Raw genomic sequence first — 57,671 nt, 5'->3', positions numbered from 1 at the left:
TTTTTTTATCCGATATAATGTATACTAAATTGCTATATAGGAAATGGAGTAGTAATAATGAGACTTAGACATATAAAGGGCTGTGAGGACTTTATAACCGAAGCAAAGGAATGTATCAGAGAAGATAAAGCAATAGAATTGAAGGGAAGTATACAGGATATCTTTGAGGAGAAAAGATCTTTGCAGATTGAGATAGGAATGGGCAAGGGACAGTTTATCAGAAATATGGCGATAACACATCCGGATATAAACTTTATCGGTATAGAAAAGTATGAAAGTGTACTGATGAAAGCAATACAAAGAAAAAGAAACCTTGAAAAAGAGAAGAGTATAGACAATCTAAGGTTTCTATGTGCAGATGCAAAGAAACTCTCGGAGATATTTGAGGCAGGAGAGGTGGATAAAATATTTCTTAATTTTTCCGATCCATGGCCGAAGGACAGACATGCAAACAGAAGACTTACATCACCGGATTTTTTAAATGTGTACGATATTATATTGAAAAAGGACGGAGTAATAGAATTTAAGACCGATAATATCGGGCTGTTTGAATATTCTTTGGAGGTGGTAAAGGATTCAAAGTGGAAACTTGATTTTTGCAGCTTTGACTTTCATTCTGAAAAGGAATCTGAAGGAAATATAATGACGGAATATGAGGAGAAATTCTCAAGTCAGGGAAATAAGATTTGTAAAATGATTATAAGCAGATAAAAATAACCTGCCGAGATCGGCAGGTGAAATAAAAAACTCCAATGATGACGGTCATTGGAGTTTGTTTTATGCATTGATACTATCAACAGCCTTTGAAAGTCTTGCAACCTTACGAGATGCATTGTTCTTGTGATATACACCCTTTGATGCTGCCTTTGTAATCTCAACGATAGCATTCTTAAGGTTCTCCTGTGCAAGCTTCTTGTCATTTGCTGCAACAGCACTGTCAACTTTCTTAATAGCAGTCTTTACTTTTGATCTGATAGACTTATTTCTCTCAGTTCTAACTAAAGCAACTTGAATTCTCTTCTTTGCTGATTTGATATTAGCCACAATTACCTCCAATAAATAAATAACTTTTTTGTTGAATTAAATTTTACTTTTAAAAGTTTATATTGAAGCCTGGACACGGACAGTTCAATCTAAACGCGAATATAATTTTAGGATATTCTAAGTGGAATGTCAAGGTTTAAGAGAAAGTTTTGTTGAATAGGTTTGATATTTATTTTGTATGTCTTTATAATAAAACAAAGTGATAAAATATACGGCATGGGGGACATGAAAACTTTGGATAGAGAAACAATAAAAAAGATGTTACATGCGCAAATCAATGTAAACGGTCATATTATCGGAGCAGCTCTGGGATCTGGCATGACAGCCAAATATGTTGCCATGGGAGGAGTAGACTTTATAATGGCTCTCAGTGCGGGAAAATACCGTATTACCGGCAGAAGTTCCTATGCAAGCTATCTGTGTTATGGAAACAGCAATGATATTGTTATGGAATTGGGTACAAGAGAACTGTTGCCTATTATAAAAAACATTCCCATACTTTTTGGAATATTGGCTTCGGATCCGGAAATAAACCTATATGAATATATTAGAGAAATAAAAATGAGCGGATTTGCGGGAATTGTAAATTTTCCAACCTTGGCTTTGATAGACGGGAAGTTTCGTGAGGCATTGGAGGAGGAGGGCACTTCATTTGAAAAAGAGATTGAGGCAATAAAGCTTGCCAATTACTTTGATTTATTCACAGTGGCTTTTGTAACTACAGAATATGAGGCAAAAAGAATGATAGATGCCGGAGCGGATGCCATATGTGTTCATCTTGGACTTACGAAGGGAGGATTTTTGGGAGCAAAGAAATCATTGTCATTATATGATGCTCACAGGATGGCGGAAGATATATTTAAAGTTTGCGAGGAAAAAAATAAAGATATAATAAGAATGATATATTCAGGACCTGCAAGTACACCGATAGATATGAAGTATATGTATCAAAATACAAGCTGTCAGGGATATATAGGCGGTTCTACATTTGAGAGAATACCTATAGAAAGGGCAATTCATAATACTACGAAGGCCTTTAAAAGCTATGGAGAGTTTAACAGTGAGGACCTCTTTGTAAAAGCTATAGACGGAAGTTTAAATACAGCCGATTATACCGAGATGGCAAAAAGGTATATTGAAGAACATTATATGGAAGTAATTCAACTTAGAGATTTGGCCTTGGTGGCGCATATATCGCCGACATATTACAGTATAAGATTCAAAAAAGATACAGGGATGTCATTTACGGAATATTTAATTTGGTTTAGGCTCAATAAAGCTAAAGAACTCTTGAAAAACGGCAAGACCTCCTGTAAGGAAATAGGAATGGCGGTTGGTTATACGGATTATGTTCAATTCACCAAAATCTTTAAGAAGTATATAGGAGTATCTCCGGAAATATATCGTAAACAAAAATAAATAAAAATATGAAGAACAATCTCTTTTGGTACCGACAAGAGGTTGTTTTTTGTTCTTATATTATAAAAGATAATATAAAAACAATATTTAATATATAAAATACAATCAGAATATAAAATAAACACAATAAAACATAAAATAATGACATTTGATTTTTTTATATTTAGGGTATTATTAAAGCATGGTTATTTATAAGGAGTCGTAACAAGTCTAAACGGAAAGGAGTCTAAAGGATTAGATGAAAACTATTGCTGTAGCAGGTACATTTGATACTAAGGGTAAAGAGTTTCTATATGTCAAAGAGCTGATAGAAGAACTGGGATTAAAGGCATATATGATAAATACCAGTGTATTTGATTCTAAGATTGAGGTTGATGTATCAAATAAAGAAATCGCAAAAGAAGCAGGTTATGATATTGAAGATATTGTCTCAAGAAGAGACAGGGCAATGGCCACAGAGGTTTTATCAAAGGGAATGGAGCTGTTGATTCCAAGGCTTTATGCTGAAGGAAAGTTTGACGGTATCATCTCATTTGGAGGTTCCGGAGGAACATCACTTGTAACACCTGCAATGAGAGCCTTACCTATCGGTGTACCTAAAATGATGGTTTCCACCATGGCTTCAGGAAATGTATCTCAGTATGTCGGAACAAGTGACATAATAATGATGCCTTCCATAGTTGATGTTGCAGGTCTGAATAAAATTTCAAAAACAATATTTAAAAATGCGGTACTTGCCATTGCCGGAATGGTTGGAATGGCGGATAAGATAAAAAAAGTTGAGGAAGATGAAAAACCTTTGATTGCCGCTACAATGTTCGGAGTAACTACTCCATGTGTGGATTTTGCAAAAGAGTATTTGGAAGAGCGTGGTTATGAAGTACTTGTTTTCCATGCAACGGGAACAGGCGGAAAGACTATGGAGTCACTGATAGATGCGGGATTTTTCAAAGGAGTATTGGATATTACAACAACAGAGTGGTGTGATGAAATAGTCGGAGGAGTACTTGGTGCCGGACCTAACAGACTGGAAGCTGCAGGAAGAAATCATGTTCCGCAGGTTGTTTCTGTTGGTGCACTTGATATGGTAAACTTCGGACCGATTGATACAATCCCTGAGAAATTTAAAAATCGTAATTTATATAAATATAATCCGACAGTTACTCTAATGAGAACTACAGTGGAAGAAAATATAAAATTCGGTCAAAAGATTGCCGAAAAATTAAATGCATCTTCCGGTAAGACAGTATTGATTCTACCTTTAAAAGGAGTATCAATGATTGATGCACAAGGTCAGCCTTTTTATGGAAGTAAAGAGGATGAAGCTTTATTTGATACATTAAAAAATAATATCGACGCAGATAAAGTTAATATAGTCGAGATGGATAATAATATAAATGAGAAAGCTTTTGCACAAAGAGCTGCAGAAGAACTTATTAAAATGTTGGAAGTATAAATATATAAGTAAAGGAGAAATAAAATGAACAGACAATCAAGAAAAGAGATCATGGACAAGTTTAAATCTGAGGTAGCAGCCGGAAAGATCCTTGTAGGTGTCGGTGCCGGAACAGGTATTACAGCAAAGTGCAGTGAAAAAGGCGGAGCCGATATGCTGATTATCTATAACTCAGGGCGTTTCAGAATGGCAGGTAGAGGATCTTTATCAGGATTATTGGCTTATGGTGATGCAAATAAAATTGTACAGGAAATGGGTGCGGAAGTACTTCCTATAGTAAAGAACACACCTGTCCTTGCAGGTGTTTGCGGAACAGATCCGTTCCGTGTAATGGACCTTTTCTTAAAGCAATTAAAGGATCAAGGCTTTAACGGTGTACAAAACTTCCCGACAGTAGGATTGATAGACGGTAAGTTCCGTGCAAATCTTGAGGAAACAGGAATGGGATATGGGCTCGAAGTAGAAATGATCAGAGAAGCACATAAGCTTGATATGTTAACATGTCCATATGTTTTCGATCCTGAGCAGGCAAAGGCTATGGCAGAGGCAGGTGCAGATATTTTAGTTGCACATATGGGACTTACAACAAAAGGATCAATCGGAGCTGAAACCGCTTTAACACTTGACGATTGCTGCGAAAAGATTCGTGAGATCATTAAGGCAGGTCGTGAGGTTAATCCGGAGATAATGGTAATTTGCCATGGCGGTCCTATTGCAGATCCTGAAGATGCTGCATATGTAATAAAGCATGTGCCTGAGATTGACGGTTTCTTTGGAGCTTCTTCTATAGAGAGATTGGCATCAGAGAGAGGCATGACATCACAGACAGAAGCATTTAAGGCAATACAGAAATAATATATTGAGACAAATTTGACCGGCTCATAATAAGAGCCGGTTTTTTATGATAAAAATTTTTTGAAAAATTAGCACTCAACTATTGACAGTGCTAATAATTAGTGTTATAGTATGCATATAACAAATAAGACATAGATAACAATATCGTTACAAGGTTTTATTTGCAAAATATAATGAATACTAAAGAAGGAGATATGGATATGTTATTACCGGGAAGAAGTTACAATTTATTTGATGATTTTTTTAATAATGATTTTTTTGGAAGAGATTTTAGAAAGTTTGAGGCTCCAAGCATGAAGACAGATGTAAAGGAAGTCGAAGGAAACTATGAGTTGAGTGTAGAGATTCCGGGATTTAATAAGGAAGATATAAGTGCAAGCTTAAAGGACGGATACCTTACAATCAGTGCAAAGCATGAGGAAAGTAAAGATGAAAAGGATGAACAGGATAAATACATCCGCAGAGAGAGAAGATTCGGTTCATGTCAGAGAAGTTTCTTTGTAGGAGAAGCAATAACCGAGGAAGATATCAAGGCTTCATATAACAACGGTATTTTGAAACTCACTTTGCCAAAGGAAAAAGAGAGACTTCCACAGGATCCGAAGACAATTGCAATTGAATAATTTTTAAGACTGCTGTAAAAGGCAGTCTTTTTTCTTTTGTCTTTTTTATTAAGTTATGGCATTATCTATTGTATATTGCGGTACTTAGTGCTATCATAATTTTTTTAAAGAGTATGAATTTATATATCGGAGGTTGTTTATGGCATTGATTTTACCAAAGGGTTATGATCCTGTATTAAGTGTAAGACAGACGCAGGAAGCGATAAAATATATCAGAGACACATTTCAAAAAGAATTCGGAAAAGAAATGAATCTGGAGAGGGTTTCAGCCCCTTTATTTGTATCAAAGTCAAGCGGATTGAATGATAACTTAAACGGAGTTGAGCGTCCTGTAGCATTTGATATACTCGGAGTTCCTAATGAGGAGTATGAAGTTGTTCAATCACTTGCAAAGTGGAAGAGAATGGCTCTTGGCGAGTATGATTTTGCGCCGGGTGAAGGCCTTTACACAAATATGAATGCCATAAGAAGAGATGAGGAACTTGACAATCTTCACTCATGCTATGTGGATCAATGGGACTGGGAAAAGGTAATAAGAAAAGAAGACAGAACTATTGAGGTTTTGGAAGATACGGTAAGAACCATATTTAAAGTGATCAAGCATATGGAGCATGAGGTGTGGTATAAATATCCTGAGGCTGTCAACCATTTGCCGGATGATATATTCTTTATCACATCAGAGGATCTTAGACTTAGATATCCTGATAAGACTCCGAAGGAGAGAGAAAATCTTATTGTTAAAGAACATGGCTGTGTTTTTGTGGAGAAAATCGGTGGTGCTTTGGGAGACGGAAAGCCTCATGACGGCAGAGCACCTGACTATGACGACTGGGAGTTAAACGGTGATATTCTCTTCTGGTTTGAGAATTTAAACTGTGCATTGGAGATATCAAGTATGGGTATCAGAGTGGATGAAGCGGCAATGGAAGCACAGTTAAAGGTCGCAAATGCACTTGACAGAAAGAGTTTACCTTTCCACAAGGCTCTTTTGGCGGGAGAATTACCATATACAATAGGTGGAGGTATAGGACAGAGCAGACTTTGTATGCTTCTTCTTAATAAAGCACATGTTGGAGAAGTTCAGTCAAGTGTTTGGCCTGCCGATATGATTGAGGCTTGCAAAAAGAATAGAATGATACTATTATAAAGTTAGTAGCCGCTTAAAAATATGTCAGTTTTTAAATAAAGCCGACACCGGAATTTAAAAGGAGTGTTTTTATGGCGAGAAAAAGAAAGAAAGCCGGCGCAATATCGGAAAATAAATTTGCGATAATTTTTGTCACCGGAGTGGTTTTATCTGTAGCGATTATTCTCGGATTAAAGGTAAACAGTATAAAACAGGAATTGGCAAAAAGAGAGTCCTACAATCAAAAAGTAATTGAAGAACTTGAGAGTGAAGACGAAAGATCAAAGAAACTTGAAGAACAAAGAAAATATGTTCAAACCGACAGTTATATAATAGAAATGGCAAGAGAAAAACTTGGACTTGTTTTTCCTGATGAGATTGCTATAAAGGCAGAAAAATAATATGTTAGATATAGATACGTTTAGTCATTTCATAGAGGATAATAATCTGATCGAAAAAAAAGATAGAATAGTACTCGGTGTAAGCGGAGGTGCGGATTCCATATGCCTGTTGCATACATTGAGTCGTATACAAAAAGCCTTAGAAATAAGGCTTTTTGTCGTACATATAAATCATGGTATAAGAGGTGAAGAGGCAAGTCGTGATGAAAATTATGTAAAGAAATTTTGTGAAAAACTTGATATTTGTTTTTTCAGTTTTCACTATGATATACCCGGTATTGCAAAAGAGCATAAACTAAGTGAAGAAGAAGCCGGAAGAAAGATGAGATATGAGGCTTTTGAAAGTGTATCAAAAGATATAGCGTTAAAGGAAGGATTGGATTATAACAAGATCAAAATTGCAGTGGCTCATAATAAAAATGACAATGCGGAGACCATACTTCACAATCTTTCAAGGGGTAGCGGTATATCGGGATTAAAGGGTATTTTGGTAAGAAATAAAAATATTATAAGACCTTTACTGGCATTTTCAAGGGATGAAATAGAGGACTATCTTAAAAGAAACAGTATAGATTATATGACGGACAGTACCAATCTGAAAAATGATTATACAAGAAATATTTTAAGGAACGAGGTCTTTCCGATACTTGAAAAAAACGTTAACAGTAATGTAATCAATAATTTTTATAAATCTTCTAAAATTGCGGCTGAGGCCGATGAGTTTTTTGAAAGTTCGGCTATAAAATTTTGTGAAAAGAATTTAAAAATCAAAGGCAAATATGAATTTTTATTAGACAAAGAGGCCTTACTTAATGAGTTTCATATTATTGGTACATATATTATCAGGTATACTTTAAGAAAAGTATTAAAGAGTAAAGAGCTTGGAATAAAAGATATCGGTATGGTGCATATAGAGGATATATGTAATCTTGCAAAATCTGAAAACGGAAAAAAGCTTGATTTAAAATACGGAATAAAAGTCTACAATGAATATGAAAATATAAGATTTACAGATGAAGATAAAAAAGAATCGGATAATGAAAAGATTTCAGTACCTGAAATAAATTACAAGATTTTGGATAATTTCAATATTAAGGACATTCCGAAAGCCGGTAATATCAGGTGGCTTGATTTTGACAAAGTCCTTGAAAATATAGTAAAATATAATAGAAAATCTATATGTATAAACAGTATTATTAATAAAGATGATATGATAAAAATTATACAGGAAAATATTGTAATCAGAGGATGTGAAAGCGGAGATTTTATACATATAAAATCCGGTAGAAAGGCTGTCAAAAAACTTTTCACGGATGGTAAGATACCTTTAAATATCAGAGGGGAATATTTAGTTGTTGCGATTGGCTTTGATATACTTTGGATATTTCGAGAGAGCAATATTTTCGGAGAGGAAGCCGGGCTTGACAGAACGGGAGAACTCTACAGAATAGATGAAAACACAAAAAATATTTTAAAAATAGAAGTAAGTAGGAGATAAAGATGAAAGAAAAGGTTGAAGTACTGATATCGGAAGAGGAGATAAGTAAAAGGATTCTGGAGATTGCAGGAAAAATCAATGCGGATTACAAGGGCAAAGACTTGATACTTATATGTGTGTTAAAGGGTGGAGTAATGTTTATGTGTGACCTTGCCAAGAGACTTGATTTGAATGTAAGACTTGATTTCATGAGTGTTTCAAGCTATGGTGCTGAAACTACAAGCTCAGGTGTTGTAAAGATAATAAAGGATCTGGACGACAGTATAGCGGGTAAGGATGTACTTGTGGTAGAAGATATCATTGATTCGGGTAATACTTTGTCATATCTTCTTGATATATTGGAAAAGAGAGGACCGAAGTCAATAAGGCTTTGTACTCTTTTAGACAAGCCTTCCAGAAGAGAAAAGGATGTTAATGTAGACTATGTTTGCTTTGAAATAGAGGACAAGTTTGTGGTGGGATACGGACTTGATTACGACCAGAGATATAGAAATCTTCCATACATCGGGGTTATGGAGCTTTCTGACCAGATTGGAGAAAAATGAAAAAAACGGATAATCCGGTAAGAATGTTTTTCTTACTGTTTGTTGTGGCACTTATAGTATGGCTGATATTTAACATGGGAAATCAGCTTAGTATTACAAAACTTAACTCTGCTGAGTTTAACAGCGTAATTGAAGAAAATAATATCGGACTGATCGAGATAAGACAGAATTCACAAACCCCTACAGGTGAGGCTATAATTTACTTCAAGAATCAGGAGAAGTACGGGAAATCGGAAGTACATTATTTTATATCTGATGTAAATGAGTTCATCAAAAAAATGGAATCTAAGAATATAACATATATCTTAGATGATGTTCCGAGAGAGAGCGTATTTACAAATACCATATTGCCGGTATTACTTGCGGTCGCTATGGTAATGTTTTTCGTTATGTATATGAACGGAAAGATTGCGGCAGGCGGCGGTGGCGGCAATAATAAGATGATGAATTTCGGAAAGAGCAGAGCCAGAATCGTAAAGACGGCAAATATAAACTTTTCAAAGGTTGCAGGACTTGAAGAAGAGAAGGAAGAACTGGCTGAAGTTGTAGACTTTTTAAAGGACCCCGGTAAGTACACAAGGCTTGGTGCCAGAATTCCTAAAGGAATTATATTGGTTGGACCTCCAGGAACCGGAAAAACTCTTTTAGCCAAGGCGGTAGCAGGCGAAGCCGGAGTACCTTTCTTTACAATATCAGGTTCCGATTTTGTGGAGATGTTTGTGGGTGTCGGTGCAAGCAGAGTCAGAGATCTTTTTGAGGATGCCAAGAAAAACGCTCCATGTATTATCTTTATTGATGAGATTGATGCGGTCGGCAGAAGAAGAGGCTCAGGACTTGGCGGAAGTCACGATGAGAGAGAGCAGACTCTAAATCAGCTTCTTGTGGAGATGGACGGCTTTGGAGGAAATCAAGGTATAATAGTAATGGCGGCTACAAACCGTGTTGATATTTTGGATCCGGCACTCCTTCGACCGGGAAGATTTGACAGAAAAGTTGCAGTAGGCAGACCTGATGTGGCGGCAAGAGAAGCAATATTGAAGATACATGCTTCATCAAAGCCTTTAGGCGATGATGTAGACTTACATTCAGTGGCGAGACAGACTTCAGGATTTACAGGTGCGGACCTTGAAAATCTTATGAACGAGTCGGCAATACTTTCCGCAAGGGAAGGAAAGGCTTATATTTGTGCAGATGATATAAACAGAGCGTTTATAAAAGTAGGAATAGGTACGGAAAAGAAATCAAGAGTAGTAATTGAAAAGGAAAAGGCAATTACAGCATATCATGAAGCCGGACATGCCATACTTTTCAGAGAACTTGAAGGAGTAGGACCGGTACATACTATTTCCATTATACCTACAGGTGTAAGTGCTGCAGGATATACAATGCCTTTGCCGGGTGAGGATCAGATGTTTAATACAAAATCCAAGATGTTAAAGGATATAATGGTAAGTCTTGGAGGAAGAATAGCGGAAGAAATCATCTTCGGTGATATTACGACAGGTGCAAGTTCAGATATAAAGCAGGCGACAAAGGTTGCAAAGGCAATGGTGATGGAGTTCGGTATGAACGAGAGAGCCGGGCTTGTAAATTACGGCAATGAAGGTGATGAAATTTTTATAGGAAGAGACTTCGGCCAGACAAAGGGATACAGCGAAGAGACTGCAAGTATGATTGATGAGGAAGTCAGAAATATTATCAATGACTGCTACAAAAAGGCGAAAGAGATAATATTGAATAGAAAGTATGTGCTTGAGTCATGTGCAAAGCTTCTTATAGAGAAAGAAAAGATAGGTTTTGAAGAATTTGAGGCGTTATTTTAAATGAATATTGAAGGTATTTTTAGTGATGAAACGATAGATTATATATCATTACAAAGCCTTAAAAATAGACAGGAAATAAGAATACAGATAAGGGTTTTTAAGGATGATAAGCCGGAGATTTTTCTGGTAAATCATTTTGACGGCAGTGAATCAAAGATGGAAAAGCTTCGTTCAAGTGAATACTTTGATTATTACTACGCTGATTTGAATGATGTAAATTATTTTAAATATTATTTTAAAATAAATGAGGGTGGAAGAACTCTCTTTTATACGAGATTCGGAGTTACGGATTATTTAAAAGAAGACACATTGTTTGAATATAATAAAGATTTCTCTTTGCCTGATTGGGCAAAGGGGGCTTTGATGTATCAAATCTTCATCGACAGATTCAATCGTGGAGACGAAACAAATGATGTTGTGGATGATGAATACATATATATAGGTTTACCTGTAAAACATAAGGAAAATTGGAATGAGTATCCTTCAAACTTTGATGTGGGATATTTTTATGGCGGAGACTTGGAGGGCGTTTTACAAAAACTGGACTACTTAAAGGACTTTGGGGTTGAGGTGATATACTTTAACCCTCTCTTTGTATCACCTTCAAATCACAAATATGATACGCAGGACTATGACTATATCGATCCACATATAGGAAAAATTGTTGAGGACACGGACGGAGTTCTGGGAGAGTTTGACAGTGACAATAAAAATGCCACAAAGTATGTAAAAAGAGTTACAAGTAAAAAAAATCTTGAAGCAAGTAATGAAGTGTTTATAAAACTTGTAAATGAGGCTCATAAAAGAAATATCAAAGTTATTATAGACGGGGTATTTAATCACTGCGGATCTTTTAATAAGTGGATGGATAAAGAAGGAATCTATAAAAGAGCAGATGAAGAATATCCGATAGGTGCATATTGGTCAAAAGAAAGTGAGTTCAGATCATATTTTAACTTTATCGGAACAGAGTATGACGGCTGGTGGGGACATGATACTTTGCCGAAGCTCTACTATGAAAACAGTCAAAAGCTGGTTGATGAGATACTTAGAATTGCAAAGAAATGGATATCACCGCCTTTTAATGTGGACGGTTGGAGACTTGATGTAGCGGCAGATCTTGGCTATACAAAAGAGTTTAACCATAAGTTTTGGACAATGTTCAGAGAAGCGGTAAAATCCGTAAACAAGGATGCAATTATTCTTGCCGAGCATTACGGAGATCCGAGCTTTTGGCTGGACGGCAAGTGTTGGGACGGAGTAATGAACTATGACGGCTTTATGGAGCCGGTGAGCTGGTTTTTGACAGGCTTAGAGAAACATTCGGACAGAGAGGATATGAGCCTTAAGGGAAATGCGGATGTGTTCTTTATGATGTTAAAGAATGCACTTGGAAAGATGCATTATGATGTAGCACTTGTATCCATGATTCAGCTTTCAAATCATGATCATTCCAGATTCTTAACAAGGACAAACGGTATTGTAGGAAGAATAAATACTCATAAATCAGAGGATGCAAGTTCAGGTGTAAAGCTTGAGATTATGAGACAGGCCATAATGATGCAGCTAACTCTGCCGGGTGCACCTACAGTATACTACGGCGATGAGGTCGGAGTATGCGGTTTTACAGATCCGGACAGCAGGAGAACGTATCCATGGGGAAATGAAAATCTTGAACTTTTAGAGTATCACAGATATATGAACAGATGGCATAGAATAAGAAAAGAGTTAAAACATGGATCTTTGATAAAACTTATTTCAAAAGACGGTATAGTAGGTTATGCCAGAGTTTTAAAAGATAATGTATCTGTAATTATAATTCATACCGGAAGAGAAAAAAAGAAAATAGATATTCCGCTCTATCTCACAGGCATGAGAGATAATGCGGCTATAAGCAGAGTAATATATACAAATCCTACAGGTTACAATGTAGGAATAGTAACATATTTTAATGATAACGGCCATGTGAGCATGGAGATAGAACCACATTCGGGATATTTACTGGTGAGTGAGAACTTATAAAGCGACAGTTATATGGAGAATATATGGAGCAGGATAATAAAAAATATGCCGGAAAATTATTCAGTAATACTGATTTGAAACTGCTTATAGTTCCGCTGATTATCGAGCAGTTTCTGGCCATAGCTGTAGGAATGTCGGATACCGTTATGGTAAGCTTTGCAGGTGAAGCGGCAGTATCCGGAGTGTCTCTTGTTGATATGGTAAACAATGTGCTTATATCTTTGCTGGCTGCACTTGCAACCGGTGGTGCCGTAGTAATCAGCCAGTTTATAGGTGCAAGAAAAAACGATGATGCATGCACTGCGGCGGCTCAGCTTGAGATTATGACATTTTCTGTTTCCGTGATTATTTCCATACTTGTTATAATATTTGCTCATACTCTTATATCAATACTTTTCGGTAATATAGATAATGAGGTGTTTGAGGCAAGCAAGCAGTATTTGACAATAACCGCAATAAGTTTCCCGATGCTGGCAATATATAATTCAGGTGCGGCTATATACAGGAGCATAGGAGATTCAAAGACTTCCATGAAAGTCAGCATACTTATGAATATAATAAATGTAGTCGGAAACAGTGTCGGAATCTTTGTATTACATATGGGAGTTGCCGGTGTGGCTATACCAAGTGTTATCTCAAGAGGCGTAGCTGCTATTGCTATAACAATACTTGCATCAAGGAATAAAAATGCTATAGTTTATTTGAAGATAGAAGAGGTATTCAGACTGAGAATGGACTATATGAGAAGGATACTTTATATAGGAATACCTTCAGGAATCGAAAACTCATTGTTTCAGGTCGGAAGAGTTGCGGTAGTTTCAATTATTTCAAATTTCGGAAGAGTGGAGATAGCTGCTAATGCTATAGCCAATAATCTTGACGGACTTGGTGTAAACATGGGCAATGCAATCAGTATTGCCATGATTACGGTCATAGGAAGATGTGTGGGCGCAGGAAACTATAAAGAGGCCAAATACTATGTGAAAAAACTGATGTTTATAGGATATGTGGTCATTATAATTCCTACTATATTTATATTGGGATTTCAAAATGTATTTATTTCCATATATAATGTATCTGATGCCACAAAGGAGTTGACTGCTGTATTGGTATGGATACATATGGGAATGGCGGTATTCTTATGGCCTTTAAGCTTTATACTTCCAAATGCACTAAGAGCAGGAAATGATGTAAAGTTTACTATGATAGTAAGTCTGTTTTCAATGGCGGTATTCAGATTTGCAACATCACTTTTTATAGCCAATGTTTTTCATATAGGAGCAATAGGTGTATGGTGTGCAATGATTATAGACTGGGTATTTCGATCGTCAAATTTTGCATATAGATTTATATCAGGAAAATGGTGGCATAAGGATTTGAAAAAAGGGGAAACATGATAGTTGATTTACATTGTGATACAATCAGTGAAATATATAAAAATAAAGGTATAAGTCTAAAAGAGAATGATTTAATGATTGATATAAACAAGCTGAAAAAATCAGATGTACTTTTACAATGCTTTGCTATGTTTACATATTTAAAAGAGGTGAACTCACCGTATAAATATGTAAATGAACTGATTGATTTGTATGAAGAAGAAATAGAGAAAAATTCGTCTGATATTGCTTTTGCAAAAAGCTATAGCGATATCCAAAAAAACAAGGAAAACAATAAGATTTCGGCATTCCTCACAATAGAAGAGGGTGAGGCGATAGAGGGCAGTATAGAAAATCTTATACATTTCTACAACAGAGGTGTAAGGATGATTACTCTTACCTGGAATTTTGAAAACTGCATAGGCTTCGGTAATAAACGAATTATAGAAAACGGAGAATGTGTCGGCTATACTCCTGATAAAGTCAACGGTCTTAAACCTTTCGGATTTGAAGTTGTGGAAAAAATGGAAGAGTTGGGAATAATAGTTGATGTTTCACATCTTTCGGATGCGGGAATTTATGATATAATTGATATTGCAAAAAAGCCTTTTGTTGCCAGTCATTCAAATGCCAGAACCATATGCAATCATCCAAGAAATTTGACTGATGATATGATAAAGAAGATGGCAAATAAAGGATGTATTTCAGGGCTTAACTTTTATCCTGAGTTCTTATCGAAGAATTTTTCAAACAGAGAAAGAAAAGCCTATATAGACGATACTATAGATATGCTTAAATATATGGTAAATGTCGGAGGAAGCGAGTTTGTAGCTCTAGGCTCAGACTATGACGGATTCAGTGATATTTTAGAGTGGAAGGATGCCGGGGGAACCGGATGCCTGACAGATGCGATGGAGAGGGAAGGCTTTAGCGCAAGTCTTATTGAAAATATAACATATAAAAATGCACTCAGAATTATAAAGGAAGTGGTTAAATGATCAGAATAGCAGTGCTCATCTTGATACTTGTCTTTGTATGTGCAGTCTATGTGTTGCATGCAAAGATGGAAGAGGATGAAGAAAAAAGCGGAAATGATATCATAGATGATATGATTAAAAATAATGTAATTGATGAAATAGCAAAGGGTAAGGATAGAGGCTAATGAGTACAGCGGTTGTATTGGATAGTAACAGTGGTTTGACAAAGGAAGAGGCAAGAGAACTTGGCATGTATATTTTGCCTATGCCGTTTATGATAGACGGAAAAGAGTATCTGGACGGTAAGGATATTACATATGATGAGTTCTTAAGATTACAAAAGAACGGTGCCGATATAGTGACATCACAGCCTTCACCTGAAGAGGTGATGAATCTGTGGACTGAACTTTTAAAAGAGTATGATTCAATAATACATATACCTATGACATCAGGGCTTTCAGGTTCATGTGATACAGCAATAATGCTTTCAAATGAGGATGAGTTCTTTGGAAAGGTATTTGTAGTGGATAATAAGAGAATATCAATCACACAGATAAGTGCCGGTTTGGATGCAATAGAGATGCTTAAAGAGGGCATGTCACCTGAAAAGATAAAGGAGAAGCTTGAAGCCGATGCAGGCAAGTCGGGAATCTATTTGATGGTAAGTGACTTGAAATATCTTAAAAAGGGCGGAAGGATTACACCTATGGCAGCCGCTCTTGCTTCATTGCTGAAGATAAAGCCTGTACTTCAAATTCATGAATCCAAGATTGATGCTTATGGAAAAGCCAGAACATTTAAACAGGCAAAGCAGATAATGCTTGAAGCGTTAAAAAAGGATCTTGCGGAGAGACTTGATGATCCGGATGCTAAAAATTCCAGAGTAATGATAGCACAGTACGATGCGCTTGATTTTGCAAATGAATTTGCAACAGAGCTTGAGCCTGTTTTTGGAAAAGTGGATATAGTTAATCTCTCACTTTCGGTGGCAACACATATCGGACCGGGAACAGTAGCTATTGCTGCAGCAAGAAAGTCAAGTAATAAGTAAGATTATGGATGTTGAAAAGAAAAAAACGAAATTTAAACTGCCTCCTATAAATTTGAGAGTGCTTTTGTCTGTAGTATTTTTACTTTTCGGTGTCTTACCTATATTTATATATGGAGGAATTGTAAGTCGTACAAATTTCACCTCAAGAGTTGATGCCAGAAAAATAGAGTTGCAGACAAAATGTCTTATGCTCAGCAATAAGCTCACAAGAGGAAATTTTTTGAAAAATTCCGATAACAGAGAGGTTATAAGATCCGAGATAGATACAGTGGCGGATATATATAACGGTAGAATAGTTATAATAGATAAATCCTATACAACTATTGAAGATACTTTTAATCTGGCAACAGGTAAGATAAATATCTCTCCGGAAATAATAGAAACATTCAACGGAAACAATACAAATATATACAATAAGACCAAATCATATATTTTGCAAACAATGCCGATATATGAGAATATTGATAATCAGAATATAGACGGAGTCTTAATGTTTATTGCGTCTACAGAGAATCTGGTCTCAGTAGCCGAAGGTGTTGGAAATACCGAGAGGTTTTTATATATAACTCTTACAGCAATAGTATTTGTGCTTTCCGTTATCATAGGCGGAAGACTGTTAAGACCGCTTATAAATTTAAGAGATGACATATCAAGCATAGGTTATGGAAAGCTTGATCAAAAGATAGAACACAATGAATATCAGTTGACCAAATCTATTTCCGAGAATATCAATACTACTCTTGCAAAGCTACAGGATGCAGATAAATCCAGAGATGAGTTTGTGGCTAATGTATCTCATGAGTTAAAGACACCTATTACATCTATAAGAGTATTGGCAGATTCTTTAATGAGTATGGAAAATGTACCGAATGAGATGTATGCGGAGTTTATGCAAGATATTTCAGATGAGATAGACAGAGAGGCAAAGATAATAGACGATCTTCTCTCTTTGGTGAAGCTTGATAAGTCAGCTACCACTTTGGTGACCGAGCAGGTTGATATAAATCAGCTTATAAAACAAATCTTGAAAAGGCTGAGACCTATAGCACAAAAGCGTGATATAGAAATGACTTTTGAGACCATCAGAGAGGTAAGTGCCGATGTGGATGAGACCAAGTTGTCACTTGCCATAAATAATCTTATAGAAAATGCAATCAAATATAACAAGGATGGCGGTTTTGTAAAGGTAAGTATTGACGCGGATCACAAGTTTTTCTATATAAAGGTAAAAGACTCGGGAGACGGAATAGCCCCTGAGTATAGAGATCTTATCTTTGAAAGATTTTATCGCATAGATAAGGCAAGGTCCAGGCAGACAGGAGGTACCGGATTGGGACTTGCTATTACAAGGAATGTAGTTCATTTACATGACGGTATTATAAAGGTTTCCGGTAAAGAGGGCGAGGGGACTACGTTTACAGTCAGAATTCCTCTAAACCATGTAAAAAGGAGGGATAAGAAGTGAGAAACAAATTTGTGATTATATTAATGCTTCTACTTTCTATAACTCTTGTATCCTGTAAGAAAAAGGAGATACAACCTTTAGCGGAAAATGAATACAATATTTATTATTTAAATACAAATATTAATACTTTGGTGGAGAGCCGATACACTGCAGCTTCAGGTAAGAGCGATACAAGCGGACTGATAAAAGAACTTATGACACATTTTTTAAAAGTACCGGATGATTTGGAAGCGGTGGGAGCCCTACCTGACAAGGTTACATACCAAGGATTTGATATAGACGGAAATATTTTATATTTAAACTTTGATACAAACTATCAGGAAATGGATGTGACCAGAGAAGTACTTGCAAGAGCGGCCTTGGCAAAGACATTTACACAGATAGAGGGGATAGAATATATAAGTATTCGTTCAGGAGACCAGCCTCTTGTAAATGTCTTGGGAGAAAATGTAGGGCTTATAAGTGCCAACAACTTTATAAATAATGTTTCAAATATAAACAGCTTTGAAAAAGCCACACTTTTGCTTTACTTTGCAGATGAATCGGGGACAGAGCTGGTGACAGAGGCAAGAGATGTGTTTTATGATATCAATACGTCAAAAGAGAGAATTATAGTTGATGAGCTTATAAAAGGACCTGAAACAGCCGGTTTGAAGGCTACTATACCAGGTGATACAAAGGTGGTAAGTGTTACAATGAATGAGGGCATTTGTTATGTAAATTTTGACGAGGCCTTCCTCAATGCAATACCGGATGTTCTTGACAGTATTACAATATACTCAATAGTGGATTCGCTTTCCGAATTGCCTAATATAAGCAGAGTGCAGATTCTTGTGAACGGAAAATCCGATAAAAAATATAATACAATCTCTTTGGGAACTTCTGTAGAGAGAAATCTTGATTATCTAAAAGAGGATTAAAAAATGAAAAGACCATGTGTACTTATAGTAACGGCCTGTTTGCTTGGAGAGCTTTTAGGGTATTATTTCAGTATATACAGGCTTGCGGCGGGAATTCCCGTCGCGGTCGCGGTCTTATTTGTACTAAATTACAAAAAAATTATAAAATTCAAATTAATTTACTTTCTGATATTTTTTCTGATATGCAGTATCTTTATTTTAAGAATCAAATATGAAATCCGATATATGAATAACTTTATAGCTGATGTGGATAATAATGAAAAAAACACTTCATTATGTGGAAGAGTTAAAAATATTATTTTCAAAGATGATAATGCAATGATTATCTGTGAAGGAGTAATCTACTATCTGAAAGATGAAATCTTTTTAAATGACGTTCACATTGGGAATAGGGTGAAGTTTGAAGGGAAGTCTGAAGAGATAAGTAAAGGGACCAACCCCGGTGAATTTGATGCAAAAAGCTATTATAAAACCAAGGGTATATATGTAAAAATGTCGGTAAGCAATTATAGGGTGGTTGATAAAAGTTATGATAAGGTAGGTGAGTTTTTCTTTTTATTAAGACAATACCTTAGTACAAAAATAGATGAGACTTTTGAGTCCAACAGAGCCGGATTTATAAAAGCAATCATACTTGGTATGAGGGGAGAACTTGATAAAGGTACTTATAAACTGTATCAAAGAAGCGGAATAGCTCATATACTTGCTATTTCCGGTCTTCATGTTTCATTGCTCGGTATAGGACTCTACAAGCTTCTCAGAAAAATACTGCAAAGAAGTTTTTTGCTTTCAGCAAGTCTTGCGAGTGTATTTTTGGTCTTTTACGGATTATTGGTAGGTGATGGTGTAAGTATTGTAAGAGCAAGTACTATGCTTATATTGTATTTTATTGCTGAGGTGTTGGGGAGAAGTTATTGTATTATATCCGCACTCAGTATCAGTGCGGTAGGCATATGCCTTATTTCACCGTTTGAGCCCTTCGGATTAAGCTTTCAGCTTTCATTTGCGGCAGTTTTAAGTCTTGGAGGACCGATTGCATTTATTATAAAAAGATTTAAGCCTGTGGAAAAGAAGGACAAATCCTCCTGTAGTTATAGAGTATTTAAAATTCTTGTCGTAAGTATCGGAGTTCAGCTTTTGACCTTACCGGTTACATTATATTATTTTTATACATTCCCATTATATGCTTTCTTAATCAATATTTTAGTTATACCGCTTATGAGCTTTGTGCTTTATTCTTCTATGCTTTCTTTGGTTTTAAATATACTGAGACTGACTTTATATAAATATATAAGTGTATTTACTGTTTTAATTCTGAGATTTTATGATTTTCTTTGTATTGCTGCCAAGTATTTACCTTATCACTATATTGCATTTGGCAGGCCGAAGTTTTGGCAGATACTTATTTATTATATTTTACTGCTTGGTATAATTGCGATATCTGTATTGGGGTGTAGAAAAAAATATCTTTTACTTTCTTTAGTTGCAGTTCTTATTTTATATCCTTTTTTTAAAACTGAAAGTGTTGTGTATCTTGATGTGGGACAGGGTGACGGCATTTATATGCATATTGATGATTTGGATATATTGATAGATGGCGGAAGTACATCAAAGCCTTCTTTGGGTGAATACAGTATGGAGCCTTTTCTTTTATATAAGGGAGTGGATGATATTGAGATGAGCTTTATCACACATTCAGATATCGATCATATAAGCGGAATAATGTATCTTCTTGAAACGGATATAAAAATAGAGAATATGTTTCTTCCGTATCAGGCAATGAAAGATAAGTCATATGATGAATTAAAGAAAGCTGCAGTTGAGGCCGGGTGCAATATAAGATATTTGAGTATGGGTGATTGTTTTGAAAGAAAAAATTTAAAGATAGACTGTCTTTGGCCTGACAAATCGGATAAAGAAAATGTGAATGAGCAAAGTCAGACATTTGTTATAGAGACTTATGGAAAAAGACTCTTATTTACAGGAGACATCGGTAAAAGCAGCGAGGAGAGCATATTAAAATACTTTGATATAGGGAAAGTGGATATACTAAAGGTAGCTCATCACGGTTCAAAGAATTCTTCTCTAAAAGCTTTTATAGAAAATGTAAGTCCCGATTATGCCGTTATATCCTGTGGAAAAAATAATCATTACGGACATCCAAGTCCTGAAACTATAGAGACATTAAAAGAAAACGGTTGTATTATATTTGAAACTTCAAAAAAGGGGGCGATAGAAGTGAAACTTAGATAAAAGTATTTGTAATCAGTCTTTAAGGAAGTTGATATTGGTTTTTTATCTTGGCTATAGTATGATATTAAGTGATTTTATTATACTTAAAAAATAGAGAGCGAGATGAAGATGAAGAGAACGTGGTTTAGTGGACTGATCGGCAAACTTATAGCTATAGTATTGATAATAAATACTTTGGCCTCTTTGCAAGTTTATGCGGCGGTTACACCTGTAAAGAGAAACGGTACTGTCAAAAGCGCAGTTGTAGAGCAAAAAGAACTTAGAGGAGTATGGTTTTCATATATTGACTGGAGTGAGATGCCGTCAGATGTTGAGGCATTTAAGAAACGTGCAGATCAAGTTATGTCGGATATAAAAAATCGCGGAATGAATGCTATATTTTGCCATGTGCACAGTCATTCGGACAGCTACGGTCAGAAGTTGAAATCCTTCCCATTGTCAAAGTTTATGGTCACAAAAGATTCGAATCCGAATTTTGATCCTCTGGAGTATATGATTGAGAGTGCTCACAAACAGGGACTTTCATTTCATGCTTGGGTAAATCCTTATAGAGTTACCAACTCTATGATGAAAAATATACCGGATAACTCAATAGTGAAGCAGTGGATGGGAGATCCTTCAAAGCAGAGGAATGTGTTATTACATGACGGCAATTATTATCTGAATCCTTCAAGTGCGGAGGTTAGAAGCTATCTTGTGAATTCAATCAGTGAAATTTGTAAAAACTATGAGGTTGACGGTGTACAGTTTGATGATTATTTTTATCCTTCATTGAATGACGGTGATCCGGCAAAGAGTTTTGACAAGGCGGAATATGATGTTTCAGGCAGCAGTTTGGGTATTACACAGTGGAGAAGAGAAAATGTGTCAATGCTTGTAAAAGATGTATATAAGGCGGTACATGAAGCTCGTCCTCAGGCGGTTTTCGGAATCAGTCCTGTAGCGCTTTTATCAAATCTTAGAAGTGATAAATCATATTTTGTAGATATTGATAAATGGATGGATTCAAATGAATATATAGATTATATAATGCCACAGCTATACCACGGTTTTGAAGCAAAAACAAGAACAGGTATATTGGCACCACATTCATATATAAATTGTTTAAACAGCTGGGTGGAGTTAAAGAGAAAGAGTAACAGCAATGTAAAGTTGTATATAGGTCTTGGACTTTACAGAACCGGAAAGGATGTAAAGGACGGCAATGCCGTTTCGGAATGGTTAAGATATAATGATATCTTATTAAGGCAGGTGAAGGCTGCAAGAGAAACCGGAGAAGTTTCAGGATTTGGAATCTTTGCATACCAAAACTTTAGAGAGGCACCGGCAATTTTGGAACTTAATAATTTACAAACAGCATTTACAAATCAGTAGAATTAACTTGTAAAAAGTTTAAAGGGGGGTTAATGAAATACAAGGGGGTATATTTTAGTTTAATAAGTTTTTTCTTGAAAAAACCTATGATAAGAAAATTTGGTAAGGATAAGACTGAAGAAAGTTTAAAAAAGGCTCGCGGTTTATACAGGCAGATGATTGAAAATACTGAAGATATAGGATCTAACAACCCTATGGCCGGCAATATTTATTCGGCATATGTTTTTATGGCGGTGTGCAGGGCAGGGGATTTTGTTGTAGATGATTTTAATGAAATAATTGTGGAATTTTTAAACAACAAATTAATCGGAAAACTCAAAGGCGGTTTTGATTTAAATAATCCGAAAGATATGAAAAAATTTGCCGACAGGATGCATAAAATGGCGGATTGGGCAGATAAACATCCGGAGTATAAGGATAAAACTTGGGACTTTAATTTTGATGAGGAGCTGCACAGTGACGGTTTTTATTACCACTTCACAAGATGTCCTATTGAAAAATTTGCAAGAGACAACGGTTATCTGGATCTTTTACCCATGTGCTGCGATATCGATCATCTTATGTTTGAGAAAGGAAAGGGCGTATTACATAGAGAAAGCACATTGGCATCAGGTGGGAAAATATGTGACTACTGGGTTGTAGGGGATAAGAATAAAGATCCTAAGTGACAATGGGCATAAAAAAGACAGCGAGTAGCTGTCTTTTTTATGATTGATAATTTATCAGTCATACTTTCTCAATAAGTGATTAAATACTATTTTTCCTATAAATAATTGGCTAATCAAGTATATTGATAAATAGATCACAGTTTGGAAAGCACAAAAATAAGATTGTTATTGTATTTTGAAGATATATACATTAGAATTAAAGTATCTTATATGGTTTTAATTTCTAAAATTCTAAGTTTCAAAAAATAATCCAACAGTAAATTTTTTTGGTATAATAAGGAGGAGATATGCAAGATAAAGATATAACGGAGAAGATGCTTGAAAAGTATAATGATGTATTTGCTGATATCTTAAATGTACTTTTGTTTGCCGGTAGAGACATGGTTGATGAATCTTCACTTATGGATGCATTGCCGATGAGTATGCTAAAGATTGACGGAAGAGTCAGAACACAGGAAAGAGATATAGCAAAGTATTGGCGTAAAAATAAAATCAATGTCGCATTATTTGGACTTGAAAATCAGACAGTACCAAATAAACTTATGCCTCTTAGAGTATTTGGTTATGACGGTGCAGAGTATGTAAAGCAAAGCAGAAAAGAAAACAGTGACAGGACAAAGTATCCTGTGATTACATTGGTATTGTACTTGGGATATGAGAAGAGATGGAATTATCCGAAAAGACTTTTTGAAGTTCTTGATATAGATGAAGATGTTCGTCCTTATGTAAATGATTTTAAGATAAACTTATTTGAAATAGCCTATCTTGAAAGAGAAAAGATAGACCTATTTAAAAGTGATTTTAGGATATTGGCTGATTACCTGTATCAAATGAGGGAAAATAGAGATTATATAGCTGATGAAACGAATATTGCTCATGTGGAAGAACTTTTAACATTAATGTCTGCAATGACAGGAGATAACAGATTTGAAGAAACGATAAACGATTTCAAGGGAAAGGAGAAAGTCAATATGTGTGAAGTACTGGATAGAGTAGAGGCCAGGGGGATAGAAAAGGGAATAGAAAAAGGAATTGAACAGGGTATTAAAAGAGGTACCATAAACACGCTTACATCATTGGTAAAGGATGGATTACTTAGTCTTGATGAAGCGGCAATCAGGGCAGATATGAGTGCAGAAGATTTTGAAAAATATATAAAATAGAAAATAATTTTGAACTATAAAAAGAGACCAAAAGGTCTCTTTTTATATAGTGATTATTCGATATTGTCAATATTTAAACTGTACCCAAGTACCTCACCCACGTCAGTAATCTTTCCGGTAAGTGTAACTAATGAGTCTTTTGATAATTCTGCTACTTTTGATTTTGTTTCATCATTTTTTATGTAGCACTGAACACCTATAATAGCAAAGTCGGTATTAGGTACCAGACTGATATATTTACCTGAACTGTCAATATTATTTAGTTTACCTGTTATACGAACATTTTCACCCTTATGATCATTACTTGCCTTTAGTGCATTATCTTCAAGTTGAGCCATCAAATCATCTACAGTATAGTCGGTATATTCTATTGCAGTAGTACTTTCAGCAGTAGTATCTTTAACTTCTGAATTATCAGAATTTGTCTTATCAGCCACTGTAGTTGTATTACCGGATTTAGACTTTCCACCTGAAGCAATAGCACCAATGATGATTAGTGCTACAATTGCGATAAACCAAGGTTTTGTAAAAAACGGTTTTTTGTTTTTGGCTCCACAACTTGGGCATACCTTTGCAGATTTTGCCATTTCCTTACCACAGGTCTTACATGTTGTCATTTTGTTATTACTCATATCTCCTCCTAAGTTAAATAAAAGTTAAGAAAAACTTACGATACTATTATATATATATATACTGTCAAGTTATATATATGATTTGTAAAAATAAAGGTAATCTCGGCTGTTATTGTAAGGATATATGAAAAATGATATTATAAGCATTGTTAGTTATTTATTAAGTGACTCCGATAGAACATAGAAAACTAACTACAAATTTTAAATAAAAATTATATATAATAAAATTTAATAATCAAAGAAGGGGATCTTATGCAAAAAACTTATACAAATTCATATTTGTTAAAGAGATTTTTACCATATTACGGCAAGTACTATCCAACATTAATACTTGATCTTATATGTGCAGGTTTTTCAACCATGTGTGATCTGGTGCTGCCGATAATACTCAGATATTTGACAAATACTGCAAGACAGGATTTGAGCCTCCTGACTGTAAAACTTATACTGACACTTGGAGTAATATTTGTTTTACTCAGAGTGGTTGATACTATAGCAAACTACTATATGCAAAATATAGGTCATGTGATGGGGGCAAAGATAGAAACGGATATGAGATATGATATTTTTTCTCACATACAGCAACTCCCTTATTCCTACTATAATACAAATAAATCAGGTCAGATATTATCAAGAATTACTACCGACCTTTTTGATGTTACAGAGTTTGCACATCACTGTCCGGAAGAGTTTTTTATAGCAATTGTAAAACTTGTAGTTTCATTTGTAATACTGATAAATATAAATATAACTCTTACACTTACCATATTTATTATGATACCGATAATGGTATTCTTTATGTCTTCCACCAATAATCATATGAGAAAGGCACAAAAAGAACAAAGAAATCATGTTGGTGAGATCAATTCAGGCATTGAAAACAATATTCTGGGTGCAAAGGTTGTAAAATCATTTGCAAATGAAGAGTTGGAAGTAAAGAAGTTCCATAAAGAAAATTTAAGATTTTTGGATATTAAAAAAGAGTTCTACAAACATATGTCAAATTTTCAGGTGGTATACAGAATATTTGACGGAATTATGTATCTGACAGTTATAGTACTTGGAAGCTACTATATGAAGGTCGGTAAAATAAATGCAGGTGATATGTTTCTTTACACATTGTATATAAATATGCTTTTAAATACAGTAAAGAAAATAGTTGACTATATGGAGCAGTTCCAAAGGGGAATGACAGGTATTGAAAGATTCATTGAGATAATGGATGTAAAGAACGATATAGTCGATAAGGAAAATGCGAGAGTTTTGACCGATGTACATGGCGATATTGAGTTTAGAAATGTCAGCTTTGCATATCCTGACAGTGATGCAAAGGTACTTGATGATATAAGCTTTTCAATAAATAAAGGAGAGAATATCGCTATTGTAGGTTCTTCAGGTGTAGGTAAAACAACTATATCAAATCTTATACCGAGATTTTATGAGGTCAGTGAAGGTGCAATACTTATAGACGGCACAGATATAAGAGATTTCAAGCAAAAGTCATTGAGAGATAATATAGGTATTGTGCAACAGGAAGTGTATCTGTTCTCAGGAACTATATATGAAAATATAGTTTACGGAAAGAAGGATGCGAGCTTTGATGATGTAGAAAAAGCCGCCAAGATGGCCGGTGCCTATGAATTTATTATGGAGCTTCCGGATAAGTTTGATACATATATAGGAGAGCGTGGTACAAAGCTTTCAGGTGGACAAAAGCAGAGAATAAGCATAGCAAGAGTATTCTTAAAGAATCCACCGATACTTATACTTGATGAGGCAACTTCAGCACTTGATAATAATTCTGAAGCTATAGTGCAGCAGTCACTTGAAATACTGAGTAAGGGCAGAACTACAATCACAATAGCACATAGACTTTCGACCATAAGAAATGCAAGCAAAATCTTGGTGCTTACAGAAAACGGTATAGAAGAGTCAGGTACACATGAAGAGCTGATGAATAAAGAGGGAATATATTTTAACCTGTACAATAAGAATATTGATGAATTAAAGGAATAAATATTATGGAAAGTATTTTTGATTTGATAGATGAAAAGGAACTGGTAGACATATTTTCAAAAGCAGTGGACATACCGAGTACAAATCCAAAAGGTAATGAAAAGCCTATGTGTGAGTATGTAGAAAACTTATTGAAGGAAAATGCTATAGATTATTTTACGGTACCGGTGGAAGACGGAAGATATGATATTATAGCAAAGCTTAAAGGAAAAACAAATAAGGATGCTGTTGTTTTCACAGGGCATATGGATGTTGTGCCGGTTTCCGACGATGAGATAAAAAGATGGAATACACCGCCGTTTAAATCCACTATAAAAGACGGCAAATTATATGGCAGGGGAAGTGCCGATATGAAAAGCGGACTGATAAGTGCTATATATTCTATGATACTTTTGAAGAGAAACAATATTATTCCCGAAAGAGATATAATAATTGCGGCTACCATAGATGAAGAAAACTTTATGAAGGGATCAAAGGCATTATATCAAAATAAGGTGTTTGATAACGCAAAATATCTTATAGTATGTGAGCCTACCGATATGAAGATATGTAATCGTCAAAAGGGTAGAACATGGGCTGATGTCTGTGTACATGGCATGACTGCTCACGGTTCACAAAAGGGTGTAGGTGAAAATGCCATATATCTTGCGATAAAGCTTATAGAAAAGATAAAGAACACTGAATTTAAAGATTATCCTGATACATTCTGGAGAACGTTGGCTATAAATGCAGGTGTGGAGCCGCAGGTAGTACCTGACAGATGTGTGTTCACAGTGGATGCCAGACTACAGGTAGGACATAAGCCTGAGCATATATGGGAAAAACTGGATGAACTTATAGATGAAATAAAAGCCGAAAATCCTCATTTTGATGCTACATACAAGATAGCCGATATGAGAACATCATGGGATACATCAAAGGAAGACAGACTCATAAAGACTATAGAAGCCACATTAAAAAAGCTGGATATTGATCCGGAATTTGACACTTTTACAGGCTCTACAGATGCAAGTATGCTTATAAAAAATGAACTTATACCTGTAATTATAGGACCGGGAGATTTATCGGTGGTACATAGGGAAAATGAATATGTCAAGCTCTCACAGCTCTTTGATTCATGCAGGCTGTATATTGACATAATGTACGGTATGTAATAAGCGCTTCATTTCCCACTATTATTGTAAGAATGCCGAAAAAATGTTATTATAAGCATTATTATTCAAGGTTTAACGATAGGAAGAAAAGATGATTGTTGATCAAAGTAAAATTAGAAATTTTTGTATTATTGCACATATAGATCATGGCAAGTCTACACTTGCAGACAGAATTATAGAAAAGACAGGACTCTTGACCAGCAGGGAGATGCAGTCTCAGGTTCTTGACAATATGGATCTTGAGAGGGAAAGAGGAATTACCATAAAGAGTCAGGCGGTAAGAACTGTTTACAAGGCAAATGACGGTAATGAATATATATTCAATCTTATAGATACACCGGGACATGTGGATTTTAACTATGAAGTTTCAAGGTCTCTCGCTGCCTGTGACGGTGCCATACTTGTAGTAGATGCGGCACAGGGTATAGAGGCACAGACACTTGCCAATGTTTATATGGCACTTGATCATGACCTTGAAGTATTTCCTGTTATAAATAAGGTGGACTTGCCAAGTGCCGATCCTGATTTGGTTGCAAGTGAAATAGAAGATGTTATAGGAATAGAGGCACATGACGCTCCAAGAATTTCAGCTAAGATAGGACTGAATATAGAGGATGTACTGGAAGCGATAGTTGCGAAGGTTCCGGCACCGGAGGGAGATCCCAAGGCACCTTTGCAGGCACTTATTTTCGACTCAATATATGATTCATATAAGGGAGTAATAGTATTTGTCAGAATCAAAGAGGGAAGTGTAAAAAAAGGCGATCCTATAAAAATGATGGCAACCGGAGCTGTGGCGGAAGTTGTGGAAGTAGGGTATTTCGGTGCAGGTCAGTTTATTCCATGTGATGAGCTTTCTGCAGGCATGGTAGGCTATATTACGGCAAGTATAAAGAATGTAAAGGATACCAGAGTCGGTGATACTATTACATTAAATAATAATCCTTGTGAAAAGGCATTGCCGGGATATAAGAAGGTAACACCTATGGTTTATTGCGGACTTTATCCGGCGGACGGTGCAAAGTACAATGACCTTAGAGAGGCACTTGAGAAGCTGCAGTTAAATGATGCTTCGCTTTTCTTTGAGCCGGAGACTTCACTTGCACTCGGATTCGGATTCAGATGCGGTTTCCTTGGGCTTTTACATTTGGAAGTAATACAGGAAAGACTTGAGAGAGAATATAATCTTGACCTTGTTACTACAGCACCGGGTGTTGTATACAAGGTATTTAAAACTAACGGAGAGGTTATAGAACTTACAAACCCTTCAAACCTCCCCGATCCTTCAGAGATAGAGCATATGGAGGAGCCGATAGTTTCTGCCGAGATAATGCTTACAAAAGAATTTGTAGGATCTATTATGAATCTCTGTCAGGAGAGAAGAGGTATTTATCTTGGTATGGAATATATTGAGGAGAATCGTGCAATTTTAAAATATGATTTGCCTCTGAATGAAATAATATATGATTTCTTCGATGCACTAAAGTCAAGATCAAGAGGTTATGCCTCACTTGATTATGACTTAAAGGGCTATGTACCTTCAAAGCTTGTGAAGTTGGATATTTTGATAAACAAGGAAGAGGTGGATGCGCTGTCATTTATAGTGCATGCGGATTCCGCTTATGAAAGAGGAAGAAAGATGTGTGAGAAGCTTAAAGAGGAGATACCGAGACACCTGTTTGAGATTCCTATACAGGCGGCAGTAGGTTCAAAGGTTATAGCAAGAGAGACCGTTAAGGCCATGAGAAAAGATGTTTTGGCAAAGTGTTACGGAGGAGATATCTCAAGAAAGAGAAAGCTTCTTGAAAAGCAAAAAGAGGGAAAGAAGAGAATGAGACAGATCGGAAATGTGGAAATCCCTCAAAAGGCGTTTATGAGTGTACTTAAATTGGATGAGGATTGATAAAGTATGTCAATGAAAAAGTTGGAATTATATGTGCATATACCATTTTGCGAAGAAAAATGTAGGTATTGTGATTTCTTATCCTTTAGAGCTGACGACAGTGAAAAGAAAGCATATGTTAATCAGCTTATAGAGGAGATAAAAGCGCAGGGACAAAATTACGGTGAATATCTTGTGAGTTCAATTTTTATCGGTGGAGGTACTCCGACTACACTTAGCGGAATCTGGATACTTGATATTATGAATGCTGTTCGTGAGAACTTTATAGTTGAAACCGATGCGGAAGTTTCTATTGAGTGTAATCCGGGTACATTGTCAAAGAGCAAGATAATGCATATAAAAAAGGCCGGAATCAACAGGATAAGCTTCGGTTTGCAAAGCAGTATCGAAGAGGAGCTTAAAGAGCTTGGAAGAATACATACCTATAAAGATTTCTTACAAAGCTATCAGCTTGCAAGAGAGTATGGGTTTACAAATATAAATGTAGACCTTATGAGCGGTTTGCCGAATCAGACAATTGACAGCTATAAGACTACATTAAAAAGAGTATGTGCCCTAAAGCCTGAGCATATAAGTGCGTATTCACTTATAATAGAGCCGGATACTCCTTTCTTTGACAAGTACGGAAGTGAAGAGGGCAGTATGCTCCTACCAGATGAGAATATAGACAGAGAGATGTATGCTCTTACAAAAAATATTTTAAGAGAGCATGGATATGAGCGATATGAAATAAGCAATTATGCAAAGCCCGGAAGAGAGTGCAGACATAATATAGGCTATTGGACAGGAGTTTCTTATCTTGGTCTTGGAGTAGGCGCTTCAGGTTATGTGATGAACAGACGCTTCCATGTGGAATCGGATTACAAAAAATATATGAGTGTAAAGATGCAGCAGGATATTACACCGCTTTACTGTGATCTGGAAGAACTTGACATCAAGGCAAATATGGAGGAATTTATGTTCCTCGGTCTCAGACTTACAAGAGGTGTATCCAGACATGAGTTCAACGAGAGATTCGGTGTAGATATGTTTGAGGTATTTGACAGACAGATAAAGAAAAATATGATGTTAAAGCTTATGGAATATAACTCGCCAAACTTAAGGCTAACCGAAAAGGGACTTGATCTCAGCAATATGGTAATGTCAGACTTTTTGTTGGATTAAAAGACTGAGAGGAAGTATGTTATATTTTATAAATGATTATAGCGAGGGTGCAACGCCTGAGATTTTAGACAAATTACAGGAAAGTAATTTATCCAAGCAGGCAGGTTATGGAAGTGATGAGTTTTGTATTTCCGCAAAAGAAAAGATAAAGGAAGCTATAAAGACCGATGCTGAAATTTTCTTTGTAAGTGGTGGTACTCAGGCAAACAAAATAGTTATCGGAAGTATTTTGAAAAACTATGAGGGTGTAATTGCGGCAGATACCGGACATATATCGGTACATGAAGCGGGAGCCATAGAAAACACCGGACATAAGGTCTTTGGATTGAAGTCTGAGAACGGCAAGCTGGCGGCAGATACTGTAAAAAGATTCTGCAGAGACTTTTACGCAGATGTAAATCATGAGCATATGGTATATCCCGGAATGGTCTATATATCACAGCCTACAGAGTATGGAACTTTGTATTCAAAGAATGAATTAGAAGAGATAAGATCGGTTTGTGCTGAATATAATATTCCTTTTTTTATAGACGGAGCAAGACTTGCATATGCACTTGGAAGCAGTGAATGTGATACAGGTTTGGAAGATATTGCAAGATTATGTGATGTATTTTATATAGGCGGTACAAAATGCGGTGCACTGATAGGTGAAGCGATAGTATTTACAAATAAAGGGCTCAGTAAACATTTCTTTACCGATATGAAGCTCTTTGGAGCTGTATTGGCAAAGGGAAGGCTACTTGGAATACAGTTTGATACATTGTTCAGTAATGATTTGTACAAAAAACTTGGAAAAAAAGGTGTAGATGCCGCTATGAAGATAAAGAAGGCTTTGATTGAGAAAGAGTATGAACTTTATATAGACTCCCCTACCAATCAACAGTTTATTGTAGTTGATGATGTTACAAGAGATCGATTATCAAAGGATATAGGCTTCGGATTTATGGAGACTCTTTCAAACGGAAAGCATGTTATAAGATTTTGTACAAGCTGGGCAACTGAGAATGAAGATGTGGAGAGGCTGATTTCCATATTGTAAAAAAGATATAATATTAACCGGTATATAAGGAGGCGTATGAAGGAAGAAAAGAAAATATTTGTCACAAAGGCTACATTGCCTCCTAAGGAGGAATTCCTTGAGTATGTAGATAAGATATGGGAGAGTGCCTGGCTTACCAATATGGGTTATGTACATAATGAGCTTGAAGATACTTTAAGTAAATTTATGGACGATATGGATATAGTTCTTACAGTAAACGGACATCTGGCATTGGAGCTTGCATTACAGTCTCTAAAGATAGAAGGTGAAGTTATAACAACGCCATTTACATTTGCATCTACCACTCATGCCATAGTAAGAAACGGACTTAAGCCGGTTTTTTGCGATATAAAGGAAGATGATTTTACAATTGATCCTGAAAAAATAGAAAAGCTTATAACAAAAGATACCAAAGCTATAATGCCTGTACATGTATATGGTAATGTATGTGATGTGGAAGCCATTGATAGAATAGCAAAAAAGCATGGATTATATGTAGTCTACGACGCGGCACATACATTCGGTGAGAGATATAAAGGAAAGAGTGTGGCGGATTTTGGAGATATGAGTATATTCAGCTTCCACGCAACAAAGGTGTTTAACACCATAGAAGGTGGTGCTATAGCTCTCAGAGATAAGGAGAGAAGAAAGTCTTTGGATTTTTTGAAAAACTTCGGTATTGCGGATAAGGAAAATGTTCCTTATGTGGGTAGCAATGCAAAGATGAATGAGTTTGCGGCCGCTATGGGACTTTGCAATATGAAGCATCTTCCTGAGTACATAGAAAAAAGAAAGAGAATCTGTGAGCTATATACAGACAGGCTCTCAGATATAAAGTCTATTAGACTTAATAAATATAATGATGACACTACATACAACTATGCATATTTTCCAATAGTTGTAAAAAGGGGCAGCAGGGATGAATTATACGACAAACTGGCAAAGGAAAATATTTTTGCAAGAAAGTATTTTTACCCATGTACAAATGCCTATGAATGTTATAGTGAAAGCTTTGATGCAAATGAAACACCAATTGCACTTGATATTTCAAAAAAGGTTTTGACCTTGCCTATATATCCTGATTTGGAAGAGGCTGAGGTAGAGAGGATATGCAGTGTTATACGGAGAGAACTATGAAAGCAAAAAACTTAAAGGTTTTGGAAAAAAACGGCTTTCAGGTTCCAAAGTTTAAAGTAGCTTATCCCGGAGATGAGATTGACTTTTCATATTTTGATTCGGAACTTTTTGCCGTTCGCTCAAATGATGCACATGAGGACGGTGAAAACTTTTCCTATGCAGGACAATTTTTAACTGTTTTAAATGTTCCAAAATCAGAAGTGGATAAGGCTATAAAATCAGTGGTAGACAGTTATAAAAACAGATACTACGAAGAAAAGCTTGGTATACAGGCAGAAAACAAAATATCAAGTGTAATAATTCAGGAAATGGTGGCGTCCGAATATTCAGGTGTTTTATTTACTGCCAATCCTAAGGGCATCTTAAATGAGACGGTGATAGTGGTAGGAAAAGGACTTGGAAGCAGTATAGTAGAGGATAAAGCTGAAACAATTACCTATCACCACTACAGAGACGGAGCTACATATAAAGAGGGAAATGCCTTGAACTTTCCTGAAAACCTTGTAAAGGAACTTGAAAGAACCGGAGAAAGAATCGAAAAGCTTTTTGGGAAGCTGATGGATATAGAGTTTGCCGTCAAGGATGAAAAAATATATATTTTACAGGCAAGAGAGATTACGAGTCTTGATTTTACAAAAAATATTCGCATTTTAGATAACAGTAATATTGCTGAAAGTTACCCCGGAGTGTGTTCTAAGCTGACCGGAAGCTTTGCCGGGGAGGTATACACAAGGATATTCACAAGACTTATAGGAAGAGCGCTTGGAAAATCAGCAAACAGGTATGAAGACTTGTTTACGCATATGGTCAGTTACTTTGGGGGAAGGATGTACTATGAAATCAGCAGCTGGTACGATATTTTAAGACTATTACCCTTCTCTTCAAAGATTATCCCTATTTGGCAAAAGATGCTTGGTGTAGAGGATGAAAAAATACACTTTTCTAAAAAAAGACCAAGCTTATTTATAAAAACAAAGCTTTTCTTTTCAACTCTTTATCTGTTTTTAATCTCACAAAAAAAGATGGCGGATCTTTCATTATTTTTCAAAAAAGAATTCCAATACTATAATGCAAAAGTTGAAAATGAAGAGGATCCAAAGAAGTTGTACAATCTTTTTTTGGAAATGGAAGATGTATTCTTTAAAGAGTGGGACTGGACATTGATAAATGATATGGTGTCATTTTTGTCCACACATTTTGCAGGGAAAAAGGTGAAAAATACCTTGGTACTTGAAAGTAAAAAGCCTGTAGAAGCATTGAATGAATTGGTGTATACATATTCAAAATTCGGTGTAGCTTCACATGAATATAAAGAAAAGAAAGCGGATTATATCAAATACTATGGTGACAGAACTATAGGTGAGCTGAAGCTTGAGACAAGGACATTTGCAACAAATCCCGAACTGCTTGATAAAATGGTGGAAGAAAGGGCGATGCTTCCCGTACAGGATATTAATAAAAGTATTGTAAAGATAAAGAAGTCTTTGGCAAGGAGTTCAACCAATTATCGAGAGATTTCAAGGATGAACAGAAGCAGATTGTTCGGACTAATGAGAAAACTGATAGATAAAATAGGTGCAAAGACTGTGGGCGAAGATATTTATCATCTATCACTTCCACAAATAAGAGAAATGATATTTTCAGGTAAGGATTTTACCGAAGAAATAAAAGAAGAAAAAAGGCTGATGCTTGTATACAATGAGCTTCCGACTATTAAAAAAGTTGTGCTTTTGGGTGATCCGGTTATAGATTTTTCAATTATGGACAGAAGTATTTGTGATGAAGAAACCGAGAGAGATTTTCTTACAGGAAGAGGAGTTTCAAGCGGAAAAATTACGGGTGAAGTTATTAAAATAACAGATATGAGAACCGTGTCATTAAAGGATGTGAAGGATAAGATAATAGCCACATATTCAACTGATCCGGGCTGGTTTCTTCTACTTGATGTAGCAAAGGGAATTTTAGCAGAGAGAGGTTCTTTACTTTCGCATACCGCAATAGTTGCAAGAGAGTTAAAAAAGCCTGCGGTGGTTGGAATTTCAGATTTGATGAATCATATAAAAAGTGGGGATATGGTGGAGCTTGACGGCGATAAGGGATACTGCAAGATAAAAAGGGAGAGCAAAATTGAGTGAGATAACTGTAAGCATAGTAAAAAAGAACAAGGATAAGGAATTGTTCCTCAGATTTCCTTCAAAAATCTATGATGATAAACATATAATGCAGGATAAGGTTTTTGAAAGGGAAGTTTTGGAAAACACCAATATATTATGTAAAGGTGTAAAGATAATACCGCTTATAGCGAAGGATAAAAAGGAAGAAGTGGTAGGTCGCTGCGTGCTTTCATTTTATGATGACGATACAGCCTATATAGGTTTTTTTGAATGTATCAATAATAGTGAAGTGGCAAAAGAATTACTTGCTGCAGGTGAAAATCTGGCTAGGGAAGAGGGAAAGAAAAAAGTTTTGGGACCTATAGACCTTTCTTTCTGGGCAAGGTATCGCTTTTGCACTTCTGAGGATTTGCCATATATCGGAGAGCCTTCAAATAAGGGATATTATAAAGAACTTTGGGAAGAGAACGGATTTCAAGTATCGGAAGAGTACTTTTCAAACTTCTTTGATGTTGCGGATGAAAGTTTTGACAGCGAAAAGGCAAGGAAGAGATTGCAGGATGCAAAAGATGAGGGATATATATTTACACATCCTGATACAGATAATTTTGAAAAATACCTAAAAGATATATATCCTGTTTTGATAGAAGGATATAAAAACTTTTGCGGATTTAAGATGATATCTGAAGAGGACTTTGTAAAACTTTATTCACCTTTAAAAATGGTAATAGATATTGAGACGGTTTTTCTTGCATATAAGGACGGCGTATTAAAGGGATTTTTAATATGTCTGCCGGATTATGGAAATTTACTTTGTAAAGCAAGAACACCTGCACTCTTACTAAATGTGATGAATGTAAAGTCTCATGCAAAAAGATATGTACTCTTATATATGGGAGTTAAAAGAGACTGCCTTGGACTCGGTTCGGCACTTTCACAGCAGGTTGTAGATATTCTTAAAGTAAAAAAGGCAAGTGGAATATCCGCACTTATTCACAGCGGTAAGGCAAGCGGAGGGTATTTTAAGGACAAGATAAAAGAGCAAAGAAAGTACGTGATGCTTGAAAAAATGCTTTAATATCCGGAGATATAGATGAAGAATAAGACATTTTTAAAAAGTATATATTGTGCTATAGAGGGACTTATCTTTGCTCTAAAGACAGAAAAAAACTATAAGTATTACATTGTTATAGATATTATATTTTTTCTCTTGGACTTTTTTGTATTTAAGCCGGATAAGGCCGGTTGGTATGCATATATTATTACCTCTGCAGCTGTTTACGGCCTGGAATGTATAAATACTTCCATAGAACATATTTCAGACTTTATTTCAGAGGATGTACATCCTGAGATAAAGGTTATTAAAGATATGGGTGCTGCCGGAGTACTTTGCTTCGGTATCGCATTCTTTGCCATACAGATTATGGAATGTATAAGTTATTTAGGAGTAGCATTATGATTATATTACTGTATATAAGTATGCTTCCTGTAATCCTTGGCGGAGTTTTCAATATGCTCTTTGTAAAGATAAAGGCACTTGATTTTTTACGAATACCTGTAGACGGCGGTAAAAGTTTAAAAGGAAAAAGAATTTTCGGCAACAGTAAGACGGTACTTGGGTTTATAGGAATGATAATTGGCACTGTGCTTGCGGCAATACTTTGGGGATTATTTTTAAAACAAACGGGATTGGAGCATTACAATCTGATTTATAAAAATTATCCCAATACGGTTTATTTTAATCTTTTATCCGGAACATTATTCGGATTTGCATATATGCTCTTTGAGCTGCCAAACAGTTTTATAAAAAGAAGATTTGATATAGATGCGACTACTAGAGGCAGATTTCCGGCAAATATAGCTACATTCGTATACGATCAGATAGATTCGATGATAGGAGTAATGCTTGTGCTTGCAATATTTGCAGGTCTTAGCTTTCCTCAATATATTTTGGCGGTTTTACTTGGTGGGATCACTCATGTGGCTGTAAATATGATTTTGATTTTGTTTAAAGTAAGAAAGTATTTATGATATGAAAAAGATATTTTTGGGAGTATATCATCCAAGTGTTATACTTACCTATATAGGTGTATTGATTTCGATATTCGGGATTTTATTTGCAAAGAGCTTGTACCTTGCAACTATTTTACTGATGCTTGCAGGACTTTGTGATGCATTTGACGGAGTATTTGCAAGGATGTATAAAAGGACCGAGCTTGAAGAAAACTTTGGAGTTCAGATAGACTCATTTGCAGATCTGATTTCATTCGGATTGTTTCCCACAAAGATATATATAAGCTTTTTTTCTAAAAATATATATTTTTCATTTGTACTTGTAAGTTTATATATTTTGGCGGTAATTATAAGACTTGCGTATTTTAACTGCAAGGGAAGTGAAGATAAGCTTTATTTTACAGGACTTGCTGTAACATACTCCGCATTTTTTATATCTTTGTATGTGGTTATTGCAAAGTATATAGAGAGTTTTTCGGCTTTACCGATTGAGTGCCTGTATATATTTTTAATTTTGGCATTTTTGTGGAATAAGAAAATAAGAAAGCCGAATCTGTATATCAGAACAGCTTTTTTGATTCTTGCCATTGTGTTTATAGCTTTATTGCTGATATAGGTGATACTTTGGAAATAATTGATAGAAGAAGCGGTAAAATAATAAAAGAAGAGGAAGACTCGGCAAAAGTTATAGAATTTTTATATCACAGTTTTTTGGGCAGGTTATTTTTAAAACTTTTTTTTGCAAGGCCATACTTTTCAAAATTGCTGTCGATATATTATAAAAGTCCCTTGTCTAAAAATAAGATAAAAAGCTTTATAAAAAAATATGATTTGGATAGAGGGCTTTTAAAGAGAAATTTCAAGAGCTTTGCCGATTTTTTTTCAAGAAAAGAAAAGATAAATGTGGATAATGAGGGTTTTTTAGCCACTGCAAGTGGAAAACTTCGAGTATTTAAAATAGGTGAAGACGGAAAACTCTATCTTGGAAATAAAAAACTTAGTATAATGATAAAGGGCAATGTTTACAATACGGATAAATTGTTGAAAGCCCCATTGCCCGAATGGGCAAGAGGTGGATATCTTTTATTATACAGATTAAGTCTTTGTGATTATCACAGATATATTTATCCGTTAACAGGAAGAAGTGAAAAAAGAAAAGAAATTTCCGGCAGACTTGAAAGTGTCAGAAGAGATGCCGCATACTGGAGAGCATTTGCTGAGAATAAAAGGGTGTTGGAATATTGGATGAGTGAATATGGCAAGATGCTTCATATGGAGATAGGAGCAATGCTTGTAGGACATATTCATAACCATAACAAACGCTACTTTCATAAAGGTGAGGAAAAGGGTTTTTTCTCGTATGGCGGTTCAAGTATAGTTGAGATAGTCGGCAAGGAAATAGAGATAGACAGAGATATCTTAGAAAACAGTAAAAGAAATTTTGAAACTAAAATCCGAATCGGAGAGAGGATAGGATATGGAAAGATTAAAAAGGCTTAGAGTTTATTTTAATGAAATGTTTCCGCTGATTCCAAGATTATGTCTTGGGTACATTGTATTTTTGGAAATATACTTTATTGTACTTCTAAATCACGGAGTAACGGGAAAACAGCTGCTTTTATTTGATAAGGTTGAAGGTCAGTCCGATTTGATATCTTATTTTATACAGCACGATGTAATAGGTGTAATAATCGGAGGATTTACAATATTCAGCTTTTTACTTTGGCTTCGTATTGCAGATGACTTTAAAGATTATGAGTTGGATTGCAGACTTTTTGCAAGCAGACCGCTTCCATCAGGTAGAGTACATAAGGATGATTTGAGGATTTTTGCAACAATACTTATCGGAATTACTATTTTCATAAATGTGTTGTTTATGAGAAATTTCATATTCTGTCTGATACTCTACACTTATGGAAGTTTGATGGCGGTATGGTTTTTCCAAAAGCATAAGATAGCAAAGTCATTGCCTCTTGCCTTGGTTACACATAATCCGGTACAGATAATATTAAATATTTATGTTATTTCTTATGCGATAATGAAGTATAAACTTCCGATATTTGATATTACAAATTTGATGGCTGTTATGACACTTTATTTCCCGGCACTTATTTGGGAGATTTCCAGAAAGATTCGTGCACCTAAAGAGGAAACCGAATATGTCACATATTCAAAGCTGTTCGGATATAAGAAATGCGTTGATTTTGTATTTCTTCTTACTTGGCTTGATATACTTACAAATGTGGTTTTGGTATGGAATCTTAATAAGATCTCTGTAGTGGCATTACTTGCAAACACAGTATGGTGTTCTATGAAATTCATTGAATATAAGAAGGATCCAGGCAAATACAGGATTGTGAGTAAGGTGGAAAGATATACATATATACAGGAATGTATGATGATTGCAACTATTGTAATTTATTTGATAGTTGGAAAGATATAGATAAGGAGTAGTATATGAAATACGATTTTTTAGTAGTTGGAGCGGGGCTTTTCGGAGCAATATTTGCATATGAGGCAAAGAAGCGCGGTAAGAGTGTTTTGGTTATTGATAAGAGAAATCATATAGCCGGAAATATCTATACCGAGAATGTAGACGGAATAAATGTTCATAAATATGGTGCTCATATTTTCCATACTTCAAATAAAAAGATTTGGGAGTATGTAAATAATTTTGCAGAGTTCAATAATTATATCAATGCACCTGTTGCTATATATAAGGATGAACTTTACAATCTGCCGTTTAATATGAATACTTTCAGCAAGCTTTGGAATATAAAAACTCCCGATGAGGCAAAGGCGATTATAGAAAAACAAAGACAGGAATCAGGAATTACAGACCCTAAGAATCTGGAAGAGCAGGCCATATCTTTGGTTGGAAAAGATGTATACGAAAAGCTTATAAAGGGATATACGGAAAAGCAGTGGGGCAGAGATGCAAAGGAACTTCCGGCATTTATTATAAAGAGACTGCCACTGAGATTTACATTTGATAATAATTATTTCAATGACAGATACCAGGGTATTCCTATAGGAGGATATACCGGAATAGTTGAAAAGCTTCTTGAGGGTATAGAAGTAAGAACAAATACCGAGTACAGAGATTTCATAAAGGAAAATACTGATATAGTTGATAAAACTGTATATACCGGAATGATTGATGAGTTCTTTGATTATAAACTTGGAGTGCTTGAGTACAGAAGAGTATACTTTGAGGATGAAAGACTTGATACTGATAACTATCAGGGAAATGCAGTGGTAAATTATACAGAAAGAGATGTAAAGTTTACAAGAATTATAGAGCATAAGCATTTCGAATACGGCAATCAGGACTTCACCATTATTTCAAAAGAATATCCTACAGAGTGGCAAAAGGGTGAGGAACCGTATTATCCTATCAATAATGAAAAGAACAATGCTCTATATGAAAGCTATGTCAAGCTTTCAAAAACAAGACCTGAGATAATCTTCGGTGGCAGACTTGGTGCATATAAGTACTATGATATGGACAAGGTAGTTGAAGCGGCACTTGATTGTGTGGAGAAGAATTTATAATATATGAAGTATGATCAAAAACAACACCCTTTGTGGCTAGGTATACTATACGGTATAGCAATATATGGTCTAATAATTTTGACGATGGTGTATCGTATAAACGATAATACCGCAATTGTATCAATGATTCTTTTTGTCTTGTTTGTATTTTTTTTGATATTACAAATGCGAAATATTTCATTTGCTAAAAAGGTAGAAGATGTAGATTATTGTTTGAAAACATATTTTATATATAAATATATAACGATGCCGGTTGAATTAATCTGTGCAGGAATAGTAGGTGCTTTTATTGTTGGAATGATAGGAACGATAATTCAGTGGTTAGAAGAACCGATTGCAATTATTTTGTTTTTTTTCTTGGTCATTTTTTTTGTTGCGATAATACCGTATGTGTTGATAGTATTTGCCGTAATAGAGTTGCCGTGTTTTATATCAATTGAGTATGTCTTATGTATAACACAAAAAAAATACGGTATATCTTCTGCGAAAAGAATGATACATTTTTTATTGCAGATGATACCGGTGTTGGATATTATAGACGGATTGTATATAAGCATAAAGTATTGGAATATGGGTAGGGGATTGGCTATTGTGACTGCCGTTTTTACCTTTTGCGTAACAGCATTGGTATTGTCGATTTATTTGGTAAATAGATTTCAGGTATAATCTTGTGTAGATAAGTACGGAGGAAATAATTTGAAGAAATTCCGGCCTGTTTTAGATATATTCTATATAATTTTAATATATGCATGGCTATGCTTTAATATAATTGTTTTGCATCAAATCTTATCGGAATCAGATGTAAGTATTCCTACTGTAATTGTTGCAGTGAATAATATATTGTTTATTGTGGTATATGTAATACTTATCAGAGTACAAATTATAAATATACTGGAAGCTATAAAGACAGAGGATATAGATTACTGTATAAATAACTATTTCTTTTATAAATACACACTTATGCCAATTATGTTAATTGGTAGAGGTCTGCCTGTTTTTATTTGCTTAGGCGGAGTAGGAGCCTTTTTTTTGGTATTTTTAATACCGTTTGTCATTATTACTTGGCCATTTATAATTGGTATGTGGATTTTACTACCTGTACTGCTGGTATGCACAACTGTAATAGAGTTGCCATGTTTTATATTAACTATTTGTATTTTGGATATTACAAGGAAGCAAAAGAAGATGACTTTTGAGAGAACTTCATTGCATTTTATCCTTCAACGGATACCGGGAATAGATTTAATAGACGGATTGCATATAAGTACAAAGTACTGGAATAAGGGTAGGATGCTTGCAAGGATAACTTTCATATGTATTGCTGTAAGTATATTAATTGGAATATTGATAGACTTGTTTTCCAGATTTGTAAAGTAACTTGAATAATCTATGATAGAATAAAATAGTTTTGTATAAAAGAGGGGGCTGTCGGGAAATACTGAATTTTAATCGTCTCATAAACTGATAGTTTAAGTCATCTAGGATATCTGAAGTAAGTTTCATTATAACATGTAACGGAGAAAGATGGTTATCGTTAGCCATCTTTTTTTATGTAAAAACTTAGGGAGGAGCAACTCATTTTGAGTTACTCCTCCCTCTTTTATAGCTTACATTTCCCGACAGCCACTCTTTATCATTTTAATTTAGTTTCCTGCCGGTCCTACACTTGCCTGTGTGGAAACGGCAGCCGTAGAAGTTTCGGGAGTTGCTGTTATCTCTGGAACGATCTGAGACATAGCACCTGAAGCGTCTATACGATAGTCTGTACCGTTTACATTTACAGTTGTATTGACAAGCATCTTTCCGCTTTCATCAAGATAGTATGAAACATTATTGACATTTATCATACCTCTTGCCATACTTCCCGAACTGCTCATGTAATACCAGTTTTTATCTACATTGATCCATCTGGTCTTCATAGCACCGCTTGGAGATAGGAAATATTTTTGGTTGTTTAAATCAATCCATCCGGTCTGCATCTTGCCTGAGCCGTCCAAATAGTACCATGTACCGCCGTCATTGACCCATCCGGTTGATATGGAGCCTGACTTGTCAATATAATACCAGTCGTTGCCATCCTTTAACCAACCTGTTTTCATTGCACCCGAGTCGGTAAGGAAATATCTGTTCTTTCCGTCATTTATCCAACCTGTTTGCATTTTACCGGTGTTGTCCGTGTAGTACCAGGTGTTTTTATCATTGATCCAACCTGTCTTCATAGCACCGTTATTATCCATATAATACCAGGCACCTGAATCATTCAGCCAACCCTTATACATAGCACCTGACTTGGTGAGGAAATATCTTGAGTTTCCGATATCTGTCCAACCTGTCTGCATCTTACCGGTATTGTCCATGTAATATCTTTGGTTACCGGTATCAATCCAGCCTGTCTGCATTCTACCGTTGTTATCCATGTAGTACCATGTGTTATTGTCATTTACCCAACCGGTAGTCATAACACCTGAAGGAGCAAGGAAATATGTGTTTTTACCGTCTACAAGCCAGCCTGTCTGCATTTTACCGTCTTTGTCGGCATAGTATCTCTTGTTTCCGTCATTTATCCAACCTGTAATCATCTTGCCGTCAGTGCTGTCAAGATAGTACCAGTCTGAATTTTCCTTGTACCATCCTTTTTTTGCGGCACCGTTTTTTGACGGATCCAGATAATAGCTTGCATTATTTGAAGTAAACCAACCTGTCTTTGCCGTACCGTTTGAATCCATATAGTAAGAATTGTTGGAGTCATGTACCCATGAATCCTTTACCATATTGTAGTCTTTGTAATAATATCTCTTTCCTGCAATAGTTCTCCAGGTATTTGCAGGAATCTTATCGGAAAAAGATTTATACTGGAAGTCAATATCTACATTACCTTTTATACCGTTTACCTTACCTGTACTTGTAGCCTGCCAGATAACAGGATCCGGATATGAATGCTTTACATTATATCTGGCAACCCAGATATCATATTTTTTCAAGGCATTCATATCAAGCTTATTTGCAATCCAATAGTCATTTGCATATACGATAGGATAATATCCTGCGGCTTCCACCTTATTACAGAATGTCTTTATTATAGCTGTAAGCTCGTCTTTTGGAAGTTTACCCTGTGTATTGGCATCCTCAACGTCAAATGCTACAGGATATGAAATAGGATAGTCCTTTATTATGTCCAAAACAAAATCAGCCTCGGCATCAGCCTGTGCGACTGTCATTGCATAGGAATAAATATATACTCCGAGCTTTATACCTCTTTTGTTTGCTTCAGTAAGATTTCTTCTTATAACAGGGTCAATCTGACCTTTGTATCTGGTTCCGTGTATGATGAACTGAACATCATCTGCGGCAACCTTATCCCAGTCAACATCACCTTGATAATGTGAAAGGTCAATACCTCTTGCAACTACTCCGGTAAGGGATGATCCGTCAAGCATTTGATATACTCCCGGTGTTTGCATTGTCCATTCATTGGCTGCAAATGATGTAACCGGACTGAGCAAAGACAGCGCAAGTGACAAAGATATAGCCGTTTTTATAAATTTATTTAAATGCATTTTGTACCTCTATTTCGGTCCGGATGTTTCACCGGGTTTTAAACCTACTTCATCCTTGCTTGAAGAAGAACTTTGTGCATTCTTTTTGCTCTCATCAGCCGGACTTTTCGCTTCTTCTTTATTATTTTTTGCTTTTGCCTCATCAAGCGGTGAAGCGAGAGCTGTTGTTTCTTTGCTTCCGGGTTTAGCTTCGGCAGAAGCCTGGGCAGCTGAAGAGGAAGAAGAACTTGAAGATTCGGTTTTTGCTCCGGGTGCAACTGTAGGTGCCTCATTAGTGGCTGCAGTAGGTGCTGCCGTACTGCTTTTACCGTCTGATTTCTTTGTTTCGGATATAGCATTAGTGACACTGCTAGGAGTGCCACTAAGATTTGTACATACACCATTTGCATCAAATGTGTATTCTTTTCCTTCTATATTTATAGATTTACCGGTTACCATCTTTCCGTCGGCATCAAAGTAATAATACTTGCCGTTTGATTGCAACCAACCGGTGATCATATGACCTTTTTCATTGAAATAGTAAGATGCACCGGAAATTTTCTTAAGACCGAATGTCATTTTACCGTGATTTTCGCCTTCAGCTTCTTCCATATAGAACTTATGAGTACCGTCATTTATCCAACCTGTTTTCATAGAACCGTCAGCATTGAAATAGTAGTAAACGCCGTCGATTTGATTCCATGATGTATACATCTTTGCGGAACTGGAGAAATAATAGGTCTTATCGCCAACTTTTGTCCAACCGAAAGCGGCTCTTCCGTCAGGCTTGAAATAATACCACGCACCGTCCATCTGTCTCCAACCTGTGGCCATGACACCTGTGCCCTTAAGGTAGAAGTAGTTTGAATCGCTCTTTAACCAGCTGTTTTGTACAAGGTTTCCGCTGCTGAGCGTGTAATACCAGTCATTATCAACTTTGAACCAGCCTGTAGCCATTATTCCGTTAGACTTAAAGTAATACCATTTGGAATCGATTTTCTTCCATCCGGTCACCATAACGCCTGTAGACAAATCCATATAATAATACCCGTTTGAAGACGGGAGCCAGCTTTTGTGCAATTGTCCGTTGTCATCGAGATAGGTCCAGGTACCGTTTGATTCTTTCCAACCGTTTGCAGCATATACCGCAGAAACGGTAGAAAGTGAAAGCAAGCCGCTTATCATACCTGTAACCAACATTTTTCTGATAGTATGTTTCATATGTCCTCCTTTTATTAGATTATCTGGGAATAAAACTGATTTTAATCTCACGATTCCCTATATCAAGTTATTATAGCATCTTAGTCAACAATAAAATAGCTCCTATATTATAACAAATATTTACGATTTACAGAACATCATTTTATCATCTTTCATCTCAAAAATATTTTTGTATAATTTTTTTGAAAATAAGTTTTTAATTTAACAATGATACTGATAAAAACAACACGGATATAGACAAGTAAGAATTATATAGGTATAATAAGAAAACCGAAAAAAATTTAGTATAAAATGCAATATTGAAAGTTTTTGAGGTTTTGGAGTATAGTAGGAGGTATGAGATATGGAAGCCTTAAAATATTTGTCACTGATTTCGCAGGTCGGCTTTACCATGGTTACACCGATTTTACTATGTACTTTTTTGGGTATGAAATTGGAGGAAAGATTTCACTTTCCGTTTACTCTGATATTTATGCTTATAGGAGTGATAAGCGGATGTATGTCGGGGTTTAGACTGATCATGAATACCATAAAAAAGATGGACAAAAAGAAAGAAGAAAACCTGCAAAAACAAGAAAATACTTTTGTTTTGCCAAAAAGAGAAAGTAGGATTTTTAAGAATAAGGATGAATAAGGAAACAAGAAGAACATGCCTTTATATGGGTATGGGAGTTTTACTTTATGAAATCATTTTGAGCCTGGCGGCAATTCCCTTTGCCGGAATTATGAAGTATTCCGTTTATCCGATTGAACTTGGGATACTTATAGGTAGTGTTTTGGTAATAGGCATGGTCATTGATATGGGAATATCCACAGAAGACAGCCTGTATGGGGGGAACCCTTCTTTTGCACAGAGAAAGATTATGATTCATTCTTTGCTTAGGAAGGCGGCTTTATTTATTGTTGTAGCAATATTTTGGAACAGTAGATACATAAATGCACTCGCGATTGTCATATCTGTTTTCGGACTGAAATCGGGTGCATATATGTATCCATTGTTTAAAAAAATATTTGAAAAAAGAAGAAAGGAGGAGACATGAGCTTAAGTATTTTAGCTGAAAGTGCAGCCGGAAGCAAAAATTTGGATTTCATGATCCATGGCCTGTATAAGTATAAGCTTTTCGGACAGGAACTCTATTTGACTACGACTACAGTTTCCTTATTGATTGTTGTCTTATTGATTACAATATTTGCAATATTTGCAAACAGAGCAATAAAGGCGGCTGATCCGTACAATGTCCCGAGCGGATTTGTAAACTTTTTGGAATGTGGTATTGAAGCATTAGAGGGAATGACCGATACTATACTTGGTGCAAACAAGGATAGATTCTTAAACTATATAGGAACAATCTTTATCTTTATTTTTGTTTCTAACTTCAGCGGTTTGCTCGGACTTAGAAACCCGACAGCGGATTATGGTGTAACTTTTATGCTCGGATTTTTCACATTCTTAATAGTAAATTTCCAGGGTATAAAGAACAGAAAGTTAAAACATTTTACATCGCTCTTTGAGCCGATACCGTTGCTCTTTCCGATAAATGTTATCGGTGAGATAGCAAACCCGATATCTATATCATTGCGTCTTTTTGCAAACGTGCTTTCAGGTGTTTTAATCATGGGGCTTTGGTATGGTATGATGCCGATCTTTTTAAAGATTGGTGTGCCGTCATTCTTACATCTGTATACAGATGTATTTTCAGGAGCACTACAGACATATGTTTTCTGTATGCTCAGCATGGTCTATATCAATGACAAATTAGAATAGTTCATTGAATAGTAAAATATTTTCATGGATTTAAGTGAGGAAGTGCCTCACTTGATATCATATATTTTGGAGGTTATTTATGAATATGACAGGACAGGATTTTATATTTGGTTGCTCCGCTATAGGTGCGGGACTCGCAATGATAGCAGGTATCGGACCGGGTGTTGGACAGGGTATTGCAGCAGGACATGGTGCGGCTGCAGTAGGTAGAAACCCGGGAGCAAGAGCGGATATCACATCAACAATGCTTCTCGGACAGGCCGTTGCCGAGACAACAGGTCTTTACGGACTTGTAGTTGCTATGATTCTTATGTTCGTTAAGCCTTTCGGCGCTTAATTTGGAGGTTTTATGGAAAGACTGATAGGATTTGACCCTCAGCTTTTGGCTGATTCAGCCATTACCGGCTTGGCGGTCCTTTTCTTGTTCTTTATTCTTTCCTATTTGCTTTTTAATCCGGCTAAGGATATGCTCAAAAAAAGAAGAGAGCGAGTTGCCGGAGACCTGGAAAGTGCAAAAGATGCAAAGGCAAAAGCTGATGCTCTTAAGGCGGAGTACGAAGAAAAATTGGCCTCTTTCCAAAAGCAGGCTGACGCTATCTTAGAGGATGCCAGAAAAAGGGCAAAGGATAGAGAAAACGAAATCATAGAAGAAGCAAAGGCGGAAGCTAGAAGAATTACTGACAGGGCTAACAACGAAATAGAGTTGGCAAAGAAAAAAGCCATGGAAGAAGTTAAATCAAATATAGTGGATGTTGCTTCGATTATTGCAAGCAAAGCAGTCAATTCTGCAATGAATGTTGAAGTGCAGGATAGACTTGTTGAAGAGACTTTAAAAGAAATCGGAGATGGTACATGGCAAAATTAGTGTCCAAAGTATATGGAGATGCTTATGTGTCGGTAGTATCTGAAAAGAACAATCTGATTGATGCACTTGAGGAGATAAAATCAGTGAAAAATATTTTACTTGAGAATGTCGAGATTATAGAACTTCTTGATTCACCTAAGATGGATGATGAGGAAAAAATCGACTTTATAAAGGGAATATTTGAGAATCACATCAGTGTTGATTCATTGGGATTTTTATTGACTATAATCGAAAAGAAGAGACAGGCTGAACTTATACCTATACTTGATTATGTTATAGATTGTGTAAAGGAGCTTCTTCTTATCGGAAAGGCAACTGTTACGACTGCGCTGCCGCTTGATGATTCAAAGAAAGAGAGAATAGTGGATGAACTTTTGAAGTCATCACATTATAAATCTCTTGAAGTAGAATATGTGGTAGATGAGAGTATCATAGGCGGTATTGTCATCAGAATCGGTGACAGAGTTGTGGATTCAAGTGTAAAAACAAGAATTGATAAGATGAGAAAAATGTTATCATAAGCCGTATTACCGGCAAAAAGTTTAAAGAAAAGAGGTACGAGTCTAGTGAATCTAAGACCTGAAGAAATCAGCTCAGTTATAAAAGAGCAGATAAATAAGTATTCAACTAAACTCGAGGTATCAGATGTGGGTACTGTTATCCAGGTGGCAGACGGTATTGCCAGAATACATGGTCTTGCAAAGGCTATGCAGGGTGAGCTTCTGGAATTCCCGGGAGATGTTTACGGCATGGTTCTTAACTTGGAAGAGGACAATGTCGGTGCTGTTTTACTTGGTGATAAGAAGAATATCAGCGAGGGTGATACAGTAAAGACCACAGGTAGAGTTGTAGAGGTTCCTGTAGGAGATGCACTTACAGGTAGAGTTGTAAACGCGCTTGGACAGCCGATCGACGGAAAGGGACCTATAACTTCAGATACCTTTAGAAGAATAGAGAGAGTTGCACATGGTGTTATCGAAAGAAAATCGGTAGATACACCGCTTCAAACAGGAATAAAGGCTATTGATGCCATGATTCCTATAGGAAGAGGACAAAGAGAGCTTATAATCGGTGACAGACAGACAGGAAAGACTTCTATCGCTGTAGATACTATAATCAATCAAAAGGGACAAAATGTTCACTGTATCTATGTTGCTATAGGACAGAAGGCCTCCACTGTTGCATCAATTGTAAAGACTTTTGAGGATTACGGTGCTATGGACTACACTACAGTAGTAGTTTCTACCGCAAGTGATCTTGCACCGCTTCAATATATCGCACCTTACTCAGGTTGTGCTATAGGTGAGGAATGGATGGAAAGAGGAGAGGATGTACTCGTAGTATACGATGATCTTACAAAGCATGCTGCCGCATATCGTACACTTTCACTTCTTCTTAAGAGACCACCGGGTCGTGAGGCTTATCCGGGTGATGTATTCTATCTTCACTCAAGACTTCTTGAGAGAGCTTCAAGATTGTCGGAAGACCTTGGCGGCGGTTCACTTACCGCATTGCCTATAATAGAGACACAGGCAGGAGACGTTTCAGCGTATATTCCTACAAATGTTATTTCTATTACAGACGGTCAGATTTACCTTGAGACGGAGATGTTCAATTCGGGATTCAGACCTGCTATCAATGCCGGACTTTCAGTATCAAGAGTAGGTGGTTCCGCACAGATCAAGGCGATGAAGAAGATTGCAGGACCTATAAGATTGGAGCTTGCGCAGTATAGAGAGCTTGCATCATTTGCACAGTTCGGTTCAGAACTTGATGAAGCTACAAAGAATCAGTTGGCACAGGGTGAGAGAATCAGAGAGATCTTAAAGCAGCCAAACTATAAGCCTATGGCGGTTGAATATCAGATAATCATTATCTTTGCCGCTACAAAGAAACTTTTGCTTGATGTTCCTACAGAGAAGGTACTTGAGTTCCAGGATAAGTTGTTCAGATTTATAGAGAGCAAGCATCCTGAGATAGCTGCTGAGATTAGAGATAAGAAAGAAATTTCCGACGATTTGGCAAAAAGACTTACAGATGTTATCAATGAATGTAAGAAAGCATAGTGCAGGTGTATTATGGCTTCAATGAAGGAAATAAAGCGTAGGCGTGCGGCGATACAAAGCACTGCTCAGATTACCAAAGCCATGAAACTTGTAGCAACGGTTAAGCTTCAAAAAGCAAGGGCAAAAGCGGATGCTTCCAAGCCTTACTTTACCGTAATGTATCAAACTATCGCATCAATGCTTGAGAAAAGTGAGAATATATCTCATAAGTATCTTAAGAAGAATGACGGCGGTAAGACAGGAGTATTGGTTATTACAGGTAACAGAGGCCTTGCAGGAGGCTATAACAATGCTGTAAGCAGGCAGGTAATAAGCGAATTCAAAAGCAATGAAACACTTATATATGCAGTGGGTAAAAAAGGTAGAGATACACTCTTACATAAAGGCTTTGAAGTAGAGGGAGACTTTTCAGAGATTGTGGAAGAGCCGCTGTACAAGGATGCCGCAGATATTACAAAGGTATTGCTTGACGACTATGAAAGCGGAAAGCTCTCAGAGATTTATGTGATATATACCAATTTCAAGAATACGGTGGTACATGATCCTGTACTTTTGAAATTGCTTCCTATCAGCAAGGAAGATTTATTGCAGCCTGAGACTACAGAAAGTGAGGGTCCAAGAGCCCTTATGAATTATTCTCCCAATGAAGATGAAGTATTGGATGCTATAATTCCAAAATACATTTCTTCTGTTATTTATGGCGGTCTGATGCAGTCTGTTGCTTCAGAAAACGGTGCCAGAATGACCGCTATGGATTCTGCAACATCAAATGCGGAAGAACTTATAGATAAGCTCGGATTACAGTATAACAGAGCTCGTCAGGGTGCTATCACTCAAGAGCTTACAGAGATTGTGGCCGGAGCCAACGCCATAGAATAACGACCGGAAACGGATGAAGAAGAGGAAGGAGAAAAGTTGATGGCAGAGCCAAATATTGGCAAAATAACCCAGATTATCGGTGCCGTTTTGGATATTAAGTTTTCCAGAGGACACTTGCCACAGATCAATGAGGCAATAAAGATAGATACAGCTGACGGAGTGCTCACTGTAGAGGTTGCACAGCATCTGGGAGATGATATAGTAAGAACCATTGCCATGGGAAGTACAGACGGACTTGTTCGTGGAATGGAAGCAAGAGCAACAGGAGCGCCTATTTCAGTTCCTGTTGGAGAAAACACTCTAGGTAGAATTTTCAATGTACTTGGAGAAGCGATTGATAAGAAAGACCCACCTAAGGTAGAGGAGTATCTTCCTATACATAGAAAGGCTCCAAGCTTTGAGGAGCAGTCTACTCAGACCGAGATTCTTGAGACAGGAATCAAAGTAGTTGACCTTTTATGTCCATACCAAAAGGGTGGAAAGATTGGACTCTTTGGTGGTGCGGGTGTAGGTAAAACCGTACTTATCCAGGAGCTTATCAGAAATATCGCAACAGAGCATGGCGGATATTCAGTATTTACAGGTGTAGGTGAGAGAACCAGAGAGGGTAACGACTTATACCACGAAATGACCGACTCGGGAGTTATCAATAAGACAACCATGGTATTCGGTCAGATGAACGAGCCGCCGGGTGCGAGAATGAGAGTAGGACTTACAGGTCTTACAATGGCGGAGTATTTTAGAGATCAGGGTGGAAAGGATGTACTTCTTTTCATCGACAATATCTTCAGATTTACACAGGCAGGTTCAGAGGTTTCAGCGCTTCTTGGACGTATGCCTTCTGCGGTAGGTTATCAGCCTACACTTCAAACAGAGATGGGTGCGCTTCAGGAGAGAATCACTTCTACAAAGAACGGTTCCATTACATCTGTTCAGGCTGTATATGTGCCTGCGGATGACCTTACCGACCCTGCTCCTGCAAATACATTCGCTCACCTTGATGCTACTACGGTTCTTGACCGTTCTATAGTGGAGATGGGTATTTATCCTGCGGTAGATCCTCTTGGTTCCACTTCAAGAATACTTTCACCTCATATAGTGGGAGAAGAGCATTATCAGGTAGCGCAGAGCGTGCAGGAGGTATTGCAGAAGTATAAAGAGTTACAGGATATTATTGCCATGCTTGGTATGGATGAACTTTCTGAAGAAGATAAGCTTACTGTAGCAAGAGCAAGAAAGATCCAGAGATTCCTTTCACAGCCGTTCTTCGTGGCAACACAGTTTACAGGAATTGACGGAAAGTATGTACCTCTATCAGAGACTATCAGAGGATTTAGAGAAATTCTTGAAGGAAAGCATGACGATATACCTGAGCAATATTTCCTAAATGCAGGAACTATCGACGAGGTTGTAGAGCATGCCTCTAAATAGGAGGTAGTATGGACAAGTTTGCATTAAAGATAATGTGTCCCGACCATATTTTTTTTGAAGGGGATGCTACAATGGTGGAGTTTACCACAACACAGGGAAATGTCGGTATATATGCCAAGCATATCCCTATGGTAAATGTAATAGCACCGGGTAAATTATCTATACATTGTGAGGACGGAAGTGTAAAGACTTGTGCTCTTCACTCAGGCTTTGCGGAGATCTTACAGGATGAAGTTACAATACTTGCCGATTCATGTGAGTACGGTGACGAGATAGATGTTAACAGAGCCAAAGAAGCAAAGGAGAGAGCTGAAAAAAGACTTTCTCAAAGAGACGGTATAGATGTTGCCAGAGCTGAGCTTGCACTCAGAAGAGCATTGGTTCGTCTGGATGTAGCAGGGATTAAATAAATTATAAGGATTGTATGTTGGTTTTAAAAGGGATGTAACATACAATCCTTTTTTATTTCTTCACAGATTTGTCAAATTATGGTATTATAAAAGTTATTGAAAGTTATATTCATAACGGCTTTGAGGTTGAAAAAGCCCTAGCGAAAGTGAGGACGAACAATGAAGGGTATTATATTAGCAGGTGGTAGCGGCACAAGATTATATCCGCTTACAAAGGTTACATCAAAACAGCTATTGCCTATTTATGACAAGCCAATGATTTATTATCCTATTTCCGTATTGATGGAGGCAGGGATTAGAGAGATACTTATAATTTCCACACCGGATGACACTCCGAGATTTAAAGAATTACTTGGAGACGGTGCACAATTCGGATTGAAACTGGAATATGCAGTTCAACCAAGCCCTGACGGACTGGCACAGGCGTTTATTATCGGAGAGAAGTTCATAGGTAATGAGCCGGTGGCGATGATACTTGGAGACAATATTTTCCATGGACATGGGCTCAAGAATCATTTGAAATCGGCAGCTTCAAAGACAAAGGGAGCTACAGTATTCGGATACTATGTAGACGATCCTGAAAGATTCGGTATTGTAGAGTTTGATAAAAACGGCAAGGCAGTTTCCATAGAGGAAAAACCTGAAAAACCGAAAAGCAATTACTGTGTTACAGGACTTTACTTCTATGATAATGATGTGGTTGAGTACGCTAAGAATTTAAAGCCTTCTGCCAGAGGAGAGCTTGAGATTACAGATCTTAACAGGATCTATCTTGAAAAAGGTGAGCTTGAGGTGAAAGTACTCGGACAGGGATTTACATGGCTGGATACAGGAACACATGAGAGCCTTGTTGAGGCTACCAACTTTGTATACACGATGGAGACACATCAGCACAGAAAGATTGCCTGCTTGGAAGAGATTGCGTATTTAAACGGCTGGATAAATGATGAAGAACTTTTGAAAGCTTATGAAATATTCAAGAAAAATCAGTATGGCAAATATCTTAAAGATGTATATGACGGTAAATACATAGACCATATACATCAGTCATAATTTATGATTTATTAGGGCCGGGAATCTTTAAAGACTCAGTCCGGTTTATAAAATTAAAACTATAAAAGAGGTTAATTATGAAAATTATTGTTACTGGCGGTGCAGGATTTATCGGCGGAAATTTTGTTCACTATATGGTAAATCAATATCCTGAGGATATGATTATAAATCTTGATCTTCTTACATACGCAGGAAATCTGGAGACTTTAAAGCCGGTGGAAAATGCACCTAATTACAAATTTGTGAAGGGTGATATAGCTGACAGAGAATTTATTTTCAAACTTTTTGAAGAAGAGAAGCCGGATGTGGTAATCAACTTTGCAGCAGAGAGCCATGTAGACAGATCGATAACAGATCCTGAGAGTTTTGTAAGAACAAATGTAATTGGAACCACAACTTTACTTGATGCCTGCAGAAAGTACGGAATTAAGAGATATCATCAGGTATCCACAGATGAGGTATACGGAGACCTTCCTCTTGACAGACCTGATTTATTCTTTACAGAAGAAACACCGCTTCATACATCAAGCCCATATTCATCATCAAAGGCAAGTGCGGACCTTTTTGTACTTGCATATCACAGAACATACGGACTTCCTGTGACCGTATCAAGATGTTCAAACAACTACGGTCCATACCACTTCCCTGAGAAGCTTATTCCGCTTATCATAAGCAGAGCACTTAATGATGAAGAACTTCCTGTATACGGAAAAGGTGATAATGTAAGAGACTGGCTCTATGTTACAGACCACTGTAAAGCAATCGATTTGGTAGTAAGAAAAGGTAGAGTCGGTGAAGTTTACAATATCGGCGGTCACAATGAGAGAACCAATCTTGAGGTTGTAAAGACAATACTTAAGGCACTTGGTAAGCCTGAGAGTCTTATAAAATTTGTAACAGACAGACCGGGACATGACAGAAGATATGCTATCGATCCTACAAAGATAGAGACTGAGCTTGGATGGAAGCCTGAGTATACATTTGATACAGGTATTGTAAAAACTATTGAATGGTATCTTAACAATAAAGAGTGGTGGGAGCATATCATCAGCGGTGAATACACAAAGTATTTTGAGAATATGTATGGAGAAAGACTTTAATGAGAGTATTGGTAACAGGCGCAAAGGGTCAGCTTGGAAGTGATCTTCTTTGCGAGTTGTCAAATAGAAATATTGATGCAGTGGGTATAGACATTGATGATTTGGATATTACAGATTCTGAGGCGACAAAGGAAGTAATAGAAAAAATCAACGGTGAAAAAAAGCTTGATGCAATCATCCACTGTGCGGCATATACCGCAGTGGATGCGGCAGAAGATAATGAAGCCCTTGTAACTAAGATAAATGCGGAAGGTACAAAAAATATTGCGAAGGTGGCAAAGGAACTTGACCTTTCCATGATGTATATTTCTACAGACTATGTATTTGACGGAGATTGCGAAAGACCATGGGAACCGGATGATAAGAGGGCACCTCTTAATATTTACGGTATGGCAAAATATAAGGGAGAGCTATATGTTGAGGAATTACTTGAGAAATATTTTATAGTAAGAATTTCTTGGGTATTCGGCCTTCATGGAAACAACTTTATAAAAACAATGCTTAGACTTGGAAAGGAAAGAGGAGCTGTAAGTGTGGTAAACGATCAAATCGGCTCACCTACATATACTCCCGATCTTTCAAGACTTTTGGTGGATATGATTTTAACCGATAAATACGGAAGATATCATGCTACTAATGAGGGTCTTTGTTCCTGGTATGAATTTGCCTGTGAGATATTTAAGCAGGCAAACCTTGATGTGGCAGTCACACCTGTGAACTCTGACGCTTTCCCGGTGAAGGCAAAGAGACCTCACAACTCAAGAATGGATAAATCAAAGCTGACAAAGAACGGATTTGAGCTTTTGCCTTCATGGCAGGATGCTCTAAAGAGATACTTGTCAGAACTGGAGAATGGCTAATGGGAAAATATTTCGGTACAGACGGATTTAGAGGAGAAGCAAACATAGACCTTACAGTTGAACATGCATATAAGGTCGGAAGATTTTTGGGAAGCTTCTACTCTAAGGACGGGAAAAAATGCAGAGTTGCTATAGGTAAGGATACAAGAAGATCAAGCTATATGTTTGAGTATTCTTTGGTAGCGGGACTTACAGCATCCGGAGCTGATGTATATCTGCTTCATGTTACTACAACACCAAGTGTATCCTATGTTGTAAGAAGTGATGATTTTGACTGCGGTATAATGATTTCCGCAAGCCATAATCCATACTATGACAACGGTATAAAGGTAATCAACGGTAAAGGTGAAAAGCTTGAAGAGGAAGTTATAGAAAAGATAGAAAGCTATATTGACGGAACTGCAGATGCCATTCCTTTTGCAACAAAGGAAGATATCGGAAGAACGATAGACTATGCCGCAGGCAGAAACAGATATATAGGATATCTGATCTCTATAGCTACCAGATCCTTTAAGGGAAAGAAGGTGGCACTGGATCTTGCAAACGGTTCGGCTTCAAGCATTGCAAAGAATGTATTTGATGCTTTGGGAGCGGATACTTATGTAATTCATAACAATCCTGACGGTATAAATATAAATACAGATTGCGGCTCAACACATATGGAAAGCCTTCAAAAATGTGTTTTGGAAAATGGTTGTGACATAGGTTTTGCCTATGACGGAGATGCCGACAGATGCCTTTGTGTTGATGAAAACGGTAATGTGGTGGACGGAGACCTAATCCTTTATATTTGCGGCAAGTATATGAAGGAGAGAGGAGAGCTTTTCAATAACACAGTGGTAACTACAATAATGTCAAACTTCGGACTATACAAAGCCTTTGAAAGAGAAAATATAAACTTTGAAAAGACTGCCGTGGGTGATAAATATGTATATGAAAATATGCAAAACAACGGTCACTGCCTTGGCGGTGAGCAGTCGGGACATATTATATTTGCAAAACACGCCACAACAGGTGACGGAATACTTACCTCACTTAAGGTAATGGAGGTGGTGCTTGAAACCAAGCAGACTCTGTCAAAACTTGCAAGTGAAGTGGATATCTTCCCACAGGTTCTAAAGAATGTGAAAGTTGTGGACAAGCAAAAAGCCGGAGAAAACAAGGCAGTGCTTGAGGCGGTAGATGCAGTAAGCAAAGCACTTGGAAATGACGGAAGAATACTTCTTCGTCCAAGCGGTACGGAGCCTCTTATCAGAGTAATGGTAGAAGCAAAGAGCATGGAAGAATGCGAAAAATATACAGATGAAGTAATAAAAGTTATGGAAAAAGAAGGACTTTTAATATAGGGGGACAAAAATTAGAGAATGGGACAAAGCTTAAACTTAGATTAGGAAAGAGGAGAGATTAAATGTATCATATTGAAAGATATAAGAGAAATCCTGTAGTGGATTTTAAAGAGAGAACATGGCCGAATAAGCAAATAGAGAAAGCACCTATATGGTGTTCGTCAGATCTAAGAGACGGCAACCAGGCATTGGTCGAACCGATGGTGGTAGAAGAAAAGATAGAAATGTTTAATCTGCTTGTAAAGTTGGGCTTTAAGGAAATAGAGATTGGTTTCCCGGCAGCATCCCAGATAGAATTTGACTTCCTTCGTCAGCTTGTGGACAGAAAACTGATTCCGGATGATGTTGTAGTA

The 57,671-nt window shown here is 36.6% G+C and carries 56 protein-coding genes (1 of these 56 running past the window's edge); 52 read left to right on the top strand and 4 right to left on the bottom strand.

Features of this window, described 5'->3' with window-relative positions; genetic code table 11:
• Positions 1-57 precede the first annotated feature (57 nt).
• A complete protein-coding gene (gene trmB / locus HMPREF1135_RS09255; protein ID WP_007594533.1) occupies positions 58-711 on the top strand; it encodes a tRNA (guanosine(46)-N7)-methyltransferase TrmB in 654 nt (217 codons plus the stop codon).
• Between the two features lie 66 nt (positions 712-777).
• Here trmB and rpsT read toward each other — a convergent pair whose 3' ends face one another.
• Positions 778-1,044, bottom strand: a complete 267-nt coding sequence (gene rpsT / locus HMPREF1135_RS09250) for a 30S ribosomal protein S20 (RefSeq protein ID WP_007594531.1) — start codon at positions 1,042-1,044, stop codon at positions 778-780.
• 225 nt (positions 1,045-1,269) lie between these two features.
• On the opposite strand from rpsT, the gene HMPREF1135_RS09245 reads away from it, so the two are divergent.
• From HMPREF1135_RS09245 to HMPREF1135_RS09150, 20 genes are all read left to right on the top strand, one after another.
• A complete protein-coding gene (locus HMPREF1135_RS09245) occupies positions 1,270-2,463 on the top strand; it encodes a phosphoenolpyruvate hydrolase family protein (protein ID WP_007594529.1) in 1,194 nt (397 codons plus the stop codon).
• Between the two features lie 238 nt (positions 2,464-2,701).
• A complete protein-coding gene (locus tag HMPREF1135_RS09240; protein ID WP_007594527.1) occupies positions 2,702-3,919 on the top strand; it encodes a Tm-1-like ATP-binding domain-containing protein in 1,218 nt (405 codons plus the stop codon).
• Positions 3,920-3,943: 24 nt separating this feature from the next.
• On the top strand, positions 3,944-4,774 hold the full coding sequence (locus tag HMPREF1135_RS09235) for a phosphoenolpyruvate hydrolase family protein (protein WP_007594525.1): 831 nt from the start codon (positions 3,944-3,946) through the stop codon (positions 4,772-4,774).
• A gap of 200 nt (positions 4,775-4,974) precedes the next feature.
• Positions 4,975-5,397, top strand: coding sequence for an Hsp20/alpha crystallin family protein (locus HMPREF1135_RS09230; protein WP_007594523.1), 423 nt, complete (start codon positions 4,975-4,977; stop codon positions 5,395-5,397).
• A 139-nt stretch (positions 5,398-5,536) separates the two neighbouring features.
• Positions 5,537-6,544, top strand: coding sequence for an aspartate--ammonia ligase (gene asnA, locus HMPREF1135_RS09225; RefSeq protein ID WP_007594522.1), 1,008 nt, complete (start codon positions 5,537-5,539; stop codon positions 6,542-6,544).
• 71 nt (positions 6,545-6,615) lie between these two features.
• Positions 6,616-6,924 (top strand): septum formation initiator family protein, encoded by a 309-nt coding sequence (locus HMPREF1135_RS09220; RefSeq protein ID WP_007594520.1) that lies wholly within the window; start codon positions 6,616-6,618, stop codon positions 6,922-6,924.
• 1 nt (position 6,925) lies between these two features.
• Positions 6,926-8,422: a tRNA lysidine(34) synthetase TilS gene (tilS, locus tag HMPREF1135_RS09215; RefSeq protein ID WP_007594518.1), complete on the top strand. Its 1,497-nt coding sequence runs from the start codon at positions 6,926-6,928 to the stop codon at positions 8,420-8,422.
• Between the two features lie 2 nt (positions 8,423-8,424).
• On the top strand, positions 8,425-8,967 hold the full coding sequence (gene hpt, locus HMPREF1135_RS09210; RefSeq protein ID WP_007594516.1) for a hypoxanthine phosphoribosyltransferase: 543 nt from the start codon (positions 8,425-8,427) through the stop codon (positions 8,965-8,967).
• Positions 8,964-10,790 carry an ATP-dependent zinc metalloprotease FtsH gene (gene ftsH, locus HMPREF1135_RS09205; protein WP_007594514.1) on the top strand — a complete coding sequence of 609 codons (1,827 nt, stop codon included), beginning with the start codon at positions 8,964-8,966 and terminating at the stop codon, positions 10,788-10,790. Before hpt ends, ftsH begins: the two co-directional genes overlap by 4 nt.
• On the top strand, positions 10,791-12,812 hold the full coding sequence (locus tag HMPREF1135_RS09200; protein WP_007594512.1) for a glycoside hydrolase family 13 protein: 2,022 nt from the start codon (positions 10,791-10,793) through the stop codon (positions 12,810-12,812).
• 23 nt (positions 12,813-12,835) lie between these two features.
• Positions 12,836-14,209 (top strand): MATE family efflux transporter, encoded by a 1,374-nt coding sequence (locus HMPREF1135_RS09195; protein WP_007594510.1) that lies wholly within the window; start codon positions 12,836-12,838, stop codon positions 14,207-14,209.
• Positions 14,206-15,186 (top strand): dipeptidase, encoded by a 981-nt coding sequence (locus HMPREF1135_RS09190; RefSeq protein ID WP_007594508.1) that lies wholly within the window; start codon positions 14,206-14,208, stop codon positions 15,184-15,186. Before HMPREF1135_RS09195 ends, HMPREF1135_RS09190 begins: the two co-directional genes overlap by 4 nt.
• The gene (locus HMPREF1135_RS09185) at positions 15,183-15,350 is read left to right on the top strand and encodes a hypothetical protein (RefSeq protein ID WP_007594506.1); all 168 of its coding nucleotides are present in this window, start codon (positions 15,183-15,185) and stop codon (positions 15,348-15,350) included. Before HMPREF1135_RS09190 ends, HMPREF1135_RS09185 begins: the two co-directional genes overlap by 4 nt.
• Positions 15,350-16,216: a DegV family protein gene (locus HMPREF1135_RS09180; protein ID WP_007594504.1), complete on the top strand. Its 867-nt coding sequence runs from the start codon at positions 15,350-15,352 to the stop codon at positions 16,214-16,216. The genes HMPREF1135_RS09185 and HMPREF1135_RS09180 overlap by 1 nt, the downstream gene beginning before the upstream one ends.
• 4 nt (positions 16,217-16,220) lie before the next feature.
• Complete coding sequence (locus HMPREF1135_RS09175; protein WP_007594502.1) at positions 16,221-17,681, top strand: sensor histidine kinase; 1,461 nt, start codon at positions 16,221-16,223, stop codon at positions 17,679-17,681.
• Positions 17,678-18,601 (top strand): GerMN domain-containing protein, encoded by a 924-nt coding sequence (locus tag HMPREF1135_RS09170; RefSeq protein WP_007594500.1) that lies wholly within the window; start codon positions 17,678-17,680, stop codon positions 18,599-18,601. Before HMPREF1135_RS09175 ends, HMPREF1135_RS09170 begins: the two co-directional genes overlap by 4 nt.
• Before the next feature lie 3 nt (positions 18,602-18,604).
• Positions 18,605-20,854 carry a DNA internalization-related competence protein ComEC/Rec2 gene (locus HMPREF1135_RS09165; RefSeq protein WP_007594497.1) on the top strand — a complete coding sequence of 750 codons (2,250 nt, stop codon included), beginning with the start codon at positions 18,605-18,607 and terminating at the stop codon, positions 20,852-20,854.
• A gap of 102 nt (positions 20,855-20,956) precedes the next feature.
• Positions 20,957-22,228, top strand: a complete 1,272-nt coding sequence (locus HMPREF1135_RS09160) for a glycoside hydrolase family 10 protein (protein ID WP_007594495.1) — start codon at positions 20,957-20,959, stop codon at positions 22,226-22,228.
• Between the two features lie 32 nt (positions 22,229-22,260).
• On the top strand, positions 22,261-22,896 hold the full coding sequence (locus HMPREF1135_RS09155) for an L-2-amino-thiazoline-4-carboxylic acid hydrolase (RefSeq protein ID WP_007594493.1): 636 nt from the start codon (positions 22,261-22,263) through the stop codon (positions 22,894-22,896).
• A 287-nt stretch (positions 22,897-23,183) separates the two neighbouring features.
• Positions 23,184-24,059, top strand: a complete 876-nt coding sequence (locus tag HMPREF1135_RS09150) for an Rpn family recombination-promoting nuclease/putative transposase (protein ID WP_007594491.1) — start codon at positions 23,184-23,186, stop codon at positions 24,057-24,059.
• Between the two features lie 53 nt (positions 24,060-24,112).
• On the opposite strand, the gene HMPREF1135_RS09145 is transcribed toward HMPREF1135_RS09150, so the two are convergent.
• Positions 24,113-24,691, bottom strand: a complete 579-nt coding sequence (locus HMPREF1135_RS09145; RefSeq protein WP_007594489.1) for an OB-fold protein — start codon at positions 24,689-24,691, stop codon at positions 24,113-24,115.
• 252 nt (positions 24,692-24,943) lie between these two features.
• Between HMPREF1135_RS09145 and HMPREF1135_RS09140 the strand changes: the two genes are divergently transcribed.
• The 16 genes from HMPREF1135_RS09140 to HMPREF1135_RS09065 all read left to right on the top strand — a co-directional run bounded on the left by HMPREF1135_RS09140 (position 24,944) and on the right by HMPREF1135_RS09065 (position 42,163).
• A complete protein-coding gene (locus HMPREF1135_RS09140; protein WP_007594487.1) occupies positions 24,944-26,707 on the top strand; it encodes an ABC transporter ATP-binding protein in 1,764 nt (587 codons plus the stop codon).
• 5 nt (positions 26,708-26,712) lie between these two features.
• Positions 26,713-27,861, top strand: coding sequence for a M20 family metallopeptidase (locus HMPREF1135_RS09135; RefSeq protein ID WP_007594485.1), 1,149 nt, complete (start codon positions 26,713-26,715; stop codon positions 27,859-27,861).
• 91 nt (positions 27,862-27,952) lie between these two features.
• Positions 27,953-29,764: a translation elongation factor 4 gene (gene lepA / locus HMPREF1135_RS09130; RefSeq protein ID WP_007594483.1), complete on the top strand. Its 1,812-nt coding sequence runs from the start codon at positions 27,953-27,955 to the stop codon at positions 29,762-29,764.
• A gap of 6 nt (positions 29,765-29,770) precedes the next feature.
• Positions 29,771-30,928 (top strand): radical SAM family heme chaperone HemW, encoded by a 1,158-nt coding sequence (gene hemW, locus HMPREF1135_RS09125; RefSeq protein ID WP_007594482.1) that lies wholly within the window; start codon positions 29,771-29,773, stop codon positions 30,926-30,928.
• Positions 30,929-30,944: 16 nt separating this feature from the next.
• Positions 30,945-31,967 carry a threonine aldolase family protein gene (locus HMPREF1135_RS09120; RefSeq protein ID WP_007594480.1) on the top strand — a complete coding sequence of 341 codons (1,023 nt, stop codon included), beginning with the start codon at positions 30,945-30,947 and terminating at the stop codon, positions 31,965-31,967.
• A 36-nt stretch (positions 31,968-32,003) separates the two neighbouring features.
• The gene (locus HMPREF1135_RS09115; protein ID WP_007594471.1) at positions 32,004-33,104 is read left to right on the top strand and encodes a DegT/DnrJ/EryC1/StrS family aminotransferase; all 1,101 of its coding nucleotides are present in this window, start codon (positions 32,004-32,006) and stop codon (positions 33,102-33,104) included.
• Complete coding sequence (locus HMPREF1135_RS09110) at positions 33,101-35,239, top strand: PEP/pyruvate-binding domain-containing protein (protein ID WP_007594469.1); 2,139 nt, start codon at positions 33,101-33,103, stop codon at positions 35,237-35,239. The genes HMPREF1135_RS09115 and HMPREF1135_RS09110 overlap by 4 nt, the downstream gene beginning before the upstream one ends.
• Positions 35,232-36,296: a hypothetical protein gene (locus HMPREF1135_RS09105; protein ID WP_007594468.1), complete on the top strand. Its 1,065-nt coding sequence runs from the start codon at positions 35,232-35,234 to the stop codon at positions 36,294-36,296. Before HMPREF1135_RS09110 ends, HMPREF1135_RS09105 begins: the two co-directional genes overlap by 8 nt.
• A gap of 15 nt (positions 36,297-36,311) precedes the next feature.
• On the top strand, positions 36,312-36,677 hold the full coding sequence (locus tag HMPREF1135_RS09100; protein ID WP_007594467.1) for a diacylglycerol kinase: 366 nt from the start codon (positions 36,312-36,314) through the stop codon (positions 36,675-36,677).
• Entirely contained in the window at positions 36,674-37,249 is a 576-nt protein-coding gene (locus tag HMPREF1135_RS09095) for a CDP-archaeol synthase (protein WP_007594466.1), read from the top strand. Before HMPREF1135_RS09100 ends, HMPREF1135_RS09095 begins: the two co-directional genes overlap by 4 nt.
• Before the next feature lies 1 nt (position 37,250).
• Entirely contained in the window at positions 37,251-37,847 is a 597-nt protein-coding gene (locus HMPREF1135_RS09090) for a CDP-alcohol phosphatidyltransferase family protein (RefSeq protein ID WP_007594465.1), read from the top strand.
• A gap of 8 nt (positions 37,848-37,855) precedes the next feature.
• On the top strand, positions 37,856-38,731 hold the full coding sequence (locus tag HMPREF1135_RS09085; RefSeq protein WP_007594464.1) for a phosphatidylserine decarboxylase: 876 nt from the start codon (positions 37,856-37,858) through the stop codon (positions 38,729-38,731).
• Positions 38,709-39,674, top strand: a complete 966-nt coding sequence (locus tag HMPREF1135_RS09080) for a prenyltransferase (protein ID WP_007594463.1) — start codon at positions 38,709-38,711, stop codon at positions 39,672-39,674. Before HMPREF1135_RS09085 ends, HMPREF1135_RS09080 begins: the two co-directional genes overlap by 23 nt.
• 14 nt (positions 39,675-39,688) lie before the next feature.
• On the top strand, positions 39,689-40,786 hold the full coding sequence (glf, locus tag HMPREF1135_RS09075) for a UDP-galactopyranose mutase (protein WP_007594461.1): 1,098 nt from the start codon (positions 39,689-39,691) through the stop codon (positions 40,784-40,786).
• 3 nt (positions 40,787-40,789) lie between these two features.
• On the top strand, positions 40,790-41,452 hold the full coding sequence (locus HMPREF1135_RS09070) for a hypothetical protein (RefSeq protein WP_007594453.1): 663 nt from the start codon (positions 40,790-40,792) through the stop codon (positions 41,450-41,452).
• Between the two features lie 30 nt (positions 41,453-41,482).
• Positions 41,483-42,163 (top strand): hypothetical protein, encoded by a 681-nt coding sequence (locus HMPREF1135_RS09065; RefSeq protein WP_007594452.1) that lies wholly within the window; start codon positions 41,483-41,485, stop codon positions 42,161-42,163.
• 266 nt (positions 42,164-42,429) lie between these two features.
• Here HMPREF1135_RS09065 and HMPREF1135_RS09060 read toward each other — a convergent pair whose 3' ends face one another.
• Positions 42,430-44,343, bottom strand: a complete 1,914-nt coding sequence (locus tag HMPREF1135_RS09060) for a GH25 family lysozyme (protein WP_007594450.1) — start codon at positions 44,341-44,343, stop codon at positions 42,430-42,432.
• Between the two features lie 9 nt (positions 44,344-44,352).
• Positions 44,353-45,543, bottom strand: coding sequence for a cell wall-binding protein (locus HMPREF1135_RS09055; protein ID WP_007594448.1), 1,191 nt, complete (start codon positions 45,541-45,543; stop codon positions 44,353-44,355).
• Between the two features lie 343 nt (positions 45,544-45,886).
• Here HMPREF1135_RS09055 and HMPREF1135_RS09050 point away from each other — a divergent pair, with 343 nt between their 5' ends.
• From HMPREF1135_RS09050 to leuA, 15 genes are all read left to right on the top strand, one after another.
• Positions 45,887-46,177 (top strand): AtpZ/AtpI family protein, encoded by a 291-nt coding sequence (locus HMPREF1135_RS09050; protein WP_007594446.1) that lies wholly within the window; start codon positions 45,887-45,889, stop codon positions 46,175-46,177.
• The gene (locus HMPREF1135_RS09045) at positions 46,170-46,583 is read left to right on the top strand and encodes a hypothetical protein (protein WP_007594444.1); all 414 of its coding nucleotides are present in this window, start codon (positions 46,170-46,172) and stop codon (positions 46,581-46,583) included. Before HMPREF1135_RS09050 ends, HMPREF1135_RS09045 begins: the two co-directional genes overlap by 8 nt.
• Positions 46,580-47,308 (top strand): F0F1 ATP synthase subunit A, encoded by a 729-nt coding sequence (gene atpB, locus HMPREF1135_RS09040; protein WP_007594442.1) that lies wholly within the window; start codon positions 46,580-46,582, stop codon positions 47,306-47,308. The genes HMPREF1135_RS09045 and atpB overlap by 4 nt, the downstream gene beginning before the upstream one ends.
• Positions 47,309-47,387: 79 nt before the next feature.
• Positions 47,388-47,645 carry an ATP synthase F0 subunit C gene (gene atpE, locus HMPREF1135_RS09035; RefSeq protein ID WP_007594440.1) on the top strand — a complete coding sequence of 86 codons (258 nt, stop codon included), beginning with the start codon at positions 47,388-47,390 and terminating at the stop codon, positions 47,643-47,645.
• 12 nt (positions 47,646-47,657) lie between these two features.
• Positions 47,658-48,173, top strand: coding sequence for a F0F1 ATP synthase subunit B (atpF, locus tag HMPREF1135_RS09030; RefSeq protein ID WP_007594432.1), 516 nt, complete (start codon positions 47,658-47,660; stop codon positions 48,171-48,173).
• Positions 48,161-48,694, top strand: a complete 534-nt coding sequence (atpH, locus tag HMPREF1135_RS09025; protein ID WP_007594431.1) for an ATP synthase F1 subunit delta — start codon at positions 48,161-48,163, stop codon at positions 48,692-48,694. Before atpF ends, atpH begins: the two co-directional genes overlap by 13 nt.
• Before the next feature lie 45 nt (positions 48,695-48,739).
• Positions 48,740-50,239, top strand: a complete 1,500-nt coding sequence (gene atpA / locus HMPREF1135_RS09020) for a F0F1 ATP synthase subunit alpha (protein WP_007594430.1) — start codon at positions 48,740-48,742, stop codon at positions 50,237-50,239.
• A gap of 12 nt (positions 50,240-50,251) precedes the next feature.
• On the top strand, positions 50,252-51,118 hold the full coding sequence (gene atpG / locus HMPREF1135_RS09015) for an ATP synthase F1 subunit gamma (protein ID WP_007594429.1): 867 nt from the start codon (positions 50,252-50,254) through the stop codon (positions 51,116-51,118).
• Positions 51,119-51,157: 39 nt separating this feature from the next.
• Complete coding sequence (gene atpD, locus HMPREF1135_RS09010; RefSeq protein WP_007594428.1) at positions 51,158-52,549, top strand: F0F1 ATP synthase subunit beta; 1,392 nt, start codon at positions 51,158-51,160, stop codon at positions 52,547-52,549.
• An 8-nt stretch (positions 52,550-52,557) separates the two neighbouring features.
• Complete coding sequence (atpC, locus tag HMPREF1135_RS09005; RefSeq protein ID WP_007594426.1) at positions 52,558-52,959, top strand: ATP synthase F1 subunit epsilon; 402 nt, start codon at positions 52,558-52,560, stop codon at positions 52,957-52,959.
• Between the two features lie 159 nt (positions 52,960-53,118).
• Positions 53,119-54,012, top strand: a complete 894-nt coding sequence (gene rfbA / locus HMPREF1135_RS09000) for a glucose-1-phosphate thymidylyltransferase RfbA (protein WP_007594425.1) — start codon at positions 53,119-53,121, stop codon at positions 54,010-54,012.
• A 77-nt stretch (positions 54,013-54,089) separates the two neighbouring features.
• A complete protein-coding gene (rfbB, locus tag HMPREF1135_RS08995) occupies positions 54,090-55,112 on the top strand; it encodes a dTDP-glucose 4,6-dehydratase (RefSeq protein ID WP_007594423.1) in 1,023 nt (340 codons plus the stop codon).
• Positions 55,112-55,972: a dTDP-4-dehydrorhamnose reductase gene (gene rfbD / locus HMPREF1135_RS08990; RefSeq protein WP_007594421.1), complete on the top strand. Its 861-nt coding sequence runs from the start codon at positions 55,112-55,114 to the stop codon at positions 55,970-55,972. Before rfbB ends, rfbD begins: the two co-directional genes overlap by 1 nt.
• Entirely contained in the window at positions 55,972-57,318 is a 1,347-nt protein-coding gene (glmM, locus tag HMPREF1135_RS08985) for a phosphoglucosamine mutase (RefSeq protein ID WP_007594420.1), read from the top strand. The genes rfbD and glmM overlap by 1 nt, the downstream gene beginning before the upstream one ends.
• A 62-nt stretch (positions 57,319-57,380) precedes the next feature.
• A protein-coding gene (leuA, locus tag HMPREF1135_RS08980) for a 2-isopropylmalate synthase (protein ID WP_007594418.1) crosses the window boundary here: on the top strand, positions 57,381-57,671 show its 5' end (the start). 1,374 nt of this gene lie beyond the right edge of the window; 291 of the gene's 1,665 nt are visible here — the first part of the coding sequence; the start codon lies at positions 57,381-57,383; the stop codon falls past the right edge of the window.

This window comes from Lachnoanaerobaculum sp. OBRC5-5, assembly GCF_000296385.1.
Lineage (GTDB): Bacteria > Bacillota > Clostridia > Lachnospirales > Lachnospiraceae > Lachnoanaerobaculum.
The sequence above is the reverse complement of the archived record's forward strand: the minus strand, read 5'-3'. Positions and strand labels throughout refer to the sequence as shown.

Bases quoted from the DNA above. Each gene is read 5' to 3' on its own strand.
- trmB (WP_007594533.1), top strand. From the start codon at position 58: ATGAGACTTAGACATATAAAGGGCTGTGAGGACTTTATAACCGAAGCA.
- HMPREF1135_RS09245 (WP_007594529.1), top strand. From the start codon at position 1,270: ATGAAAACTTTGGATAGAGAAACAATAAAAAAGATGTTACATGCGCAA.
- HMPREF1135_RS09240 (WP_007594527.1), top strand. From the start codon at position 2,702: ATGAAAACTATTGCTGTAGCAGGTACATTTGATACTAAGGGTAAAGAG.
- HMPREF1135_RS09235 (WP_007594525.1), top strand. From the start codon at position 3,944: ATGAACAGACAATCAAGAAAAGAGATCATGGACAAGTTTAAATCTGAG.
- HMPREF1135_RS09230 (WP_007594523.1), top strand. From the start codon at position 4,975: ATGTTATTACCGGGAAGAAGTTACAATTTATTTGATGATTTTTTTAAT.
- asnA (WP_007594522.1), top strand. From the start codon at position 5,537: ATGGCATTGATTTTACCAAAGGGTTATGATCCTGTATTAAGTGTAAGA.
- HMPREF1135_RS09220 (WP_007594520.1), top strand. From the start codon at position 6,616: ATGGCGAGAAAAAGAAAGAAAGCCGGCGCAATATCGGAAAATAAATTT.
- tilS (WP_007594518.1), top strand. From the start codon at position 6,926: ATGTTAGATATAGATACGTTTAGTCATTTCATAGAGGATAATAATCTG.
- hpt (WP_007594516.1), top strand. From the start codon at position 8,425: ATGAAAGAAAAGGTTGAAGTACTGATATCGGAAGAGGAGATAAGTAAA.
- ftsH (WP_007594514.1), top strand. From the start codon at position 8,964: ATGAAAAAAACGGATAATCCGGTAAGAATGTTTTTCTTACTGTTTGTT.
- HMPREF1135_RS09200 (WP_007594512.1), top strand. From the start codon at position 10,791: ATGAATATTGAAGGTATTTTTAGTGATGAAACGATAGATTATATATCA.
- HMPREF1135_RS09195 (WP_007594510.1), top strand. From the start codon at position 12,836: ATGGAGCAGGATAATAAAAAATATGCCGGAAAATTATTCAGTAATACT.
- HMPREF1135_RS09190 (WP_007594508.1), top strand. From the start codon at position 14,206: ATGATAGTTGATTTACATTGTGATACAATCAGTGAAATATATAAAAAT.
- HMPREF1135_RS09185 (WP_007594506.1), top strand. From the start codon at position 15,183: ATGATCAGAATAGCAGTGCTCATCTTGATACTTGTCTTTGTATGTGCA.
- HMPREF1135_RS09180 (WP_007594504.1), top strand. From the start codon at position 15,350: ATGAGTACAGCGGTTGTATTGGATAGTAACAGTGGTTTGACAAAGGAA.
- HMPREF1135_RS09175 (WP_007594502.1), top strand. From the start codon at position 16,221: ATGGATGTTGAAAAGAAAAAAACGAAATTTAAACTGCCTCCTATAAAT.
- HMPREF1135_RS09165 (WP_007594497.1), top strand. From the start codon at position 18,605: ATGAAAAGACCATGTGTACTTATAGTAACGGCCTGTTTGCTTGGAGAG.
- HMPREF1135_RS09160 (WP_007594495.1), top strand. From the start codon at position 20,957: ATGAAGATGAAGAGAACGTGGTTTAGTGGACTGATCGGCAAACTTATA.
- HMPREF1135_RS09155 (WP_007594493.1), top strand. From the start codon at position 22,261: ATGAAATACAAGGGGGTATATTTTAGTTTAATAAGTTTTTTCTTGAAA.
- HMPREF1135_RS09150 (WP_007594491.1), top strand. From the start codon at position 23,184: ATGCAAGATAAAGATATAACGGAGAAGATGCTTGAAAAGTATAATGAT.
- HMPREF1135_RS09145 (WP_007594489.1), bottom strand. From the start codon at position 24,691: ATGAGTAATAACAAAATGACAACATGTAAGACCTGTGGTAAGGAAATG.
- HMPREF1135_RS09140 (WP_007594487.1), top strand. From the start codon at position 24,944: ATGCAAAAAACTTATACAAATTCATATTTGTTAAAGAGATTTTTACCA.
- HMPREF1135_RS09135 (WP_007594485.1), top strand. From the start codon at position 26,713: ATGGAAAGTATTTTTGATTTGATAGATGAAAAGGAACTGGTAGACATA.
- lepA (WP_007594483.1), top strand. From the start codon at position 27,953: ATGATTGTTGATCAAAGTAAAATTAGAAATTTTTGTATTATTGCACAT.
- hemW (WP_007594482.1), top strand. From the start codon at position 29,771: ATGTCAATGAAAAAGTTGGAATTATATGTGCATATACCATTTTGCGAA.
- HMPREF1135_RS09120 (WP_007594480.1), top strand. From the start codon at position 30,945: ATGTTATATTTTATAAATGATTATAGCGAGGGTGCAACGCCTGAGATT.
- HMPREF1135_RS09115 (WP_007594471.1), top strand. From the start codon at position 32,004: ATGAAGGAAGAAAAGAAAATATTTGTCACAAAGGCTACATTGCCTCCT.
- HMPREF1135_RS09110 (WP_007594469.1), top strand. From the start codon at position 33,101: ATGAAAGCAAAAAACTTAAAGGTTTTGGAAAAAAACGGCTTTCAGGTT.
- HMPREF1135_RS09100 (WP_007594467.1), top strand. From the start codon at position 36,312: ATGAAGAATAAGACATTTTTAAAAAGTATATATTGTGCTATAGAGGGA.
- HMPREF1135_RS09095 (WP_007594466.1), top strand. From the start codon at position 36,674: ATGATTATATTACTGTATATAAGTATGCTTCCTGTAATCCTTGGCGGA.
- HMPREF1135_RS09090 (WP_007594465.1), top strand. From the start codon at position 37,251: ATGAAAAAGATATTTTTGGGAGTATATCATCCAAGTGTTATACTTACC.
- HMPREF1135_RS09080 (WP_007594463.1), top strand. From the start codon at position 38,709: ATGGAAAGATTAAAAAGGCTTAGAGTTTATTTTAATGAAATGTTTCCG.
- glf (WP_007594461.1), top strand. From the start codon at position 39,689: ATGAAATACGATTTTTTAGTAGTTGGAGCGGGGCTTTTCGGAGCAATA.
- HMPREF1135_RS09070 (WP_007594453.1), top strand. From the start codon at position 40,790: ATGAAGTATGATCAAAAACAACACCCTTTGTGGCTAGGTATACTATAC.
- HMPREF1135_RS09060 (WP_007594450.1), bottom strand. From the start codon at position 44,343: ATGCATTTAAATAAATTTATAAAAACGGCTATATCTTTGTCACTTGCG.
- HMPREF1135_RS09055 (WP_007594448.1), bottom strand. From the start codon at position 45,543: ATGAAACATACTATCAGAAAAATGTTGGTTACAGGTATGATAAGCGGC.
- HMPREF1135_RS09050 (WP_007594446.1), top strand. From the start codon at position 45,887: ATGGAAGCCTTAAAATATTTGTCACTGATTTCGCAGGTCGGCTTTACC.
- HMPREF1135_RS09045 (WP_007594444.1), top strand. From the start codon at position 46,170: ATGAATAAGGAAACAAGAAGAACATGCCTTTATATGGGTATGGGAGTT.
- atpB (WP_007594442.1), top strand. From the start codon at position 46,580: ATGAGCTTAAGTATTTTAGCTGAAAGTGCAGCCGGAAGCAAAAATTTG.
- atpE (WP_007594440.1), top strand. From the start codon at position 47,388: ATGAATATGACAGGACAGGATTTTATATTTGGTTGCTCCGCTATAGGT.
- atpF (WP_007594432.1), top strand. From the start codon at position 47,658: ATGGAAAGACTGATAGGATTTGACCCTCAGCTTTTGGCTGATTCAGCC.
- atpH (WP_007594431.1), top strand. From the start codon at position 48,161: ATGGCAAAATTAGTGTCCAAAGTATATGGAGATGCTTATGTGTCGGTA.
- atpG (WP_007594429.1), top strand. From the start codon at position 50,252: ATGGCTTCAATGAAGGAAATAAAGCGTAGGCGTGCGGCGATACAAAGC.
- atpD (WP_007594428.1), top strand. From the start codon at position 51,158: ATGGCAGAGCCAAATATTGGCAAAATAACCCAGATTATCGGTGCCGTT.
- atpC (WP_007594426.1), top strand. From the start codon at position 52,558: ATGGACAAGTTTGCATTAAAGATAATGTGTCCCGACCATATTTTTTTT.
- rfbA (WP_007594425.1), top strand. From the start codon at position 53,119: ATGAAGGGTATTATATTAGCAGGTGGTAGCGGCACAAGATTATATCCG.
- rfbB (WP_007594423.1), top strand. From the start codon at position 54,090: ATGAAAATTATTGTTACTGGCGGTGCAGGATTTATCGGCGGAAATTTT.
- rfbD (WP_007594421.1), top strand. From the start codon at position 55,112: ATGAGAGTATTGGTAACAGGCGCAAAGGGTCAGCTTGGAAGTGATCTT.
- glmM (WP_007594420.1), top strand. From the start codon at position 55,972: ATGGGAAAATATTTCGGTACAGACGGATTTAGAGGAGAAGCAAACATA.